47 protein-coding genes, 2 pseudogenes and 1 riboswitch (1 of these 50 running past the window's edge) are annotated in these 57,671 nt (G+C 60.7%); of the genes and pseudogenes, 32 read left to right on the top strand and 17 right to left on the bottom strand.

The annotated features are described in order from the left end of the window. From EKA13_RS06890 to EKA13_RS06880, 3 genes are all read right to left on the bottom strand, one after another. Nucleotides 1-1,913 carry the 5' portion of a TonB-dependent siderophore receptor gene (locus tag EKA13_RS06890; protein WP_065758662.1) on the bottom strand. It extends 181 nt beyond the left edge of the window, so only the first 1,913 of its 2,094 coding nucleotides appear in the window; the start codon lies at nucleotides 1,911-1,913; its stop codon lies off the left edge, out of view. Nucleotides 1,914-2,059: 146 nt separating this feature from the next. Further along, nucleotides 2,060-2,614 carry a DUF4174 domain-containing protein gene (locus tag EKA13_RS06885; RefSeq protein ID WP_065758661.1) on the bottom strand — a complete coding sequence of 185 codons (555 nt, stop codon included), beginning with the start codon at nucleotides 2,612-2,614 and terminating at the stop codon, nucleotides 2,060-2,062. 248 nt (nucleotides 2,615-2,862) lie between these two features. After that, nucleotides 2,863-5,223 carry a DNA polymerase II gene (locus EKA13_RS06880; RefSeq protein WP_065758660.1) on the bottom strand — a complete coding sequence of 787 codons (2,361 nt, stop codon included), beginning with the start codon at nucleotides 5,221-5,223 and terminating at the stop codon, nucleotides 2,863-2,865. 349 nt (nucleotides 5,224-5,572) lie between these two features. Between EKA13_RS06880 and EKA13_RS06875 the strand changes: the two genes are divergently transcribed. The 6 genes from EKA13_RS06875 (at nucleotide 5,573) to EKA13_RS06850 (ending at nucleotide 9,558) form a co-directional block, all read left to right on the top strand. Then, a complete protein-coding gene (locus EKA13_RS06875) occupies nucleotides 5,573-6,220 on the top strand; it encodes a sel1 repeat family protein (protein ID WP_425415164.1) in 648 nt (215 codons plus the stop codon). 102 nt (nucleotides 6,221-6,322) lie between these two features. Beyond that, nucleotides 6,323-7,021, top strand: a complete 699-nt coding sequence (locus EKA13_RS06870) for an AzlC family ABC transporter permease (RefSeq protein ID WP_065758658.1) — start codon at nucleotides 6,323-6,325, stop codon at nucleotides 7,019-7,021. Continuing rightward, nucleotides 7,018-7,341: an AzlD domain-containing protein gene (locus tag EKA13_RS06865; RefSeq protein WP_065758657.1), complete on the top strand. Its 324-nt coding sequence runs from the start codon at nucleotides 7,018-7,020 to the stop codon at nucleotides 7,339-7,341. The genes EKA13_RS06870 and EKA13_RS06865 overlap by 4 nt, the downstream gene beginning before the upstream one ends. A gap of 192 nt (nucleotides 7,342-7,533) precedes the next feature. Continuing rightward, complete coding sequence (gene lpxO / locus EKA13_RS06860; RefSeq protein WP_065758656.1) at nucleotides 7,534-8,433, top strand: lipid A hydroxylase LpxO; 900 nt, start codon at nucleotides 7,534-7,536, stop codon at nucleotides 8,431-8,433. A gap of 147 nt (nucleotides 8,434-8,580) precedes the next feature. After that, nucleotides 8,581-8,919 (top strand): carboxymuconolactone decarboxylase family protein, encoded by a 339-nt coding sequence (locus tag EKA13_RS06855; protein WP_065758655.1) that lies wholly within the window; start codon nucleotides 8,581-8,583, stop codon nucleotides 8,917-8,919. Nucleotides 8,920-8,991: 72 nt separating this feature from the next. Next, nucleotides 8,992-9,558, top strand: coding sequence for a GNAT family N-acetyltransferase (locus EKA13_RS06850; RefSeq protein WP_065758654.1), 567 nt, complete (start codon nucleotides 8,992-8,994; stop codon nucleotides 9,556-9,558). Between the two features lie 32 nt (nucleotides 9,559-9,590). Here the strand turns inward: EKA13_RS06850 and EKA13_RS06845 are convergent, their stop codons facing one another. From EKA13_RS06845 to EKA13_RS28780, 4 genes and pseudogenes are all read right to left on the bottom strand, one after another. Further along, nucleotides 9,591-10,280, bottom strand: coding sequence for a VIT1/CCC1 transporter family protein (locus EKA13_RS06845; RefSeq protein ID WP_065758653.1), 690 nt, complete (start codon nucleotides 10,278-10,280; stop codon nucleotides 9,591-9,593). Between the two features lie 59 nt (nucleotides 10,281-10,339). Further along, nucleotides 10,340-11,986: a SulP family inorganic anion transporter gene (locus EKA13_RS06840; RefSeq protein ID WP_065758652.1), complete on the bottom strand. Its 1,647-nt coding sequence runs from the start codon at nucleotides 11,984-11,986 to the stop codon at nucleotides 10,340-10,342. 69 nt (nucleotides 11,987-12,055) lie between these two features. Continuing rightward, a complete protein-coding gene (locus EKA13_RS28785; RefSeq protein ID WP_256587635.1) occupies nucleotides 12,056-12,427 on the bottom strand; it encodes a CZB domain-containing protein in 372 nt (123 codons plus the stop codon). A gap of 24 nt (nucleotides 12,428-12,451) precedes the next feature. After that, nucleotides 12,452-12,727: pseudogene (locus EKA13_RS28780) on the bottom strand (methyl-accepting chemotaxis protein); the annotation flags it as partial. Between the two features lie 711 nt (nucleotides 12,728-13,438). Between EKA13_RS28780 and EKA13_RS06830 the strand changes: the two are divergent. The 4 genes from EKA13_RS06830 to EKA13_RS06815 all read left to right on the top strand — a co-directional run bounded on the left by EKA13_RS06830 (nucleotide 13,439) and on the right by EKA13_RS06815 (nucleotide 17,990). Next, complete coding sequence (locus tag EKA13_RS06830; RefSeq protein WP_065758650.1) at nucleotides 13,439-13,750, top strand: hypothetical protein; 312 nt, start codon at nucleotides 13,439-13,441, stop codon at nucleotides 13,748-13,750. 170 nt (nucleotides 13,751-13,920) lie between these two features. Beyond that, entirely contained in the window at nucleotides 13,921-16,125 is a 2,205-nt protein-coding gene (locus tag EKA13_RS06825) for a putative bifunctional diguanylate cyclase/phosphodiesterase (protein WP_065758649.1), read from the top strand. Between the two features lie 100 nt (nucleotides 16,126-16,225). Further along, nucleotides 16,226-16,639: a DoxX family protein gene (locus tag EKA13_RS06820; protein ID WP_065758648.1), complete on the top strand. Its 414-nt coding sequence runs from the start codon at nucleotides 16,226-16,228 to the stop codon at nucleotides 16,637-16,639. A 211-nt stretch (nucleotides 16,640-16,850) separates the two neighbouring features. After that, nucleotides 16,851-17,990 carry a GGDEF domain-containing protein gene (locus EKA13_RS06815; RefSeq protein ID WP_065758647.1) on the top strand — a complete coding sequence of 380 codons (1,140 nt, stop codon included), beginning with the start codon at nucleotides 16,851-16,853 and terminating at the stop codon, nucleotides 17,988-17,990. 31 nt (nucleotides 17,991-18,021) lie between these two features. Here EKA13_RS06815 and EKA13_RS06810 read toward each other — a convergent pair whose 3' ends face one another. Genes EKA13_RS06810 through EKA13_RS06800 form a run of 3 tightly spaced genes read right to left on the bottom strand, consistent with a single transcriptional unit; the run spans nucleotide 18,022 to nucleotide 21,827 of the window. Then, nucleotides 18,022-19,317 carry an NAD(P)/FAD-dependent oxidoreductase gene (locus EKA13_RS06810; protein ID WP_245704311.1) on the bottom strand — a complete coding sequence of 432 codons (1,296 nt, stop codon included), beginning with the start codon at nucleotides 19,315-19,317 and terminating at the stop codon, nucleotides 18,022-18,024. Between the two features lie 14 nt (nucleotides 19,318-19,331). Beyond that, a complete protein-coding gene (locus EKA13_RS06805) occupies nucleotides 19,332-20,420 on the bottom strand; it encodes a polyamine ABC transporter substrate-binding protein (protein WP_065758645.1) in 1,089 nt (362 codons plus the stop codon). A 48-nt stretch (nucleotides 20,421-20,468) separates the two neighbouring features. Beyond that, nucleotides 20,469-21,827, bottom strand: a complete 1,359-nt coding sequence (locus EKA13_RS06800) for a glutamine synthetase family protein (RefSeq protein WP_065758644.1) — start codon at nucleotides 21,825-21,827, stop codon at nucleotides 20,469-20,471. A gap of 173 nt (nucleotides 21,828-22,000) precedes the next feature. Between EKA13_RS06800 and EKA13_RS06795 the strand changes: the two genes are divergently transcribed. The 4 genes from EKA13_RS06795 (at nucleotide 22,001) to EKA13_RS06780 (ending at nucleotide 25,065) form a co-directional block, all read left to right on the top strand. Further along, nucleotides 22,001-22,921: a helix-turn-helix domain-containing protein gene (locus tag EKA13_RS06795; protein WP_065758643.1), complete on the top strand. Its 921-nt coding sequence runs from the start codon at nucleotides 22,001-22,003 to the stop codon at nucleotides 22,919-22,921. A gap of 100 nt (nucleotides 22,922-23,021) precedes the next feature. After that, the gene (locus EKA13_RS06790) at nucleotides 23,022-24,272 is read left to right on the top strand and encodes an MgtC/SapB family protein (RefSeq protein ID WP_065758642.1); all 1,251 of its coding nucleotides are present in this window, start codon (nucleotides 23,022-23,024) and stop codon (nucleotides 24,270-24,272) included. A gap of 250 nt (nucleotides 24,273-24,522) precedes the next feature. Further along, complete coding sequence (locus EKA13_RS06785; protein WP_065758641.1) at nucleotides 24,523-24,879, top strand: hypothetical protein; 357 nt, start codon at nucleotides 24,523-24,525, stop codon at nucleotides 24,877-24,879. Between the two features lie 3 nt (nucleotides 24,880-24,882). Next, a complete protein-coding gene (locus tag EKA13_RS06780) occupies nucleotides 24,883-25,065 on the top strand; it encodes a DUF1289 domain-containing protein (RefSeq protein WP_065758640.1) in 183 nt (60 codons plus the stop codon). A 420-nt stretch (nucleotides 25,066-25,485) separates the two neighbouring features. Here EKA13_RS06780 and EKA13_RS06775 read toward each other — a convergent pair whose 3' ends face one another. The 3 genes from EKA13_RS06775 to EKA13_RS06765 form a co-directional block, all read right to left on the bottom strand. Next, nucleotides 25,486-26,337: a CAP domain-containing protein gene (locus EKA13_RS06775; protein WP_065758639.1), complete on the bottom strand. Its 852-nt coding sequence runs from the start codon at nucleotides 26,335-26,337 to the stop codon at nucleotides 25,486-25,488. A gap of 68 nt (nucleotides 26,338-26,405) precedes the next feature. After that, entirely contained in the window at nucleotides 26,406-27,266 is an 861-nt protein-coding gene (locus EKA13_RS06770; RefSeq protein WP_065758638.1) for a CAP domain-containing protein, read from the bottom strand. Between the two features lie 220 nt (nucleotides 27,267-27,486). Beyond that, a complete protein-coding gene (locus tag EKA13_RS06765) occupies nucleotides 27,487-28,740 on the bottom strand; it encodes a 2-aminoadipate transaminase (RefSeq protein WP_065758637.1) in 1,254 nt (417 codons plus the stop codon). A gap of 386 nt (nucleotides 28,741-29,126) precedes the next feature. Between EKA13_RS06765 and EKA13_RS06760 the strand changes: the two genes are divergently transcribed. From EKA13_RS06760 to EKA13_RS06740, 5 genes and pseudogenes are all read left to right on the top strand, one after another. After that, the gene (locus tag EKA13_RS06760) at nucleotides 29,127-30,527 is read left to right on the top strand and encodes an amino acid permease (RefSeq protein WP_065758636.1); all 1,401 of its coding nucleotides are present in this window, start codon (nucleotides 29,127-29,129) and stop codon (nucleotides 30,525-30,527) included. A gap of 30 nt (nucleotides 30,528-30,557) precedes the next feature. Next, a riboswitch (cobalamin riboswitch) is annotated at nucleotides 30,558-30,758 on the top strand. 59 nt (nucleotides 30,759-30,817) lie between these two features. Beyond that, a pseudogene (locus EKA13_RS06755) lies at nucleotides 30,818-33,009 on the top strand (TonB-dependent receptor). 20 nt (nucleotides 33,010-33,029) lie between these two features. Then, nucleotides 33,030-33,815: an ABC transporter ATP-binding protein gene (locus EKA13_RS06750; protein ID WP_065758634.1), complete on the top strand. Its 786-nt coding sequence runs from the start codon at nucleotides 33,030-33,032 to the stop codon at nucleotides 33,813-33,815. Further along, nucleotides 33,812-34,783, top strand: a complete 972-nt coding sequence (locus EKA13_RS06745) for an ABC transporter substrate-binding protein (protein WP_065758633.1) — start codon at nucleotides 33,812-33,814, stop codon at nucleotides 34,781-34,783. Before EKA13_RS06750 ends, EKA13_RS06745 begins: the two co-directional genes overlap by 4 nt. Continuing rightward, entirely contained in the window at nucleotides 34,783-35,802 is a 1,020-nt protein-coding gene (locus EKA13_RS06740) for a FecCD family ABC transporter permease (protein WP_065758632.1), read from the top strand. Before EKA13_RS06745 ends, EKA13_RS06740 begins: the two co-directional genes overlap by 1 nt. A 57-nt stretch (nucleotides 35,803-35,859) precedes the next feature. Here the strand turns inward: EKA13_RS06740 and EKA13_RS06735 are convergent, their stop codons facing one another. Beyond that, nucleotides 35,860-36,762 (bottom strand): LysR substrate-binding domain-containing protein, encoded by a 903-nt coding sequence (locus tag EKA13_RS06735; protein ID WP_065758631.1) that lies wholly within the window; start codon nucleotides 36,760-36,762, stop codon nucleotides 35,860-35,862. Nucleotides 36,763-36,870: 108 nt separating this feature from the next. Between EKA13_RS06735 and EKA13_RS06730 the strand changes: the two genes are divergently transcribed. The 6 genes from EKA13_RS06730 (at nucleotide 36,871) to EKA13_RS06705 (ending at nucleotide 44,815) form a co-directional block, all read left to right on the top strand. Continuing rightward, a complete protein-coding gene (locus EKA13_RS06730) occupies nucleotides 36,871-37,962 on the top strand; it encodes a tartrate dehydrogenase (protein ID WP_065758630.1) in 1,092 nt (363 codons plus the stop codon). Between the two features lie 193 nt (nucleotides 37,963-38,155). Then, the gene (locus EKA13_RS06725; protein ID WP_065758629.1) at nucleotides 38,156-39,757 is read left to right on the top strand and encodes a BCCT family transporter; all 1,602 of its coding nucleotides are present in this window, start codon (nucleotides 38,156-38,158) and stop codon (nucleotides 39,755-39,757) included. Between the two features lie 140 nt (nucleotides 39,758-39,897). Next, a complete protein-coding gene (locus EKA13_RS06720) occupies nucleotides 39,898-41,019 on the top strand; it encodes an aromatic ring-hydroxylating oxygenase subunit alpha (protein WP_065758628.1) in 1,122 nt (373 codons plus the stop codon). Between the two features lie 51 nt (nucleotides 41,020-41,070). After that, nucleotides 41,071-42,519 carry an NAD-dependent succinate-semialdehyde dehydrogenase gene (locus EKA13_RS06715; RefSeq protein ID WP_065758627.1) on the top strand — a complete coding sequence of 483 codons (1,449 nt, stop codon included), beginning with the start codon at nucleotides 41,071-41,073 and terminating at the stop codon, nucleotides 42,517-42,519. Nucleotides 42,520-42,581: 62 nt separating this feature from the next. Continuing rightward, on the top strand, nucleotides 42,582-43,553 hold the full coding sequence (locus EKA13_RS06710; RefSeq protein WP_065758626.1) for a PDR/VanB family oxidoreductase: 972 nt from the start codon (nucleotides 42,582-42,584) through the stop codon (nucleotides 43,551-43,553). Between the two features lie 179 nt (nucleotides 43,554-43,732). Further along, nucleotides 43,733-44,815, top strand: a complete 1,083-nt coding sequence (locus tag EKA13_RS06705; protein WP_065758625.1) for a helix-turn-helix domain-containing protein — start codon at nucleotides 43,733-43,735, stop codon at nucleotides 44,813-44,815. A gap of 6 nt (nucleotides 44,816-44,821) precedes the next feature. Here EKA13_RS06705 and EKA13_RS06700 read toward each other — a convergent pair whose 3' ends face one another. Then, complete coding sequence (locus EKA13_RS06700) at nucleotides 44,822-45,172, bottom strand: hypothetical protein (RefSeq protein ID WP_065758624.1); 351 nt, start codon at nucleotides 45,170-45,172, stop codon at nucleotides 44,822-44,824. A gap of 316 nt (nucleotides 45,173-45,488) precedes the next feature. Here EKA13_RS06700 and fdnG point away from each other — a divergent pair, with 316 nt between their 5' ends. The 4 genes from fdnG to fdhE are packed head-to-tail and all read left to right on the top strand — an operon-like array spanning nucleotide 45,489 to nucleotide 51,000. Further along, complete coding sequence (gene fdnG / locus EKA13_RS06695; protein ID WP_083199757.1) at nucleotides 45,489-48,539, top strand: formate dehydrogenase-N subunit alpha; 3,051 nt, start codon at nucleotides 45,489-45,491, stop codon at nucleotides 48,537-48,539. A gap of 18 nt (nucleotides 48,540-48,557) precedes the next feature. Further along, on the top strand, nucleotides 48,558-49,448 hold the full coding sequence (gene fdxH / locus EKA13_RS06690; protein WP_281182059.1) for a formate dehydrogenase subunit beta: 891 nt from the start codon (nucleotides 48,558-48,560) through the stop codon (nucleotides 49,446-49,448). Beyond that, a complete protein-coding gene (locus EKA13_RS06685) occupies nucleotides 49,445-50,092 on the top strand; it encodes a formate dehydrogenase subunit gamma (protein WP_065758622.1) in 648 nt (215 codons plus the stop codon). Before fdxH ends, EKA13_RS06685 begins: the two co-directional genes overlap by 4 nt. Next, a complete protein-coding gene (gene fdhE / locus EKA13_RS06680) occupies nucleotides 50,089-51,000 on the top strand; it encodes a formate dehydrogenase accessory protein FdhE (protein ID WP_065758621.1) in 912 nt (303 codons plus the stop codon). The genes EKA13_RS06685 and fdhE overlap by 4 nt, the downstream gene beginning before the upstream one ends. 61 nt (nucleotides 51,001-51,061) lie before the next feature. On the opposite strand, the gene EKA13_RS06675 is transcribed toward fdhE, so the two are convergent. Then, complete coding sequence (locus tag EKA13_RS06675) at nucleotides 51,062-52,027, bottom strand: toxin-antitoxin system YwqK family antitoxin (RefSeq protein WP_065758620.1); 966 nt, start codon at nucleotides 52,025-52,027, stop codon at nucleotides 51,062-51,064. A gap of 120 nt (nucleotides 52,028-52,147) precedes the next feature. Next, complete coding sequence (locus EKA13_RS06670; RefSeq protein ID WP_065758619.1) at nucleotides 52,148-52,510, bottom strand: hypothetical protein; 363 nt, start codon at nucleotides 52,508-52,510, stop codon at nucleotides 52,148-52,150. Between the two features lie 99 nt (nucleotides 52,511-52,609). Here EKA13_RS06670 and EKA13_RS06665 point away from each other — a divergent pair, with 99 nt between their 5' ends. From EKA13_RS06665 to EKA13_RS06655, 3 genes are all read left to right on the top strand, one after another. Continuing rightward, the gene (locus tag EKA13_RS06665; RefSeq protein ID WP_065758618.1) at nucleotides 52,610-53,308 is read left to right on the top strand and encodes a YoaK family protein; all 699 of its coding nucleotides are present in this window, start codon (nucleotides 52,610-52,612) and stop codon (nucleotides 53,306-53,308) included. 115 nt (nucleotides 53,309-53,423) lie between these two features. Beyond that, nucleotides 53,424-53,981: a cytochrome b gene (locus tag EKA13_RS06660; protein WP_065758617.1), complete on the top strand. Its 558-nt coding sequence runs from the start codon at nucleotides 53,424-53,426 to the stop codon at nucleotides 53,979-53,981. Nucleotides 53,982-54,509: 528 nt separating this feature from the next. Then, entirely contained in the window at nucleotides 54,510-57,545 is a 3,036-nt protein-coding gene (locus tag EKA13_RS06655) for a beta strand repeat-containing protein (protein WP_125862917.1), read from the top strand. The last annotated feature ends 126 nt before the right edge of the window (nucleotides 57,546-57,671 follow it).

The following is a 57,671-nucleotide window of genomic DNA, read 5'->3' as shown; positions in this document are numbered from 1 at the left end:
CGGAAATCGCTGCCAGCAAGGCCCGAGCGCTCGCCTACATAGTTGGCCGCCACCCCCATGTCAGAACCGCGCAAGGCACCGTCCTGGAACTCATACACCGCCATCAGGCTGCCGCTATGCCGGGGAATACCCAGCAAGTCGCTGCCCTTGGGCACGCTGGCATCGCCCTTGGTGACTTCGGCGTCGATGTAGGCATAGGCGCCAATCACGCGCACGGCATCGCTCAACTGGCCACTGAACTGAGCATCCAGGCCCTGGCTGCGTGCCTTGCCCGCCGCGATGCTGTCGCCATTGGCATCGGTGGTGATGACGTTTTCCTTGTCGATCTGGAACAACGCGATCGTCGCGCCCAAACGGCTGTCGAACAGGTCAAGCTTGACCCCGGTTTCATAACCCAGGCCTTTCTCCGGCTTGTAGACCTCGCCCTGGGTGCCCATGCCATTGGGCTTGAACGAGGTCGATGCGTTGGCGAACACCCCCACCTGCGGTGTCAGCTGATACAAAAGGCCCACCCGAGGCGTAACGGCATCTTTTTCCTGGGTGTTGCTGGCCTGCGTTGCTCGGTTCTGGGCGGTCTGCTCGATATGTTCAAGACGTACGCCGAGCAACCCCCGCAGCCGTTCGGTGAAAACAATCTGGTCCTGCAGGTTCAGGGCGTAACTTTCGGTGCGCTCGAAGAAGTCGTTGGCCTTGACGATGGCAGGCTTGGGTTGGCCATACACCGGGTTGTAAACATCCAGGCCATAGTCCAGGGTCGTAGCGCTTTGCGGGTACTTCTGGCTGTTGCGGTAGTTCTCGTACTCCAGGCCAATCAGTGTCTGGTGTTGCCAGTTGCCCACATCGAAACGGCCATGTAGTTCTGCCTGGGTGATGTTGTCGTTCCATTCAAAATTCCGCTGACGGTAGAACCGGCTGATGGCCGTTCCCACCACCCGTGACGCTTCCGAGCTGTCACCGTTGAGGGTGCCCTGGGTGTAATGGTTGGCCAGACGCAGCTTCCAACTGTCATTGAGGTAATGTTCCAGCGCCAGGTCCAGCGTCTGATTGTCATTGCGGATACGGCCATCGTTGGGTTCGCCCAGGAAGGTCGAACGCTTTACTGAACCCAGTTCGTTGTTCACGGCCGCAATGCCACGGTCGAACACCGACTCGGTACGGGAGAATTCCGTATCGACGAACAGTTGCGTGTCCGGGTTCAGCTGCCAACTCAGCGACGGGCTGACGATCCGCCGCTGGCTGTCGACATGGTCACGGAAGCTGCCGTTGTCTTCCACCGCCAGGTTAACCCGCGACAGCAGCGAACCATCGTCGTTGAGAGGGGTGTTCACATCCAGGCTGCTGCGGTAGCGGTCCCAACTGCCGGCACTGGCCTTGAAGCGGGTGAAGGCTTCAGCCTCGGGCCGTTTGGTCACGATGTTCACCAACCCGCCAGGGTCACCTCGCCCATACAGGCTGGCAGCAGGCCCCTTGAGCACTTCGATACGCTCGATAGTCGAGGTATCCGGTGCGCTGTAGCTGCCCCGGTTGACGGCAAAACCATTCTTGTACAACTCGCCGGTGGTGAAGCCCCGCACGCTGTAGTTGAGGAAGGTCAAGCCACCAAAATTGTTCTGCCGCGATACCCCCCCGGCAAAATCCAGTGCGCGATCAATGCGGGTACTGTTCAGGTCATCGAGCACTTGGGCGGGTACCACACTGATGCTCTGCGGGGTGTCGCGGATATCGGTATCGGTCTTGGTCGCGGTGCTGGAGCGCGTGGCCCGGTAACCCTGTACCGGGCCATCGGCACGCTCTTCAAAACGACTGTCACTGACGGTGACGGCATCGAGGACGATGGTTTGTTCGGCAGTGACAGGCACGCTCAACAGGCCTGCGGACAGGCCAAGGTACAACCTTCCTAGCGGGTGATTCATGGGGGCTCCTTTATTAACTATGTAATAACATAACAATAAAGCGAGCAATATCCTACTACTTAGCGAGAATCATTTACTGGAAGAAGGGTATTGCGGTGAGTGCCTGCCGCGTTGCTGCAGGCACTTGGCTGACGTGCCGGGAATGATCAGTCTTCAAGCGGCTTGGGCGGCGCTGCCGGTTTTGCTGGCTTCGCCGGTTTTCCCGGTTTGCCCTCTTTGCCCTCCTTGCCTGGCGCAGCCTCTGTCACGACAGGTGTCGTCGTAACCATTTCTTTCTCGCTGGCAGGTAACTGATCAATGGTGGTGAAAAGCTCCTTGGGCTCAACCGTACCAATGCGCTCGAGCTTTTTCTCGCCATCCTTGCCCATCAGAATCACCTTGGTACCCACGCTGGCACCCAGCTTGAGCTCGCGAATCAAGGCCATGGTGGTTTGCGGGTCCATGTTCTTGCCATCGCGTTGGCCGATGGTATTGGCGATGGTGAATAGCACCATGTTGCGCTCAGTGAACGCCTGACGGTTGGCCGGTTCATCCAGGGCCTTTTTCAGGCTGACCAGCGTCGGGTCTACTGTACTGGGCGCAATGATGATCAAGGGTCGGGTTCTACCCCGCTCCAGAGCGAGGGGGCCGTCACTGTCAGCGGCCATCAAGGGGCAGGCAACAGCCAGCAGGGTGGCAAGGGTCAGTGAACGAGTGAGCATACGCATCTCCTTCTTGTTTCAATGCTCCATAGGCTACGAATCCTGACGAAAGATCCGGCCTGCGAGCCTAAACGACTGTACCGACCATGTACGCAAGACAACGGTAACTTCCGATGACCAAGCCCCACCCGACGCGCTATGAAAGGCTGAATCCATTGAACCAGAGGATAGCTGATGGTCAGCACTTTGCTGCCGTCCATCGGCTCGCAGCATCGAGTTTCATCTAATCCGCGCGAAGGCACCCAGCGTTAGAACAACCCCATCTGCCGGTCAACCAGGGCACTGAAGCTATCGCCCACAAACGGCAGGATGGCATCGGCGATTGGCTGCAACTGCTTGGTCAGGTAATGATCGTAATCGATCATCGCGTTGCGGTTTTCCAAGGGTTCAGGCCCGGCCAAGGTGATCACGTAGCTGATCCAGCCACCATTCTGATACTGGCGTGGACGCCCCTGACGGTCGTTGTAGTCATCGGCCAGGCGCGCGGCACGCACGTGCGGCGGGACGTTACGCTGATAGTCCGCCAAGGGTCGACGCAGGCGCTTGCGGTAGATCAGTTGCTCATCCCGTTCACCCGCCAGCGTCTGCCGCACATAGTCACGCAGATAAGCCTGGTAAGGCTGGCGCAGAAAGATGCGCTGGTAGAGCTCCTGCTGGAACTGCCGGGCCAGCGGTGACCAATCGGTACGCACGGTTTCCAGGCCCTTGAAGACCATCTCGTCACGCCCGTCTGCACGGCGTACCAAGCCGGCATAGCGCTTCTTGCTGCCCTCCTCGGCACCTCGGATAGTCGGCATCAGAAAGCGTTGGTAGTGGGTTTCAAACTGCAACTCCAAAGCGCTTGTCAGGCCGTACTCTGCCTGCAGGTGCGCTTGCCACCACAGGTTGACCTGCTGCACCAGGCGTCGGCCGATGGCCGTTGCATCCTCTTCACTGTGCGTGCGTTTGAGCCAGACGAAGGTCGAGTCGGTATCGCCATAGATCACTTCATACCCCTGGGCCTCGATCAGCTCGCGGGTGCGACGCATGATTTCATGACCGCGCATTGTGATCGACGATGCCAGCCGTGGGTCGAAGAAACGGCAACCACTGGAGCCGAGTACCCCGTAGAACGCGTTCATGATGATCTTCAAGGCCTGGGACAACGGGGCGTTGCGCTCACGCTTGGCCGCTTCACGCCCCTGCCATACCCGCTCGACAATCGAGGGCAGGCAATGCCGGGTACGCGAAAAACGCGCTCCCCGAAAACCTGGCACCGACGTGGCATCGCCGGGTTCACGCAGGCCCTCGACCAAGCCGATCGGGTCGATCAGGAACGTGCGGATGATCGATGGGTACAGGCTCTTGTAATCGAGCACCAACACAGACTCGTACAAGCCCGGTCGCGAGTCCATGACAAAGCCGCCCGGGCTGGCTTCGTCCGGACGGCCACCAAGGTTGGGCGCCACGAACCCCTGGCGGTGCATCAGCGGCATGTACAGGTGACAAAACGCCGCCACCGAGCCGCCACTGCGGTCCGCGGGCAAGCCGGTGACACTGGCACGCTCCAGCAGGAAGGTGAGCAATTCGGTCTTGGCGAAAATCCGTGTCACCAGTTCGCAGTCCTTGAGGTTGTAACGCGCCAGAGCCGGCTTGTCCTCGGCAAACATGCGATTGATTTCGTCCATGCGCTGATAAGGCGTGTCGATTGCCTTGCCCTCGCCGAGCAAGGTCTGGGCAACGTTTTCCAGGCTGAACGACGGAAAGCTCCAGGTCGCCGAACGCAACGCTTCGATGCCGTCGATGATCAAGCGCCCTGCGGCACCGGCAAAAAAATGAGAACGACTGCCGTGCTCGCGCCACTCCATCGGCTCGCCTCCACGCCCGAGGATCAAAGGAACCTTCAGCCTTTGAGCATGCTCATGAAGTACACGCAGGTCGAACTGCACCAGGTTCCAGCCAATGATCGCGTCAGGGTCGTGACGGGCCAACCAGGCATTCAGCCGCTCAAGCAATTGCGCACGGCTGGCACAATACTCCAAGGCAAAATCCACGGCCTGGTCGTCGCCATTGGCCGGCCCCAGCATGTACACCTGACGCTGGCCACAGCCTTCCAGTGCAATGGAATACAGCTCACCGCGTTCGGTGGTTTCGATATCCAACGACACCAGCTTCAACTGCGGGCGGTAGCCTGATTCGGGCTTGAGCTGAGCATCCAGCCATACACCGCTGGCGTCGACTCGCCCGGCGAAACTCACCGGCGCGGTGATGAAGCGCTCCATCAGGTAGCGCTCCGGCGGACGAACATCGGCTTCCAGTAGTTCAATGCCGGCCGCACGCAGGCGCTTGTCCAGTTGCATCAACTGACGGTGCTGGCGGCAATACAGGCCCAGTACGGGGCGGTGCTGGAAGTCACAGAGGTCCAGCGGGCGCAGCTCGACCTCTCGCTCGCCAGCCAGCAAGGCCTCGACGCGGGCCCGCTGCTCGGCCAGGACAAAGGCCACGGAGGTTTGCACCGGCAGCCGCACCTGGCGTGGGCCAGCATCGGTCGCCAGCCAGAATTCCACCAGGGTGCCGTCAGGCGTATCCCGCCAATGTCGGGTCAGGACGAAGCCCTGTTGTACATCCACCGCTGCAACCCCTGAACTGAATCGTGAGCTTCGATTCTACCCGAGCCGTCACCCGCTCCGGCGCGTCCTCTGCGCTTAACCGCAACGATGTCGATAACGCGGCCCTACGACCGCTTGCCGACAAGGTACATGACAGGGCATAAGGCATCACTTCAGCTGTCTGCCTGCAGCCGCTAGAATAGCGAGCGTCAGGTAACGCCCTTTCCACTGCTGGACCATCGGATCGACTCATGCATACCGTCGTCAGCTCATCTGCTTCGCTCTGGCGTGTACACGTCGAGCACTCATCCCTGATCAAAGGTTGCGCGAAGTGAACCGCTGCCTGCGTCTGTTGACGGTGCTTTCGGTAATGGCACCTTGCCTGAGCCTGGCCGACAGCCCTATCGACCCTCACGCCGACCTGCTGTACCGCCAGGCTCTGCCGTTTCTGGAGCAGGCTGACACCCAGGCCAGTACCTTCAGCCCACCAACCGACGCGACCCAGGACGACCTGTTGCGCCAGGGCACGACACTGGTGCACACCCTGACCCCAGGTGTGGAACTGCTGCGCAAGGCAGCGTCGCTCAACCATCCGGTGGCCGAGTACCGACTGGCGCTTTACTACATGACCTACCTGAGCCCCGCCGAGGTACCGGCACAGGCCTGCCCGCTACTTGCCGCCAGCCTCAGCCAGGGGTTCGCACCGGCCTCGCTGCAGATCAACTCGCTGTGTAGCGAGTACCGCGACAGCGATGCCTATCGGGCAGCGCTGAAGAAAGCCGTACAAGATGCCACGCGCTATGCCACCTACTACCCGCAACCGGCCATGCGCCTGGAGTGCCGACCGCAAGGCCGTCGGGGGCTGACGCTGCAATGGGGCCAGCAACGTGACTTTCAGGCCGAGGTCTATCGACTGCTCGGTGCCGTCGACCGACCGCAGCGCCAGATGTGGTACCGCAAGGCGGTTGATGCCAATGGCTGCGCAACCGCCCAGCATCGCCTGACCAGCCAGCGCTGAGTGAGGTGACCTGCGCCAGTTCGCAGCCTGACAAGATCGCTCAAGCAGCGCAGCTGGCACTCTGGCATGCTATGCCCCCCTGTTCAGTCGCGTTTGTAGACCATGACTCACCCACACCTCGCCCGCCAGGCATTCATCCATGGCGCCATTGCCATCCTGCCGCTGTCGTTGGCCGTTGCGCCCTGGGGCCTGCTGGCCGGCTCGATGGCCATTGAAGCCAACCTGACACCCCTTGAAGGTCAGGGGCTATCGGCAATTGTCTTCGCCGGTGCTGCACAACTGGTTGCCATCGGTATGCTCAAAGGCGGCGCGAACCTGTTTTCGATCATCCTGACCACCCTGCTACTGACCTCACAGCACCTGCTCTACGGTCTGTCGATGCGCCCCGTGATTTCTGACCTGCCTGTGCGCTGGCGGGTGGGGCTTGGCTTTCTGCTGACCGACGAGTTCTTCGCCCTGACCAGCCAGTACGACAAACAACAGTTCAACCGCTGGTATGCACTGGGCGTAGGCCTGACCTTCTATGTGGCCTGGAACCTGTTCACCCTGGCCGGCATCGTCCTGGGCCAGAACATTCCGCACCTGGACAAACTGGGCCTGGACTTCTCCATCGTTGCCACGTTTGTAGCCTTGATTACGCCACTGGTACGCAACCTGCCGACGGTGGTGTGCGTCGCGGTTTCGCTGTTCAGTTCAGTGCTGTTCAGTTTCTGGCATTGGGAAACAGCGCTGGTGCTGGCCGGCCTGCTGGGCATGAGCGCCGGTTTTATCTGCCAGAAACTGAGCGGAGGCCGCTCATGATTTTCCTGCTGATCGTCGGCATGGGGCTGGTCGTGTTCCTCAACCGCTACGCCTTTCTCGAGCCCCGCCTGCCGCTGCGCCTGAGTTCAAATGCGCGGCAATTTCTCGGTTTTGCCGTGCCCGGCATGCTCACCGCCATCTGCGGGCCGATCATCTTCATGCCCGACCACCAGCTTGACCTCAACCCGGCCAACCCCTACCTGGTGGGCTCGATGGTGGCGGTTGGGCTCGTATTGTTGACCCGTAACACCTTGATCAGCATGCTGCTGAGCATGGCGTTTTTCTTCGTCTTTCGCTGGTGGATGAACGGTGCGGCGTGAAGCAGTAAAGGCTTGCCAGCGATAGCCGTGTTGAAAGCACGGGATTATTGCTGATTAACGGGTAAATCCCTGCTGGATATTGCACATAAGTCGACCTGTCAAATAGTAACAATATGTTCAAAGACTAGGCGCGATTGTTTATGCTTGCGCACTTACGCAATGGCTCATAGCCACACCGACAAGTAACCGTGCATGAAACTATTTCTCGTTCTTCTGTTCGTTTTTTCGATTGCCTATGTCCACCTGCGCGGTCGCGTTCGACACAAACTGACCCGTCAGTTGGGCGACCACTCAAGCTTCCTGGCGCCCGTCAACGTCTTCCTCTACCTGTTCTCCAGGCTGCCCGCCCGGCCCTACCTCAGCACCGATTCATTTCCCGAGCTCAAACCCCTGCAGGACAACTGGGAAGCCATCCGCGAAGAGGCCCAACAGCTCCTGAATGTCGGCGAAATCAAAAGCTCGCAGCGTTATGACGATGTGGGCTTCAACTCATTTTTCAAAAGTGGCTGGAAACGTTTCTACCTGAAGTGGTATGGCGAAAGTCACCCTTCGGCGATGAAGCTGTGCCCACGTACCACAGAGCTGCTGCAAGGTATCGGCACCGTCAAGGCAGCCATGTTCGCCACCCTGCCACCGGGCTCGAAACTGGTTCGTCACCGCGACCCCTATGCCGGTTCTTACCGCTACCACCTGGGCCTGGACACCCCCAACAGCCCGGACTGCTACATCGACGTGGACGGTGAGAAGTACCACTGGCGTGACGGTGAAGGTGTCGTGTTCGATGAAACCTATATTCACTATGCCGCCAACCAGACGGATCAAAACCGCATCATTCTGTTCTGCGATATCGAGCGTCCCCTGAAGTACCGCTGGGCCACTGCGTTCAACCGCTGGTTCAGCCGCAATGTCATGGCCGCGGCTGCCGCGCCGAACGCTGACGGGGACAAGACCGGCGGCATCAACCGCCTGTTCACCCGGATCTACAAGATCCGCGAGCGCGGCAAGGCACTGAAGAAACGCAACCGCGCACGTTACTACGCCGAAAAATGGGCGGTAGTGGCCGTGTTGGCGCTGATCTTCATTTATATCTGACCCGTTATGGCGGCGCCGACACAGTCGGCGCCCACGTCTTGCAAAGGCTGTCCACGTCCCTGCCCTGCGCCTATCGACCAACGGCACAGCAACTGCCGAAAAACTAGCTTCACTGTTCATTTTGTCGAAACACACAAGGTGAACACCATGTTGGACTGGAACGAGTACCGTAAACAGCTGACGGCCGGCATTCGCGACCTCAAGCAACTCTCACCGGACACGGTCAGCGGCTACCTGACCGCCAGTGCTGCCGGCGAAAAAACCAACCACCTCGACGCCAAGACCCGCGAACTGATCTCTCTGGCCGTGGCCGTCACGACCCGATGCGATGGCTGCATTGCCGTGCATTCGGCACAGGCCGTGAAACACGGTGCCACCCGGGAAGAAATTGCCGAAGCATTGGGCGTTGCCATCGCAATGAACGCGGGTGCAGCACTGGTTTACTCGGCACGGGCACTGGATGCGGTAGGCAAGGTCGAGCCATAATCCCGCCATCGCCAGGCTGGCGCGACACGTCCGCTGCAGCCAGCCCACCCGCACGCCCCATCCGAGAACAGCATGATTCACATCCGCCCCATGACCGCCGCCGACTTCGAGCACTTCTGGCCGACCTTCAAGGCCATCGTCGGCGCCCGCGAAACCTATGCCTTCGACCCCGCCATCACTGTCGAACAGGCACGCCAACTGTGGCTGGAAATGCCCTTGCATACCCTGGTAGCCGAGGAAAACGGCGAACTGCTGGGCTCCTATTACCTCAAGGCCAACGCCGCCGGCCCAGGCGCCCATGTGTGCAATTGCGGCTACATGGTTACCGAGGCCGCACGCGGCCGAGGCGTAGCGCAGGCGATGTGCCAACACTCTCAGCAACTGGCTCGCGACAACGGTTTCATGGCGATGCAGTTCAACTCGGTAGTGTCGAGCAACGAAGTGGCCGTGGCCCTCTGGCAAAAGCTTGGTTTCGAGGTGGTCGGGCGCCTGCCCAAGGCCTACCAGCACGCACGGCTGGGCTTGGTGGATTGCCTGGTGATGTACAAATGGCTAGGCGAAGCTATGCCGCATGAGCAGCCAAAACTGATTGGTCGCAAGAATATCGAGGCGGTGGTGTCCCGGCGTCGCGGCCGTTGATTACGGCTGCCACATAACCTGGCGCACGCCCGTCAAGCGGTGACGCCAAACAAAACACCGACCCCCGCCGTCAAGCCCATGGCCAGTGCGCCCCAAAAGGTCACGCGCGCTGCAGCCGTTACCACAGACGCGCCACCGGTGTAGCCTGCCAACACCCCCAGAAGCATCAGAAACAGCAGCGAACTGCCAGCCACGGCATACATCAGCAGCGATTGCGGCACCCATAGAACGATCAGCAGTGGCAGTGCCGCACCGACTGAAAACGAACCTGCCGAGGCCAGGGCAGCCTGCACCGGTCGCGCGGCCAATTCTTCGGAAATGCCCAGTTCATCGCGGCCATGCGCACCCAGCGCATCGTGTGCCATCAACTGTGTGGCGACGCGGCTGGCCAATTCTTTATCGAGCCCGCGACCAACGTAGATCTCGGTCAACTCTGCGTGTTCATGTACAGGATCAGCCGCCAGCTCTTTACGCTCCCGGTCCAGGTCGGAACGCTCGGTATCCGCCTGCGAACTAACCGACACGTATTCGCCAGCGGCCATCGACATCGCCCCCGCAACAAGGCCTGCAACGCCGGCGATCAGAATACTTGCAGCACTTGCGCCGGCCGCCGCCACACCCAGGATCAGGCTGGCAGTGGAAACAATACCGTCATTGGCGCCAAGTACCGCAGCACGCAGCCAGCCGATACGCTGTGTTTTATGAGCTTCGATATGCCTCATGAATAACTTCCCGGTGCAGGTGAAAAACGATGCGGCAAGCGTAGCGCCCGCTGTCGAGGTCAGCGCGCAAGCTCGGCAGCGTCAGCCAGTGCGTCACTGAACGCCGCATGGTAATGCTGGCTGCCAATGGCGTGCAGGATGCCTACCCTGCCGAGCTTGCCCAACACCTTGGCATTGGCTTCACAGAGCTTTACGACAATGTGCCGCTTGTGCAGTTGCTGGATCACTTCTTCGAGCATTTGCAGGCCGGTGATATCCATGAACGGTACGTGTTTAAGGCGCAAAATCAGTACGACGGGATCGGTATGCGTCTGGGCCAGGGTACGCTCAAAGGTTTCCGCCGCACCAAAGAACAGCGGCCCCTCGACGGTGTAGATCAACACACCAGGCGGCAGGTGCTGGTGACCGTTCTGGCGCAGTTCGTGTTCGAGCTCATGCTCGACGACCTGCTGCACCTCGACGGAGGATGCCATGCGCCGCATGAACTGCAGCATCGCCAGAATCACGCCGATGTTCACGGCGATTACCAGATCGCTGAATACGGTAAGGGTGAAGGTAATGAGCAGAATCGCTACATCGGCGCGCGGGGCACGTTGAACCATACGCTTGAAGTGTTTCAACTCGCTCATGTTGTAGGCGACAACGAACAGGATGGCCGCCAGGGCGCACAGAGGAATGTTCGAGGCCAAGGGTGCCAGGAACAGAATGATCAAGACCAGGGTAATGGCATGGGCAATACCGGCCAGCGGGCTTGTACCGCCATTACGGATATTGGTCGCGGTACGGGCAATCGCGCCGGTCACAGCAAACCCACCAAACAGAGGGGTTGCCAGGTTGGCGATACCCTGGCCGATCAGTTCCTGATTGGAGTCGTGCCGAGTGCCGGCCATTCCGTCGGCAACCACAGCGGAAAGCAGCGATTCGATGGCCCCCAGCATGGCGATCGCAAACGCCGGCCCAATCAGGTCAATAACACGCGCCAGGGTGATCTGCGGCGGGTTGAAGTCGGGGAAACCTTGAGGGATACCGCCGAAGGCACTGCCAATCGTGGCGACGCCATCGAAGTGAAACAGCGACTGGATCAGCGTCGCAACCACCATGGCAACCAATGGCCCGGGAAAGCGTTTGAGCGCTGCAATTCTGGGGGTGATCAGCACCAGGAACAGGCTGAGCAACGCCAACGACGTCGTGGCCATGTGCAGGTTCGGCAGCGCGAGCAGCAAATGCCAGAACTTCTCGTGAAAGTACTCACCGGTAATTGCCGGCAAGCCGAAGAAGTCCTTCCACTGACCCACCCAGATGATCACGCCGATGCCCGCGGTAAAACCGACGATCACCGGGTCCGGGATGAACTTGATGATTGCACCCAGGCGGGTGATGCCCAGCAGCAACAGGATGACGCCGGCCATCATCGTGGCAATGTGCAGGCCCTCGACACCGTGGGTCGCGGTGACACCTGCCAGGATGACGATAAATGCCCCCGTCGGGCCGGCAATCTGCAGCCGGCTGCCGCCAAAGATCGACACCAGCAGGCCGCCAATGATTGCGGTATAGATGCCTTGCTCGGGCTTGACTCCCGAGGCGATGGCAAACGCCATGGCCAACGGCAGTGCAACCACCCCGACAACCACCCCGGACACCAGATTGCCTAGCCAATGCTCGCGCCCGAGCAAACCGGCTTTCCATGCTTCACGTATCGCAATCATGCCAGGCTCCTTAACGGCTGCATGTTCATACTAGTAGCATGAGTGCGACCCGTACGCGGCAATCCTCTGCTAAGCGTCCCGGTTAGCCAGCGCAACCAGAACCTGGTTAACCTTCAAGCTGGCGACTTCCATGCTGTTCAGCGACTGCACCACGGCATTCCAATCCTTGTGCTGCGCCTTGTGCAACGCCTCGCTTGCGGACTCGTGGCAGAGACGGTGCGGATCGTCGAGCTGGCTGAATGACCGATCATTTCGGTAGGTTTCCTGGGTTTCAGGCGTGAGGTACCACTTCCCGAGACGGCAGTTCTTGTGGTCCGAGAGCTCAAGGTTCTGGTCTTGATTGAACAGGCGCAGATAGACCATCAACTTGAACAACAGGTGATCAAGCTTGACCGCCTCACAGAACGAACTGAGCGCGATATTCTCGATCAAGCCGGTCATGTGGTCGCCCATCACCACCATTTCATCCAGGGTCTGCGACGACGACGACACATCGCTGGCCAGGCGGGTTGCCTCGGTGGACAGGTTACCGATCGAGGCGCTTGCCGCCGCCGTATCGGTGTTGATGCCATCCACCAGAACGCTGATGTCCTGGGTCGCCTGATGGGTGCGTTGCGCCAGCGCCCGGACCTCATCGGCAACCACTGCAAAACCACGGCCCTGTTCACCGGCACGCGCCGCCTCGATGGCCGCATTCAGTGCCAGCAGGTTGGTCTGGTCAGAAATCGCCTTGATCAAGCCAACGATGTTGCTGATCTCACTCACGCGGGTCTTGAGTTGGCTGACACTCTCCACGCTGCTCACACCCTGCTCTGCCATGTGTGTGAGCGAACTGGAGAACGAGGACAGCATCTCGGAGGTTTGGGCAAATACACCGCTATTGGCCTTGAGGTGATCCACTTCGCCGCGCAGAACTTCTGCCTGGTGGACGACGCCATCACGGATCTGTTTCATGGAGTCATCGAACATGCCCAGCTTGTCATGCAACTCACTCTGGTAGCGGCTGTAACCATTGAGCGCAGCCTGTTCGGCCTGGGTCTGGGCAACCAGATCGGCCAATTGCCGGTTTTCCTGGCGCAAGGCTTCGTTTTCTCGGCGCAACGCGACCAGCTCATCGTCCTGCTCGGCAACTCGCGTTCGCCATTTACCACTAAACATCGCAACCGCTCCTTAGCACCCGTGTGCCAAACGTCATGGTGTCAGTAATCAAAACGCGGGCCTGAAGTCGGTGCACCTTGATCGTATCGAGGAACTTTAAACGCGTCACACTGACGCAGCATTGACATCAATCAGCCATCATCCAAGTATTCAATACAGTTATCAACCATGAGGCAGGCGCACCTACCAAACAGCAGCAACTGAGCACGGTCGGCTTGAACGTTGATTCATGTCAGTGAACTGCAACAGGCGTTGCTGTACATAGCCCGTCCACCTTCGTAGGGATGCAGTGCCATGTACGAGTCCAACCAGGCAGCCCGAATCATCTGCAGCAATGAAGTGCTAGCCGACCAGCTACGCCCGCTGCTGGCTAACATCGCGCCAGACTGCGAGGTGCTGGTTGTACCGAGTGATTGCAGTGCCGCCCCCCTTTGTCGCTGGCTAGGTGACGCGCACCTCGGGTCGACCGGGCGAGTACACGCGGCCTTGGTCGAAACGACCGAGGTTTTGGAGCAGACGCGTCATGCCTTCAAATCCCGCGAACTGGGGATGTTACGGCGGCGTCTGGTTGGGCTGCTGGAGAAGTTGTCAGACAATCCAGAATGATGTAATTATGCCATCAGTAGGTTCCGCTAGAAGCGGGAGCCGGCTTTGCCGAGCAGGACATCGGGCCTGAAAGACGAAGCGCCGTGACCATGCGTTCTTGAGCAGAATGCAGGGTCACGGCGCTTTTTTTTCAGCAGAAAACGTATCTGTACAAGTACAGGGCCATGTGAATGAAGGTGACAGCAGATCTGACGGAGTTGCTTAAACGTATTCGCCTCGACCAGGAGGAAATCGCCGAGCGCTTTCGCTTTCTCGACTGGAACGCAGCGGATGCCGAGCGTCTCAGCGCAGCAGCAGCGCGCATGGCCCCTGCTCAGGCGACGTTCATCAATCGGCTGTACCGTCACCTGGAGCAGTTTGCCACACCGTCTGCACTGCTGCGCACGCCCGAGATCACTACCCGCCTGAAGCACAGCCAGGCGGACTACTACCAGCGCTTGTGGGCTGGTCTCTACGATGATGCCTACATCAACAGCCGCCTGCGCATTGGCGTGATCCACCAACAGGTCGGCCTGGAGTTGAAATGGTACCTGGGCACCTACCGTCTGTACCTTGACGATATGCTTGCCAGCCTATTCGGTGACAGCGATCAGGCCACGCTTTACTCAAGCCTGTTGAAGGCCGTGTTCTTCGACATGACCCTGGCCATCGACACTTACAGCGCAGCGCAGCACAAGGCGCTGGAAGACAGCGAAGCACGCTTCGCCCGTGCACTGCGCGGTGCCAACGACGGCATCTGGGACTGGCACATCGACCAGGATCGACTGTATGTATCCGAGCGTTGGGCCAGCATGCTCGGCCTCAGCCGCGACAGCATGGGCGAGAGCAGTGCCAGTTGGTTCAACCGCGTTCACCCGGACGATTTGCCGGATTTTCGTCAAGCCATCGATGCCCACCTGCAAGGGCGGACCGCCCTCGTGCACCATGAGTACCGTATCCGCCAAAGCAACGGTGACTATACCTGGGTACTGGTACGCGGGGTCGCCGAAGTCACCACACCGGGCCAGTTACGCATGGCCGGCTCGCAGTCCGATATCAGTGCCCGCAAAGACGTCGAGCAACGCCTGATGCATGCCGCTCACCATGATCCGCTGACCGGTCTGGCCAACCGCATACGCCTTGATGAGCAAATGCAGAAGACCATCATGAAACAGCGCAAGGGCGGTGACTACGAAGCACTGCTGTTCATCGACCTCGACCGCTTCAAGCTGATCAACGATAGCCTCGGCCACAGTGTCGGTGATCGCGTGCTGGTCGAAGTGGCCCAGCGCCTGAGAAACGCGCTGCGCCCCAGTGATCAACTGTTCCGCTTCGGCGGCGACGAGTTCATCGTCCTGCTTAACGACCTCAGTTGCAGCCTCGACGCCGAACACATCTCCCAACGCATTCTGGACAACCTGCATCAGCCGCTGCATATCGACGGCCATACCCTTGTGGTCAGTGCCAGTATTGGCATCGCCCCCATGCACGAACATGGCAAAGCGCTGGATGTCGTCCAGGCCGCCGACCTTGCCCTCTACAGCGCAAAATCTGCTGGCAAGGCACGCTTTGCCCACTACAGTGAAGCCTTGCAGGACAATGCACAGCACCATCTGGAACTGGAGTCCGCGCTGGGCCAGGCACTCCAGCACGATGAATTCGAACTGCACTACCAACCGATCTATCGCCTGGACCAAGGGGTACCACAGGTGTGCGGGGTGGAAGCACTGCTGCGCTGGCGCCAGGACGACCGCCTGATTTCCCCTCTGGAGTTCATTCCAGCGCTGGAGGAATCAGGAGAAATCATCCACGTCGGCGAATGGGTACTGCGCCAGGCCTGCCAGCAGACCCGCACCTGGCAGATGGAAGGACATGAGCACATCCGCTGTTCGGTGAACATTTCCAGCCTGCAACTGCAACAAACCGACTTCACCCCCAGGCTGATCGATATCCTGCAGGAAAGCGGCCTGCCCCCTGCCAGCCTGATCCTGGAAATTACCGAAAGCCAGTTGATCAATGAGGACTCGAACACCTTGGCCTGCCTGAATGAACTGGCCAGCCTGGGCGTATTGTTGGCGTTGGACGACTTTGGCACCGGATACTCCTCACTCGGCTATCTCACGCGCTTTCCACTGCACATTCTCAAACTGGACAAGAGCTTCATCGGCGGTATCCCGTTCAATAGCAAACAAGGCACGATCAGCCAGGCGATCATCGGCCTTGGCCGGAACCTCGGCCTGGAAGTCGTCGCCGAGGGCATCGAAACCCCGGCACAACTCGATTTTGTGCTCAATGAAGGCTGCCACTATGGCCAGGGTTACTGGTTTAGCCAGCCACGACCGGCCGACCAGATGCAACGCCTGTTCAACACAGCCCACAGCTTAGAGGCGCGGTGATGAGCTGGCTGCAGGTACTCACCTCAGCCTTTGCGCGTACTGGCACTCGGCGACGCAATGACTAGACTCATGGCATTACATTCAGCATCGGGTAAAGACCATGCGTTACACCCTGTTTGAACAGCAGAAAGACTTGATCATCCTCATCGCACGCCTTTTGCTGATGACTATTTTTGTCATGTCTGGCTGGAGCAAGCTGACCAACTTCGAAGGTACTGCAGGCTATCTTGCGTCGCTTGGCGCACCGATGCCGCCCGTGGCAGCAGGGATCGCAATACTGATGGAGTTCTTCGTCGGCATTGCCCTTGTAGTCGGTTTTTTTACCCGGCCACTGGCAGCATTGATGGCGTTGTTCGTGCTGGGGACGGCACTCATTGGCCATCCCTTCTGGAGCATGCCTGAGCCCGACAAGGCCGCTAACATGATCCAGTTCTACAAGAACATCAGCATCATGGGAGGCTTGTTGCTGCTCAGCGTGACAGGCGCAGGCAAGTTCTCGGTCGATCGACAGTAACCCGATCCCCCCATGATTCAGTACAAACGCGCCTACACCCCAGCAGCCAACGCAGATTGGATATTTTCCTGGTGGCCTCTGGATTGCATAGATACGTCGCTGAGTTATCCTCTATATTCGTAAGGTTTTTAGCACTCACGCGCCTGGGTCGATGACAGTCAACCATCCCCCAACTGCGCTGATGGAGCAGTGTCATGATTGGGCGGCGCGAATGAACCCTTTTGCACTACAGCATGACCAGAATGTGCTCATTGCCGAGCAAGTTCGTACCGACCGCTTGCATCTGCTGTTCCGTCAGTCCGTAACGGCGGTGGTCGGCAGCTTCATTGCCGCCTGTATGCTCTGTTGGCTGTGCTGGGAGCGTGCAGATCAATCCGTCATTCTGTTATGGATCTCACTGCTGGGTGGCGCAACACTGCTGCGCATCGGCTTGTTCCTGGCCTACTTTCGCAGCCATGAGCGCGAACGCATTCCTGACCGCTGGGAAGGCAAGTACTGGATCACCCTGGTGCTCTCTGCTGGCCTCTGGGGGCTCGGCGCGCTGGCGATAATGCCCAGTGATGACCTCCTGGCGCAGGCGATCGTACTGCTGTTTACCGTCGGCATGGCCGGCAGCGCCGTGTCCTGCTACTCGGCGTACCGATCCATGACCTTGTCGGCCATGGGGCTGGTCTTGCTGCCGTGCACGCTCTGGCTACTGCTTCAACCATCGGCGATGCAGGTCGGCATGGCCATCGCCGCCCTGCTGTTCTCGGCATCCATCGTGCGGGCGACGCGCGAGCTCTCCGAGGCGCTGGAGAAAGCCTTTCGTCTAACCCATGAAATGGAGCACGCACACCGCATTGCCAGCTATGCCGCGCAGACCGACGAACTCACCGGTCTGAACAATCGCCGCGCATTTTTTGAACATGCCCAGCAACTCTACAACTACTGCAAGCGCAATCAGCGGCCCCTTTGCGCCCTGGTGCTGGACATCGACCACTTCAAGCAGATCAACGACACACACGGCCACCAGGCCGGTGATGAGGTTCTGCGCCAAATAGGTGCAGCGATCCGGGCGTCCTTTCGCGAATCGGACGTCTACGGCAGGCTTGGCGGTGAGGAGTTCGCGGTACTGCTGGCAGATACCACCCTGGAGGCAGCGCTACGCATTGCCGAACAGCTCGGAAAATCGATTGCCGAGATGCCGTTGATGCTCGAAAAAACACGAACACAACGCCTTACCGCCAGCCTCGGGGTAGCCTCGGCGAGTGCCAAGGATATGGACCTGCACGACCTGTTGAACAATGCCGACAAAGCCATGTACCGCGCCAAGGCCCTCGGCCGCAATCAGGTGGTTGCGGCCGAGTAACCTCCTCGTCCTTTTAACGAGAATACTGGCGCTACCCCAACAACTCCCGCAGCCGATACCACAACATCCCCAGCGCCAGCAGCGGCGAGCGCAAGGCCGGGCCACCGGGGAAGGTCATGTGCGGCACTTTGCTGAAGATGTCCAGGCCATGGCTGTGCCCGGCATGAATCGCTTCGGCCAGCAGTTTCGCGGTCCAGTGAGTGACGTTCAGGCCATGGCCTGAGTAGCCCTGGGCATAGAACACGTTGGGGTGCTGTTGCAAACGCCCAACCTGGGGAAAACGGTTGGCCGTAATGCCGATCTTGCCGCCCCATTGGAAGTCGATGCGCACGTCGGCCAGTTGCGGGAACACCTTGAGCATTTTCGGTCGCATGTAGCTGGCGATATCCGCCGGGTCGCGCCCGGAATAGTGACACGCGCCACCGAACAGTAAGCGCCGGTCAGCGGTCAGGCGGTAATAATCCAGGCCGACTTTCTGGTCACACAGGGCCAGGTTCTGCGGGATCAGCGCGTTGGCCACGGCGGGCGCCAGCGGCTCCGTGGTGATGATGTAGCTGCCAGCAGGCAGCACCTTGCCGCTCAGGCGCGGTTCCAGGTCGTCCAGGTGCGCGTTGCACGCCAGCACCAGGCTTCCCGCCTTGACCGTACCCTTGGCACAACGCACCTGTACCGTGTCGCCGTGGATCAGTTCCAGCACCGGGCTTTGCTCGTAGATACGTACGCCCAGTGATTCGGCCAGACGTGCTTCAGCCAAGACCAGATCAAGGGGATGAAGGTGGCCCGAGCCCATATCCAGTAAGCCACCGGCATAAGCGTCCGACGCCACGACCTGGCGCATGTGCTCTGGCCTGATCAGTCGGGTTTCATGGCGGTACCCCAAGGCTGCGAGGCTTTCCTGCTCCTCGCTGAAGGCGGCGAACTGCGCAGGCGTATTGGCCAGCTCACAGAACCCCCAGCGCAGGTCACAGTCGATCGCGTGTTCACGAATCCGCGTGCCGACCACCTCGACCGACTCAATACCTGCGCGCTGCAGATAGCGCACGCCCTCTTGGCCGACATGACGGGCAAAGCCTGAAACATCGTGACCGATTCCGCGAATCAATTGGCCGCCGTTGCGCCCACTGGCGCCCCAGCCGACTCGCCTGCCTTCGAGCAACACCACCGAGAGCCCCCGCTGGGCCAGCTCAATCGCGGTGTTGACCCCGGTAAAGCCGCCGCCGATCACACAGACATCGGCGATAACATCCGATGCGAGCGCGGGATAGGCAGCCATGTGTTTCACCGTTGCGTAGTAGTACGAACGGGCATGTTCCGACGACGTTGCCATGGTACGTGCTCGACTCATTGGTTGGATTTCACTTTGCTCCAGGCGCGGGTCATCAAGCGCATGATCGCAGGCGGCAGCGTTTGCGAGATGTACAGCTTGTCCAGCACGGCTTGCGGCGGGTAGACCTCCGGGTTGCTGGCAAGCTCGGCCTCCATGTACGCCTTGGACGCCGGGTTCGGGTTGGCATAACCAACGGTGCTGCTCACGCTGGCGATCACTTTTGGCTCAAGCAGGTAGTTGATGAAGGCATGGGCTTGCGTGGTGTTCTTCGCATCGGCGGGAATCGCCAGCAGGTCAAACCACAGGTTGCTGCCTTCCTTGGGAATGGCGTAGGCGATGTGAACGCCGTTTTTTGCATCCTTGGCACGGTTGGCGGCCTGGAACACATCACCTGAATAACCCATCGCCACACAGATATCGCCATTGGCCAGGTCCGTCACGTATTTGGAAGAATGAAAATAGGTGATGTACGGCCGCAAGGTCAGCAGCTTGGCTTCGGCCTTCTTGTAGTCTTCAGGGCGGGTACTGTTCGGGTCCATGCCCATGTAGTTGAGTACCGCCGGAAACAGCTCATCGGCCGAGTCCATCATCGCCACGCCGCACTGGCTGAGTTTTTTCAGGTTCTCGGGCTCGAACAGCACGGCCCAGGAGTCGATGTGGTCAACACCCAGCACCTGCTTGACCTTGTCGACGTTGTAGCCGATGCCGTTGGTGCCCCACAGATAGGGCACCGAGTGCGCGTTACCGATATCGTTCTTTTCCAACAGCTTGAGCAGCGCCGGATCGAGGTTCTTCCAGTTGGGCAGCTCGGCGCGGTCCAGTTTCAGGAACGCGCCAGCATTGATCTGGCGTGCCAGAAAGTGGTTGGACGGCACCACCACGTCGTACCCGGTACGGCCTGCCAACAGTTTGCCCTCCAGGGTTTCATTGGAGTCGAATACGTCGTAGATCACCTTGATCCCGGTTTTGCCCTGAAAGTCAGCGAGCGTGGTCTCACCGATATAGTCAGTCCAGTTGTACACGCTGACACTTGGCTGAGCCTGGGCAAGCGTACCGAACAGCAAGGCAAAGCCCGCCGGAACAACGGTTTTCATAAGACGCATATCGACACCTTTCATATTGTTTTATCGATGGGTATGACGTGGCCGAAATCAGACGCTGAGCAACAGGAACTCACGCTCCCATGAGCTGATGACCCGCTTGAAGTTCTCGTGCTCGGCACGTTTCACCGCGACGTAACCGCGCACGAACTTACTGCCCAGGTAGCGCTCGATGGTCGGGCAGTCTTCCATGTGCGCCAGCGCATCCTCGATGGTGATCGGCAGGCGCAGATTGCGGCGCTCATAGGCTCGGCCCTGCACGGCGGCACTCGGGTTGATCTGCTCGACCATGCCCAGATAACCACAGAGCAAGCTGGCGGCAATCGCCAGGTAAGGGTTGGCATCCGCCCCCGGCAGGCGGTTTTCCACGCGCATGGCTTCAGGGCTGGAGGTCGGTACACGCAAGCCCACCGTGCGGTTTTCTTCGCCCCACTCCACGTTCACCGGCGCCGAGGTGTCCGGCAGGAAGCGGCGGAACGAGTTGACGTTGGGCGCGAACATCGGCAGCACTTTCGGGATGTACTTCTGCAGGCCGCCGATGTGGTGGAGGAACAGTTCGCTCATCTTCCCGTCGGCATCGACAAAGATCGGTTTTCCGCTGGCGATGTCCACAACGCTCTGGTGCAGGTGCATGGCACTGCCTGGCTCATCCCCTATCGGCTTGGCCATGAAGGTGGCGGTGACGTTGTGCTTGAGCGCAGCCTCGCGCATCGTGCGCTTGAACACGGTGATCTGGTCAGCCAGGTCCAGCGCATCGCCATGACGGAAGTTGATTTCCATCTGCGCCGGGCCGTCTTCGTGGATCAGTGTGTCGAGGTCCAGGCCCTGGGCTTCGCACCAGTCATAGACGTCTTCAAACAGCGGGTCGAATTCGTTGGCGGCGTCGATTGAAAACGACTGACGACCACTTTCGGCACGGCCCGAGCGGCCCAGCGGGGCTTGCAGCGGCAGGTCCGGATCGTCGCAGCGCTGGGTCAGGTAGAACTCCATCTCGGGCGCGACGATGGGCTGCCAGCCTTTATCGGCATACAGCTTCAAAACGTTCTTCAGGACGTTGCGCGGCGACAGTTCGATCGGGTTGCCGAGCTTGTCGAAGGTGTCGTGAATCACAATGGCGGTCGGCTCGATGGCCCACGGCACGGCATAGATCGCGTTTGAGTCTGGCCGACAGATCATGTCGATATCGGCCGGGTCGAGCAGGTCGTAGTAGATTTCGTCGTCGACGAAATCGCCGGTCACCGTCTGCAGCAGCACACTTTCCGGCAGGCGCATGCCCCGTTCATGCAGGAACTTGTTGGTGGGCGCGATCTTGCCACGGGCAATCCCGGTCAAATCGCTGACCACGCACTCCACTTCAGTGATCTTGTGTTCTTTCAGCCAGGCGGACAGCTGATCGAAAGGGGTATTCATAAAAACCTCGTTGTTGTTTTGGGGTGGCACCCGACATGGCGCCTTCTACGCATCGCGGGGTGCATGGCTTCCCCTGCATCGCGTTGAGGACTATCTTGGGCGAGCGATCGGGCTTCGATCTATCCACTTTGAACACAACAAAATGCACCAATGCAGTGCATTGAAGGTTTCCCATGACGTCGCTGAACCCCTTGCGTGTCCAGGCTTTTACCACCGCAGATGTTGCCGAACAGGTGCGTGCGACCCCTGGCTGGGCGCAGCACTATCAGCAAATGTCACCTGGGCATTTCGCGGGGTTGGTGCGCTGCCTGGACCTGCAGGGCGTGGACGTCTACGAAGAGCGCATGAACACTCGCGTAGAACAGAGCTTCAGCGCACCCAGTGGCTCACTGGCGTTCTGTTTCGACCGCAGCGACAACAGCCTTTACGTGTTGAACGGCGAGAGCCGCAATATCTGGATCACTCCGGAGAACTACCAGGAAGTGGCCGTGGTGTTTGGCCCGGAGTTCGTTCGTGGGCACGGGCTGGATGTCGCCGCGATGGAAGGCCTGTTCATGGCGCCGCTCAACTCCCAGCAGAATGCCTTGTTCAGCAGCTGGCTGAGCAGCACCCTCACCCGACTCTCGCAAAGCCTCGACTCACCCGACGAGGGCGCACTGGCCGAGCAGTTGCTGGAAGACTGTTTGTTCATCCTCGACAACGCCTGTGCCCGCCTTGGGCAGAACGAGCTGTGGCGGCGCACCGAAGAGCGCAACATCATGCGCAGGGTCTGCGAGTGGGCGGCCGACTCACCCGAGGAAACCGTCAATTTGCTGGAGCTCTCACACATTGCGGGGGGATCGTTGCGCCAACTGCAGAGCGCCTTCAAAGCCTATACCGGCATGACCCCGACCCACTGGCTACGCCTGCGTCGCCTCAACGGCGCACGACGCGAACTGCTCAAGGCCCGCGATGTGACCGTGGCGGAAGTGGCAATGCGCTGGTCGTTCTGGCACCTGGGGCGGTTTTCCAGCAGTTACCAGGCACTGTTCAAGGAGCTTCCGAGTGAGACACTGAAGCGCAACGGGTTCCGCCTGCCCCTCAAACACGGCTAACCCGGCAGTGAATGGATGCGAACACCGGTAACCGGCAAGCATTCCGACCGGATGAGTCTATAGTGTGAAAATTTCTTGCCACCTGCCTTGATGAGATTCGATGAACAGCTTTGACTGGCTCCCCACAGACGCAATCCACCTGTTCTTTGTGCTGTTCCTGTCTTTCCTCATCGGGCTGGAACGCGAAGAGCACAAGACCAACAATGACCAGTATGCGTTTGGCGGCGTCCGTACCTATCCACTGATAGGCCTGATCGGTTACTCCATTGCAGTGTTGAACAGTGGCGAACTGCTGCCGCAAGCGTTGGGTTTTGCCGTTGTGGCGGCCTTCCTGTTAATGGCCTACTGGCACCGGCTCTCCTCTACCGGATCACCCGGCATCACCTCGGAAATGTCCGGGCTGACCACCTACCTGGTGGGCGCCCTGATCTATCACGAGATGTTCTGGCTGGCCACCGCGCTGACCGTGTCGAGCATCATCCTCCTGGAGCTGAAGACACAGCTGGAAAACCTGGCCAAGCGCATTGAAACCACGGACATCCTGACCTTCGCAAAATTTCTCCTGCTGTCCGCAGTCATCCTGCCACTGTTGCCGAACACACCGCTCACCCCGTTTCAGATCAACCCCTTCACCACCTGGCTTGTTGTGGTTGCTGTGAGCGCAATGTCGTATGGCAGCTATGTGTTGCAGCGCGTGACAAAAAACCAGAGCAGCGTGTTGATGTCGGCACTCGTAGGGGGCGCCTATTCATCGACTGTGACCACGGTGGTGCTTGCCAGGCGCTCGCAGCAGGAAGAACAGGCGCACCTTTATTCTGGCGCCATCCTGATTGCATCGGGCGCCATGTACTTGCGCCTGGCGGCACTCCTGGCCCTGTTCAACCGCGACCTGATGAGCCGCCTGGCACTTCCGTTCATCGTCCTGGGCAGTATGGCGATACTCATCGGTTGGCTATGGTCGCGAAAAGGATACGCCGGGGCGACGACGATAAAGCCACTTGAACCCAAGAACCCGCTGGAAATCAGTGCCGCGCTACTGTTCGCATTTCTGTTTGTCGGCATGCTGGTGGCAACACACCTGGCAATCGAATACTTGGGGTCCGTGGGCATCTACTCACTGGCCTCGGTGATGGGCGTCACCGATGTAGACCCGTTCATTCTCGGCATGACGCAGTCTGCCGTGAGCAGCACCCCGCTGTCGGTCGCAGCCTCCGCCATCATCGTTGCAGCGGCCAGCAACAACCTGGTCAAGGGGATCTATGCCTTCACCCTGGCCTCCCGAAAAGCGGGCGTGGAAAGCCTGTGCTTCCTGCTAGGCCTGTCAGCCGGGGGCTTGCTGCTCCTGCTGTAGCGCCGCATGAACAGCCACACGGTTGCGGCCTGCGGCTTTCGCGCTGTAAAACGCCTGGTCCGCAGCCCGAATCAGCGCGATTGCTGAAGTAGTCGATATCGATCAGCAACTCAGCATTCTGTGCTTGAGGCATCAGCACATCGCTTATGATGCAAGCAGAGATGACGACCAAGCGGAACAAGTCACCCCTTCGCGCAAAAAACGTTTCACCCCAGAGACTGCACGTCGACACACAGGCAAGGATCAACCCATGTTTTTCAACAAGCGCGATCAGGCGAACATCGAGCGCCGCCTGGTGGCAACCCTGACCGAGGCCTGCGAGACGGCCAAGGCAGAAATCGTCGGGTTCTGCTGGCTAACCCACACGGCGGATTACCGGGCGTTCCCCTCCAGCCTGAGGGTGACCTGGGTCTTCGATACCCTGACCAACAAGCAACAGGCCCTGGCCAGCGGGCAAGGCGCGCGCATGGTTGAGCTGACGGCAATGGCGCTGGCTGAAGCCGGGATTGCCCTCGACCCCGTGTCGACACATGTGCACTACGACACGGAAGAACAATGCCAGCGCACCCATGCGGGAAACTGGCAACAGCGTTTGGCGCGGGGTTGAAGCATGGCCAAGGATATCGAGAACCCGTGTATCGCCGTCTGCCAGCTCAGCGGCGACCTGTGCCTGAGCTGTGGTCGCAGCAAGGAAGACATCAAGAAATGGAAGCGCATGAAGCGGCCGGAAAAGATGGCCGCCGTACAACGCGCAACCCAGCGCCTGAAAAGCCTGCAAAAGAAACGCCCCTAAGCCAAATACCGAAAGCGCAGTGCTCCCTGTGGGAGTTGGCTTGCCAACGATGCAGGCGCCGCGCACGTACTGACACCGCGCCGATACCATCGCAGGCAAGCCTGCTCTCGCCGGAAATGCAATGCTCTGCGCGGATCGCTGTGGGAGTTGGCTTGCCAACGATGCAGGCGCCGCGCACGTACTGACACCGCGCCGATACCATCGCAGGCAAGCCTGCTCTCGCCGGAAATGCAATGCTCTGCGCGGATCGCTGTGGGAGTTGGCTTGCCAACGATGCAGGCGCCGCGCACTCGCTGACACCGCGCCGATACCATCGCAGGCAAGCCTTCTCTCAACGGGAATGCCGTGCTCTGCGCGGATCGCTGTGGGAGTTGGCTTGCCAACGATGCAGGCGCCGCGCACGTACTGATACCCCGGCGCTCACGGCGTACCGAACATCGCGGTCCAGTAGATCCCCGCGTCACTCTTGGGGTCGACTGCGTAGGCTGCGCCCAGTTCGCGGAACCTCGGGTTCATCAGGTTGGCACAATGGCCAGGGCTGGCCAGCCAGCCGTCGACCACCTTGCGTACGGTGTCCTGCCCGGCGGCAATGTTCTCGCCAATCAGTTGGCCGCTGTAACCTGCCAGTTCAGCCCGGTCACCCGGTGTACGACCCTCGCGGTCCTTGTGATCGAAGAAATTGTTGTTGGCCATGGATCGGGTATGGCCTTCAGCCGCCGTTGCCAGTGTCGCATTCCAGGCCAACGGTGTTGTCGCGCCAAAGGGCTGGGTGCCGCACTGGCGGGCCTGCGCACGTGCGCTGTTGATCTGTTCGAGGAGCTTCTGGCCCTCGGCTTGCCAGTCGCCCAGTCGCCCCGCCAGCAGCGGCCGGGCCAGCACGATGCGCCAGGCACGGTCTTCGCGGCTGACGCCGATATCGACGAACTGCGGGTCGAGCACAATCTGGCAGAAACTCTCCTGCACCGCCTTCATCGCCGCCTGCGCATCACGCGGCCCGGACAAGCTGATCGCCTGCACATTGACCATCGGGTACGAGGCTCGCGCCAGTGCCTGCTGCAGGTCACCGACACTACTGGCAGACAGCACCAGACGCGGATCGGCTGCAAGTGGCGGCAACTCCTGCGAGGCCTGCCCCGCACAACGCTGCACCTGGCTGCGGTAGGCATTGATCGACTGGACCAGTTGCGTCTCCTCGGTCGCGGCTGCCGTGGCGGCTAACACCAACCCCACAGACAACGCGGCAAAACGCAAAGCGGATGATAGGACGCGCATGTAACTCTCCCTTTTACTGATGGTGCTAATAATGCGCGAAATCCCCCCCTGCGGCACAAGGGCTTTACTCAGGGCGCACCGAACACCATCGTCCAGTAGACCCCCGCATCGCTACGCGAGTTTGTCGCATAGGCCGCGCCAACCTGGGTAAACATCGGGCTCATCAGGTTGGCGCAGTGGCCAGGGCTGGCCAGCCAGCCCGCCAGGGCCTTGTTCGCTGAACCTTGCCCGGCGGCGATGTTCTCGCCAATCTGCCGGCCACGGTAGCCAGCCGCCCATGCCCGGTCTGCAGGCATGTCACCATCAAGGTCCCGATGGGCCAGGTAGTTGCCGCTGGCCATCGACCGGCTATGCCCTTGCGCTGCGGCCCCCAGGGCGCTACTCCAGGTAAGCGGCCGGGCGGCGGCAAACCGTTTACGACCACAGAGGCGCGGCTTTGCCCGCGCCGCATTGACCTGTGCCAGCAAGGTAGCGCCCGCTGCTCGCCGATCCTCCAGATGCCCCTCGAGCAAGGGGCGCGCCAACACGACTCGCCACTCACTGTCGTCACGACGGATGCCGATATCCGCGTACTGGTTATCGAGCAAGGCTGCGCAGTAATCACGCGCTAGCTGGTCGAACGCCTCATCAGCGTCGTAGGCACCCACCAAGCGGATACTCCGCACTGCAACGGCCCTATAGCCGGAATCCTTCAGCGCCTCGCGCATTTCACCGCGATAGCGAATCGGCAACGCCAGGCTCGACTTCAGCGCCAGTGGCGGCAAGGCGCGGCCCGCACTTCTGCTGCAACGCTGGGGATGAGCACGGTAGTCGTTGATCGCCTCCGCCAGTTGCTGTTCCCCGCGTGCATGGGCGGGACTGGAAAGCAGCGGCAACAGCGGGACGAGGCAGAGCGAAACAACGCGGGAACAGTGGACGGCTTGGCGCATGAGGCAGACAGCTCTGAAGAGGTGACGACAGAAAAGGCAGTAACGCAGCCAAGGCAAGACATGCCAAGGCAGGGCCTAAGACTGGAGCCGCTGCACAAGGTTCATGGGGTGAAGGGTATTTTTTACCGAGGTGGCAAGGTCGCCAGCCGGGTCAGCGTCTTCAGGACGTCGTGCTACAGCGGCCCGAGGGCCGCTGCGAGCAGTAAGGCGGGAAATGATGTCAGGCGCTGAGTCCAGCCAGGCAGCGTTCGAGAATATCCAGGCCTTCCTCGAACACCTCGGGTTCGATGGTGAGCGGCGCCAGCAGGCGCACGATATGCCGGTATTTGCCACTCGGCATGATCAACAGCCCCGCCTCACGGGTGGTTTGCAGCAACGTGGCCAGCGCCTGAGGCGCTGGCGAGCCGTCCGCGTTTACCAACTCGATGCCGCGCATGGCGCCCGTGCCGGTCAAGCGCCCCAGGTAAGCGGACAAACCGGACGCTTTCCAGCGCTGATAACGCTCGACAATCGCCTTCTCTTGCCGCTCGCCCCAGGTGGCGAGGTTGCTGTCGCTCATTTGCTCCAGGCTGGCCAACGCCGCCGCACAGGCAATGGGGTTGCCTGAATAGGTACCGCCCAAAGCGCCGCGCTGCAGCGTGTCCATCAATTGCCGACGGCCCACCACCGCGCCCAGCGGAACCCCGCCAGCAATACTCTTGCCCAGCAGCAGCAGATCCGGCTCAATACCCAGGCGACCGAAGCCAAAACGCTGCCCGGTGCGACCGAAGCCAGACTGAATTTCATCGACAATCAGCAGAATCCCGCGCTCATCGCAGAACTGACGCAGGTGCCGGGCAAACGCTGGCTCCAGCGCCAGGAAACCACCCTCGCCCTGAATCGGCTCCAGGATAAAGCAGGCCACCTCGTTGACGTCGATTTCGACACTGAACAGGCGCTCCATGGCCTTCAGCGCCTGGTCGACACTGACGTCGTTGTCCGGGCTGGGGTATGGCAAGTGATAGACCGGCCCCGGCAACACACAAATGCCTTGTTTGTACGGGGCGACCTTGCCATTGAGGTTCAGGGTGGCCAGGGTGCGGCCATGAAAACCGCCGTCGAACGCCACCACTGCAGTGCGCCGGGTAACGCCCCGGGCAATTTTCAGGGCATTTTCGGCTGCTTCGGCACCACTGTTGGTGAGCATGCCACTGGCTGGGTAGCTCAGGCCGATGAACGCCACAAGCCGCTCCATCAACTGAAGGTAAGGCGTGTGCGGCACAGCGTTGAACGCCGAGTGGGTCAAGCGTGCCGCTTGCGCCTGAATCGCCGCTACCACCGCCGGGTTGCAATGGCCCAGGTTGAGCACGCCGATACCGCCGACAAAGTCGATGTAACGCTTGCCATCGACATCCCAGACCTCGGCATTGCGGCCATGATCGAGTTCGATCGGGTGAACTATTGCGATGGAATTGCTGATGGTTTGCGCAGGCATGACAAGCGCCGCTCCCGTGGCTTGAGGGTCGTGTATGGCGGCTATCTAAGCGAGTGACGGTGGCCTGGCACAAGCGAATAAAAATTCTACTGTCATTCCTAAAAGTATCGAATTTGTCGTCACCGACCACAAAGCACTTAGCAAGAAGGTTTTCCTTAAGACCTCGCACGGTCGTCCCAGGCACACCTTGAATTCCTCCAAGGAATGATGTTCTGAGTATTGCTCGTTTGTTGAAGCCCCGTTCGTCGACCAATACTGATCTGGATCAATTACCAGAACCAGGACGCAGTACCGACACGGAAGGTTTCCTTACTAACGATTGTTCAGCGCCGGCTCACCCCGAACGGACCTGTGAGCCAGGGGGCTGCTGAACCGAGGGTTGATGCATGAGTTCAAACAATAACAACCGCGGGCAACGCTCGCTCAAGCATGGCCTGACCACGCGCCAGGTCTCGATGATCTCCATCGCAGGCATTATCGGTGCGGGTCTATTCATCGGTTCCTCCAACGCTATCGCCACCGCGGGCCCGGCCATCCTGATCTCCTACGCACTGACCGGTTTGCTGGTGCTGTTGGTCATGCGCATGCTCGGCGAAATGGCCGTTGCAAACCCGAACAGCGGTTCGTTTTCCACCTACGCCGGCGAGGCCATCGGCCCTTGGGCCGGCTTCACCATCGGTTGGCTTTACTGGTGGTTCTGGGTGTTGATCATCCCGGTCGAAGCCATCGCTGGTGCCGACATCCTGCATGCCTGGTACCCTGCCATCCCGTCCTGGGCCTTCACTTTCCTGATCATGATTACCCTGTCGGCCACCAACCTGATCAGCGTGCGTAATTTCGGCACCTTCGAGTACTGGTTCGCCCTGATCAAGATCATCGCCATCCTGGCCTTCATCGGCGTGTGCAGCGCGGCCGTACTGGGCTACTGGCCGCTGGCTGAGGTCTCGGGGGTCGGCCAACTGCTGAGCAATGGCGGCTTCATGCCGAATGGCTTTGGTGCGGTACTGGGCGGCATTCTGGTGACCATCTTCTCGTTCTTCGGCGCCGAGATCGTAACCATCGCCGCCGACGAAACCGAGAACCCCAAAGAGAAGATCCGCCGCGCCACCAACCTGGTGATCTACCGCATTGCGATCTTCTACATTTTCTCGATTTTCTTCATCGTCTCGCTGGTTGCCTGGAACGACCCACGACTGCTGCAAGTCGGCTCGTTCCAGCGCGCACTGGAAGTGCTCAATGTGCCAGGCGCGAAACTGATCGTTGACCTGGTGGTGTTCGTCGCCGTGACCAGTTGCATGAACTCGGGCCTGTACACCGCATCGCGCATGCTTTACTCGCTGGGCGCACGCGGCGAAGCACCGACTGCAACCCGCTACATTTCGCGCAGCGGCGTGCCGACCGTGGCCGTGCTGATGTCCACCCTGGCAGGCTTCGTCGGCTGCCTGATCAACTACCTGTTGCCGGGCAAGGTCTTTGGCTTCCTGCTCTCGACCACCGGCGCCATCGCCCTGCTGGTGTACCTGGTGATCGCGGTGTCACAACTGCGCATGCGTAAGCAGCTGGAGCAGAAAGGCCAGACCCCGGTGTTTCGGATGTGGCTGTTCCCATGGCTGACCTGGTTCGTCATCGCCTTGATCTGCAGCGTGCTCGGCTACATGTTGTTCAGCGCTGCATATCGCTATGAAACCCTGATGACCGCAGCGGTCGCCGGCATCGTCCTGATGATCAGCCTGGTGCGCAAATCGAGCACGACAACACCTGCCACTGCTGCCGCGCAACGCGGCTAAGTGATTGACTGAGCTGGCGTTCGATGTTCAGATGCGCGCCAGTTTCAGGTGTCCTGCGCCGCCGTGCGCAGGGTGAAACGGGAAGCCGGTGCGTCTCTTTGACCAGTCCGGCGCTGCCCCCGCAACGGTAAGCGAGCGAGGCCTTCGACAGACCACTGTGCCACGGCATGGGAAGGTGAAGGCCCCATGACCCTCGCAAGCCCGGAGACCGGCCTGAAGCCTTGTTTGGCAACCCCGCGGTGGGCGGGCGCAGGCCGGTTGGCGGGCGCCTGCGTGCTCGTCATGCCTCTATGCGTTATTCCCCCGGGATTCATTCATTCCTGTTTCAGCCTGGAACGACATGTCCCGCAATTACCTGTTTCACACCCTTGTGTCCTCTGCTTGCCTCTCGCTTTCACTGCCGACACTGGCCACCGATGATGCCGAGCGCATCCTCGCCCTGCCCTCGACAGCCATCACGGGCGATCGTGATAGCGAACGCGAAGCCATCAATCTGGCAACGCCACTGCCGACCGGCTCCCGACTGAACCTCAGTGCGCTGGAGACGCCTGCCAGCACCAGCAGCCTCGCTGCCGAGGCCATCGACGGGCGCAACAACCGCAGTGTGCAGGACGCGGTCAGTCGCTCGCCGGGTATCACCTCTGTGGGCACCCCGGGCAACGGCAACACAGCCCTCTCTGCCCGAGGCTTCAGCGGTCACAGCTCGGTGATGACCCTGTTCGACGGCTCGCGCTTGTACACCGGTGCAGGCACCCAGAGCTTCCCGGTAGACCCGTGGATGGTCGAGCGCATCGACATCATTCGCGGCCCGGCCTCGGTGCTGTATGGCGAAGGGGCAACCGGGGCCGTGATCAATGTGATCCCGAAGAAGCCCTTCACCGGCGAGATCCGTAACCATCTGCGCCTGGGCTATGGCTCGTATGACCGCCAGCAATTGGGCCTGGACAGCGGTGGTTCGTTAAACGAGCGGCTGAGCTACCGGCTCACCCTCAACCGTGAGCAGAGCAACGGCTGGATTGATCGCGGCGACTCGGAAAACCTCGCCGGCAGTGCCGCGCTGCGTTGGGATGCCAGTGATGACCTGAGCTTCACCCTGGCCCATGAGCGTGGCGACAGTGAGCCGATGAACGACTTCGGTACTCCACTGATCGACGGCCACTACCGCGACAGCCTGCGCAAAAAGAACTACAACCTCCATGACGCGGTACAGCGTTACCACGATGAATGGACGCGACTGAACAGCGACTGGTCGATCAACGAGAGCCTGACGGCCAGCAACCAGCTCTATTACATCAAGAGCCGCCGGCACTGGCGCAATGCCGAGGACTACAGCTGGGACAACAGCCGCGACCAACTGCTGCGCCAGAGCTACCTGCACATCAAGCATGATCAGGAGCAAATCGGCGACCGCCAGAGCTTTTCCCTCGACCATACGTTGTTAGGCCTGACGAGCAAGACCGTGGTCGGTGCCGAATACAACCGGATTCGTTTCGACGTCGACAGCAACTCTCCCTACACCGACAACGGCGGCGACTACATCGACCCGTGGCAACCGGCCCCGGGTTACTTCAGCAGCCAGGACCCCACCCGCCCACAAACTCACAGCACCACCCAAACCTTTGCCCTGTTCGCGGAAAACCGCACGCAATTGTCAGAGCGCTGGTCGTTGGTCACCGGAATTCGCCGCGACCAGAACCATATCGACCGCGACAACCGGGTCGACGGCACGCGCAGCGACCGCAGCCTCGACGGCGGCAACTGGCGTGCCGGGCTGGTGTATGCAGTCACTGAGCAGCTGTCGCTGTACGGCCAGTACTCCACCAGTGAAGACGGGGTTGGCGACCTGATCAGCCTCAGCCCGGCTGCACAGCAGATGGACCTGACCGAGTCGAAGCAAACCGAGCTCGGCCTCAAGCAGCAGTTCTGGAACGGCCGTGGCGAGTGGACGCTGGCGGCTTATCAGATCGTGAAAAAGAAGCTGCCAGTGGTCACCGACAGCCACACGCGACTCACCCAGCAAGTCGGCCAGCAGTCTTCCGAAGGCCTGGAGGCGACCCTGGAGCTGGCCCTTGCGCAGCAGTGGCACGTCTCGGCAAACGCCTCGCTGGTGCGTGCCGCGTATGATGACTTCGACGAGGTGGTGGCCGGTAATATCGTGTCCCGCTCGGGCAACCGCCCGATCGGTGTACCACGGCGCACCGCCAACCTCTGGCTCAGCAAGGCCTTGCGCAACGACCTCGATGCTGGCCTGGGCTTGCGTTACGTTGATGCGCGCTATGCCGATACCGCCAACACCGCAACGGTACCGGGCTACACCGTGATCGATGGGAATCTCGGCTGGCAACTGCTGCCGGAGGTGCGTTTGGGCCTGCAACTGAATAACCTGCTCGACCGCCGCTATGCCGTCACGGCCCATAGCGCTGAGCAATGGCTGATGGGGGCGCCGCGCTCGTACTTCGCCACCCTCGATTACCGTTTCTAAGGCACAAGGAACCGCCGCTCATGACCGCATTGAATATCCACCAACTGCGCTGGACGCCGGCAGCACTCGAGCGTCGTCAGCACTGGTTGCTGCACGGTATCGACCTGCACGTGGCGGCCGGTGAGTTCGTCGGTCTGATCGGCCCCAATGGCAGTGGCAAGACCAGCCTGTTGCGCTGCGCCTACCGCTTCAACCTGCCCTTGGCCGGGCATGTCAGCCTGGACGGCACTAACCTCTGGCAGCAGCGCCCGCGCTGGAGCGCGCAACGCATCGCCGTCGTGCTGCAGGAGTTTCCCCAGGCGTTCGGCCTTACCGTGGCTGACGTCGTGGCCATGGGCCGCACGCCCCACCAGGGGATGTTTACCGGCGACAACCAGGCAGACCGCCAGCTGATCGCACAGACCCTCGACGCGGTTGGCCTGGGCAACCTTGATCAACACGATTTCGCCACCCTTTCCGGTGGCGAGAAACAGCGCGTGCTGCTGGCCCGTGCACTGGTGCAGCAACCGCAACTGTTGATACTCGACGAGCCGACCAACCACCTCGACCCACGCTACCAACTGGAACTGCTGGGCCACTTGCGCCGCCTGGGCTTGAGTACCCTGGCCAGTTTCCACGACCTGAACCTGGCTGCGGCATTCTGCGACCGCCTTTACGTCATCGACAACGGCTGCATTGTCGCCAGCGGCACACCGGCCGAGGTGTTGACGGCCGAACGCCTGCACCAGGTATTCGGTGTGCATGCACTGGTCGACACCCATCCACTGGCCGGCTACCCGCGCATTACCTGGATCACCGAACCATGAAACGAGCGCTTCCCTACCTCGCCTGGCTTGCGCTGCTGCCGGCCCTCTCGACCCAGGCCAGCCATTACCCGCTGAGTGTGCAGAGCTGCAACCGCCAGGTCACATTCAAGCAGGCGCCGCAGCACGTGGTCAGCCATGACATCAACCTGACCGGGATGTTACTGGCCCTCGGCCTGCGCGAACGCATGGTCGGCTACACCGGCGTCAGCGGCTGGAAAACCCTCGACCCGAGGCTCAGCACGGCCCTCGAGGGTGTGCCGGAACTCGCCAGCCACTACGCCAGCGAAGAGAACCTGCTGGACGCGGGTGCCGACTTCTTTTTCGCCGGTTGGGGCTATGGCATGCGGATTGGCGGCCCGCTCACCCCGGCCAGCCTTGAACCACTTGGGATCAAGGTCTATGAACTGAGCGAGTCCTGCTCGCGGATCATGCCGCAACGCGAGGCCAGCCTTGACGACCTGTACCGTGACCTGAGCAATCTCGGGCGAATCTTCTCGGTCGAAGCCCGCGCCGAGGCGTTGATCAACGAGCTGCGCCAACGTATCGCCCGGGTTCAGGCGCGGCTGACGGCAACGAACGAAACGCCGCGCGTATTCCTCTACGACAGCGGCGAAGACCGCCCCATGACCTCTGGGCGCCTGGGTATTCCGCAGGCGCTATTGACGACGGCAGGTGGCCACAACGTGATGGACGACATCGCCGCCAGCTGGACCCAGGTCAACTGGGAAAGTGTGGTCGAGCGAGACCCCGAGGTCATCCTGATCGTCGACTATGGCCCACGCACCTGGCAACAGAAGCGTGATTTCCTGCTGCAGCACCCGGCCCTGCAGGGCGTGAGTGCAATCCGCACGCAACGCTTTATCGTGCTGCCCTATGTGGCGGTGACGCCGTCCGTGGACAACGCCGAGGCCATCGAAACCATCGCCAACGCCCTGCATCCGCAGACCGTGGCGCGGGCAGGTCAGTGATGCCGATACGTAGCGTGGCGGCGTACCGCCTGTTGGTGCTTGGGTTACTGGGCGTGCTGCTGGTGTCGTGCCTGACGGCGCTGGCCTTTGGCTCGGCGAGCGTACCGTTGGCGTACGTCTGGGGGATTGTTGGCGAGCAGTTGGGGCTACGCGGTGGCGGTGAATGGACGCAGGGCCAGTCACGCATCGTCTGGCTGATTCGTGCACCACGGGTGGTGCTGGGCGCACTGGTTGGCGCCGGCCTGGCCCTGGTCGGCACCGCCCTGCAAGCCGTGACTCGCAACCCGCTGGCCGACCCGCACCTGCTGGGGGTCAGCTCCGGTGCGGCGCTGGGCGCAGTACTGGTGGTGCTGTTCCTCGGCGATTTTGCCGGGGTGTTCAGCCTGCCGCTGGCCGCCTTCATCGGCGCCCTGGGCAGCATGGCCCTGGTGCTGGCGGTAGCCAATCAACAAGGCCGCTTGAGCAGCGAACGGTTGTTGCTGGCCGGGGTGGCGGTGTCGTTCGTGCTGATGGCACTGGTCAACCTGCTGCTGTACACCGGCGACCAACACGCCAGCAATTCGGTGATGTTCTGGATGCTCGGCGGGCTTGGCCTGGCACGTTGGGAGATGCTCTGGCTGCCGGCACTGTGCTTGCTGCTCGGCCTGCTCGCCTTGCTGGCCCTGGCCCGTGGCTTGAATGCATTGATGAGCGGAGAACACACGGCCGTGAGCCTGGGGTTCAATGTCCAGGCGGTACGCGTGCAGGTGTTCGTCTGCACGGCATTGCTGACCGGGGTGCTGGTGGCGTTGTCCGGGGCGATTGGTTTTGTCGGGTTGATGCTGCCGCACCTGGCCCGGCGCCTGGTGGGCGCCGAACACCGGCGACTGCTGCCGGTCAGCGCCTTGCTCGGCGGTTTGTTTCTGGTCTGGGTGGACGTTGCCGCCCGCACCCTGATCGCCCCGCAAGACTTGCCCATCGGCATCGCCACGGCAGCGATTGGCGGGGTATTCTTCATCGCCCTGCTACGGCGCCGATAGGTAAGCCAGCTTTGCTGGCGATCCAGAAGCCGCGCACAGGGCGTGAGAACACAATGACTACCCAGGCAAAGTGTAGCGTTCGGCAAAGTACTGACGGAAAAACTCCACCGCAACGCGAACCTTCGCCGAACTGGCCAGCGGCGAAGCGTACACCGCCCAGATGTCCGCCGGCTGGTGGTACTCACTGAGCACCTGCACCAACCGCCCTGCCGCCAGGCTGTCGTGCAGGTCCCACCAGGAGCGCAGCAGGATCCCGCGACCATCCAGGCACCACTGATGGGCCACTTCGCCATGGTTGGTCGACAATGTGCCAGTCACCCGCACGCTCTCCTCGCCCTGCAGGCCTTCCAATTGCCAGATCCCGAACGGGTGGTCACGTTCCTTGATCACCAGGCAGTCATGGCTGGCCAGTTCCGCCAGGGTTCGCGGCGTGCCACAACGTTCGAGGTAGTCTGGGGAGGCACAGAGCACACGGCGGTTCTTCGCCAGCGGCTTGGCGATCAGGTTCGGGGCGATGGTGTTGCCCACGCGGATATCCAGGTCGACCCCTTCGTCGATCAAGTCAACCAGGCGGTCATGCACGTCCAGCCGGATATCCAGCTTCGGGTAACGTTCGGCCAGCTCCGACAAGGCCGGGGCAACGAAACGTCTGCCCAGCCCCAGGCTGCTGGCAATGCGCAGTTGCCCTACCGGCTCGCGGTGCTGGGCACTGATGTCGTCACCCATGCGCTGCACCGCATCAAAGATATGCAGCGCCCAGCGGTAGACACGCTCGCCCTCTTCACTCACCGACACACGCCGGGTGGTGCGGTGCAGCAACCGCACGCCCAGGTTGTCTTCAAGCACGCGAATGCGCTTGCTGATGAACGCGGCAGACATTCCAAGCTCATCGGCAACTGCCGCAAAGCTGGCACGTTTGGCGACCTGAACAAAAATGGTCAGGTCTTCAAGGCTGGGCATATTGTTCACGATACGTGCACTAAGAATCCATGATTGACGAGATTATCTCTAAGCGAAGCCCTTATAGCATGGTCCGCACCTGTTCCCTAGACAACGAGTGTGCCCCCCATGAGCAAGACATTCCGGATCGCCGCAATCCCTGGCGATGGCATCGGCAACGAAGTTCTCCCAGAAGGTATCCGCGTGGTCGAAGCGGCTGCGCGCAAGCACGGCCTGAACCTTGAGTTCGAATTCTTTGAGTGGGCCAGCTGCGACTACTACCTGGCGCACGGCAAGATGATGCCGGACGACTGGTTCGAGCAGCTCAAAGGTTTCGATGCGCTGTACTTCGGCGCAGTCGGCTGGCCGGACAAAGTACCGGACCATATTTCCCTGTGGGGTTCGCTGCTCAAGTTCCGTCGCGACTTCGACCAGTACGTGAACATTCGCCCGGTTCGCCTGTTCCCTGGCGTGCCGTGCCCACTGGCCGGACGCAAACCTGGCGATATCGACTTCGTGGTAATCCGCGAAAACACCGAAGGCGAATACTCGTCGCTGGGCGGGCGGATGTTTGAAGGCACCGAGAATGAGTTCGTCCTGCAGGAGTCGGTGTTCACCCGCCGTGGTGTCGACCGCATCCTCAAATACGCCTTCGACCTAGCCCAGACCCGCGAACGCAAGCACCTGACTTCAGCGACCAAATCCAATGGCATGGCGGTCAGCATGCCGTACTGGGATGAGCGTACCGCCGCCATGGCGGCGCACTACCCTGACGTCAGTTGGGACAAGCAGCACATCGACATCCTCTGCGCACGTTTCGTGCTGCAGCCAGAGCGCTTCGACGTGGTCGTGGCCTCCAACCTGTTCGGCGACATTCTCTCCGACCTGGGCCCGGCCTGCGCCGGCACCATTGGCATCGCGCCGTCGGCCAACCTCAACCCGGAACGCAAATTCCCGTCGCTGTTCGAGCCGGTACACGGTTCGGCGCCGGACATCTTCGGGCAGAACATCGCCAACCCGATTGCCATGATCTGGTCCGGTGCACTGATGCTTGAATTCCTTGGCAACGACGGTGCCGACCCACGCTACCGCGCCGCCCACGACGACATCCTCAAGGCCATTGAACAGGTCATCGCCGACGGTGACACCACCCGCGACATGGGCGGCAACGCGTCCACCCAGCAGGTCGGCAAGGCGATCGCCGAACTGATCGGGGCCTGATCCCCCAAGGCCGGTTGTCAGGATTGTCCGACAACCGGCCTTCGCGTGCTTGCAGTCCTCGACGATTCTATGCAAACTGTTAACCGAAAGATTCACGTTAACTTTTGGTTAACGAAAAGGAGATAGAGGTACCGCAGTACCCCGGACTTGCTCCGGGCCAAGCACTACGTACGCCAACGTCCAGGAGACGATGATGTCCCACAAAAATAAAAAGATTGATGTGTTTCTGATTACCGTGAGCCTGATTGCCGTGCTGCTCACTGTCATCGGGTTAGCCTTGTTCCCCACCCAGGCCGAAACCACGGCCAACCTGTTGTTCGAGTTTTCCACCCGCACCTTCGGTACCAGCGTGCAGTTGCTGGTGTTCATCAGCTCCCTGGCGGTGCTGTACCTGGCCTTCAGCAAGTACGGCAACATCCGCTTCGGCAGTGGTAAACCGGAATACTCCACGACCACGTGGGTATTCATGTTCATCTGCGCCGGCATGGGCTCCTCGACCCTTTACTGGGGCGTCATGGAATGGGCCTACTACTACCAGACGCCGGGCCTGAACATTGTTCCGCAGTCGCGCCAGGCACTGGAATACAGTGTCAGTTACTCGTTCTTCCACTGGGGCATCAGCGCCTGGTCGATCTACGCGCTGGCATCCCTGGCCATGGCCTACCACTTCCATGTCCGCAAGAAGAGCGGCCTGAACCTGGCCTCGATCGTTGAAGCGGTAACCGGCTTCAAGGCCACCGGCCCGGTCGGTCGCACCGTGGACCTGATCTTCCTGCTGACCATGATGGGCGCACTGACGGTATCCCTGGCCCTGACCGCCTCGACCCTGACCCGAGGCCTGGCTGACCTGGCCGGCACGCCCAACACCTTTACCGTGCAACTGCTGGTGATCGGTGCCGTGGCGGTGCTGTTCTCGCTCAGTTCCTACATCGGCATCGATGGCGGCCTGCAGCGTCTGAGCAAGATGGTCTGTATCGGCGCGCTGGTGTTTGCCGGTGTGGTACTGCTGGTCGGCCCAACGCAGTTCACCATCAACAACACGGCCAACGCCGTCGGCATCATGATCCAGAACTACGTGCACATGAGCCTGTTCACCGACCCTGCCGGTGACGGTGCATTTACCCGTAACTGGACGGTGTTCTACTGGCTGTGGTGGGTGTCCTACGCACCGGGCGTGGCCATGTTCGTGACCCGCGTTTCCCGTGGTCGGCAGATCAAGGAAGTGGTCTTCGCCCTGCTGCTGGGTGGCAGCTTCGGGTGCTGGTTCTTCTTCGGCGCACTGGAAAGCTACAGCATGCACCAGTTCATCACGGGTGCCATCGACGTACCGAAAATCCTGACGGAACAAGGTGGCGAAAGCGCCGTGAGTGCGCTGCTGACCGCCCTGCCGCTGGGCAAGATGTTCCTCGCCGTGTACCTGTTCATCATGGCCGTGTTCTGCGCCTCGCACATGGACGCCGCTGCCTATGCGGTCGCCGCCACCAGCACCCCGAACCTGCGCGAAGGTGAAGACCCAACGCCAACCCACCGCCTGTTCTGGTGCCTGGTGTTGACTCTGGTACCACTGGCCATGCTGTTCGCCAAGGCTTCGCTGTCGACCATGAAAACCGCTGTCGTGCTCACAGCGATCCCTTTCATGCTGATCCTGCTGGTGAAGATCTACGGCTTCTTCAAATGGATGCTTCAGGACTACAGCCATGTGCCGGCATACCGCATCGAAGAAGAAGCCGCGCGGCTGGCAGGTGAATCCCCTGAAGAAAAAGCCCCGGCCCCTGCGGTTGTCACAACGCCGTAACCACGGCGACGGTCTGCTCGCCCTCAAGGACCGAGGCGGCAGGCTATTTTTTTGCCCAGCTTGTTAACCAATAGATACTCGTTAACCAACAAGTAAAAAGTACGACGCTAACGCGTCAGTGCCTGTAAGAGGAAACCACCGTGAACGATTTCAAACGTCTGCCCGCCGACTTCTGCAGTAACGCCGATGAAGCCTTTACCATTCCGGCGAACTTCTACACCCAGCAATCGGTGTTTGAGCACGAGAAAGAAACGATCTTCGCCCATAGCTGGATCTGTGTGGGCCACCGCAGCGAAGTCGCCGAAAACAACGCCTACATCACCCGTGAAGTGATCGGCGAAAGCATCATCGTTGTTCGTGGTCGTGACAGCGTGCTGCGCGCTTTCTACAACGTCTGCCCACACCGTGGTCACCAGCTGCTCAGCGGCAGCGGCAAGGCCAAGAACGTCATCACCTGCCCTTACCACGCCTGGACCTTCAAGCTCGATGGCGAGCTGGCCCATGCCCGTAACTGCGAAAACGTGGTGAACTTCGACAAGGAAAACTCCACCCTGGTGCAGTTGCGCGTCGAGGAGTACGCCGGTTTCATCTTCATCAACATGGACATGGAAGCCGGCACCGTTGAAGAACAGCTGCCTGGCCTGGAAGCGCGCATGCGTCAAGCCTGTGCGGTCATTGATGACCTGCACCTGGCTGCCCGCTTCGTCAGCGACACCCCGGCCAACTGGAAGTCGATCGTCGACAACTACCTGGAGTGCTACCACTGCGCGCCGGCCCACCCAGGCTTCGCCGACTCGGTAGACGTCGGCCAGTACACCCACACCACCTTCGGTAACTGGACCCTGCAATACGGTCTGGCCAAACCGTCGGAGCAGTCGTTCAAGTTCGACGACTCGGTGAAAGACCCATCCTTCGCCGGTTTCTGGACCTGGCCATGCACCATGTTCAACGTACCGCCAGGTGCGAACTTCATGACCGTGATCTATGAGTTCCCGGTCGATGCTGAAACCACACTCCAGCATTACGACATCTACTTCCTGAACAAGGACATCACCGAAGAGCAGCAGAAGCTGATCGACTGGTACCGCGAAGTGTTCCGTCCTGAAGACCTGCGCCTGGTGGAAAGCGTGCAGAAGGGCCTGAAGTCGCGTGGCTACCGTGGTCAGGGCCGGATCATGGCCGACCGTCAGCGCAGCGGCATGAGCGAGCACGGCATTGCCCACTTCCACAACCTGATCGCCGTCGCCCATATCAACGACTGACCCTGCCAGCCGCCGACCTACGGGTCGGCGGCGGTATACGGAGTGCCTTGCGTGAAACTTAACGATTCCAAACTGTTCCGCCAGCAAGCCTATATTGCTGGCGCCTGGTGCGAGGCCGATGACGGTCGCCACCTGGCCGTGACCGATCCGGCCAATGGCAACGTGCTCGGCAACGTACCGCTGATGGGCGGCGCCGAAGCGGTGCGGGCCATCGAAGCCGCTGAAGCCGCACTGGACGGCTGGCGCGGGCGCACCGCCAAGGACCGCGCGCAGGTACTGCGCCGCTGGTTCGAGCTGCTGCTGGAGCACGAACAAGACCTGGCCCAGTTGATGACCCTGGAACAGGGCAAGCCGCTGCACGAAGCCCTGGGTGAAATTCGCTACGCCGCCTCGTTTGTCGAGTGGTTCGCCGAAGAAGGCAAACGTGTCTATGGCGATGTCATCCCAAGCCCGGCCAGCGACAAGCGTCTGCTGGTGATCAAGCAAGGCATTGGTGTCTGTGCCGCCATCACCCCGTGGAACTTCCCGGCGGCGATGATCACGCGCAAAGTCGCCCCGGCGCTGGCCGCCGGTTGCACCATCGTGGTCAAACCGGCCAACGAAACGCCCTTCTCGGCCCTCGCCCTGGCCGAACTGGCCGAGCGCGCTGGCGTACCGGCGGGCGTGTTCAGCGTGGTCACCGGTGATGCGCCGGCCATTGGTGCGCAACTGACCCGTCACCCGGCCGTGCGCAAGCTGAGCTTCACGGGTTCGACCCCGGTTGGCCGCCTGCTGATGGGCCAATGCGCCGAAACCATCAAGAAGGTGTCACTCGAGCTGGGCGGCAACGCGCCGTTCATTGTGTTTGAAGACGCCGACATCGACGCCGCCGTGGAAGGTGCCCTGATAGCCAAGTACCGCAACGCCGGGCAAACCTGCGTCTGCGTGAACCGCTTCTATGTGCATGACCGCGTGTATGCACAGTTCACCGAGCGCTTCGTCGAGCGCGTACGCGCCCTCGGCGTCGGCCATGGCCAAAGCGACGGCACGCAGGTCGGACCGCTGATCAGCGACAAGGCCGTGGCCAAGGTCCAGAGCCTGATCGACGACGCGGTGAGCAAAGGCGCCGAAGTCGTACTCGGTGGCAAGGCCCATGCCTTGGGCGGAAATTTCTTCGAACCGACCGTGCTGGCCAACATCGGCCCGGGCATGGAACTGCTGGACGAGGAAATCTTCGGCCCGGTGGCGGCACTGGTGCGTTTCTCCAGTGATGAAGAGGTGATCACCCTGGCCAACGACACCCTCTATGGCCTGGCCGCGTACTTCTACAGCCGCGACCTGGCGCGGGTCTTCAAGGTGGCCGAACGCCTGGAGTACGGCATGGTCGGGGTCAATACCGGGCTGATCTCCAACGAAGTCGCCCCCTTTGGCGGGGTCAAGCAATCCGGCCTGGGCCGCGAAGGCTCGAAGTACGGCATCGAGGATTATCTGGAAATCAAGTACCTGTGCCTGGCCGTTTGAACAGGCATTGAGTTACAGCGCGCGGCAGGGCCTGCCGCGCGTTGCTGCAGTCGAGGTGAACCATGGCCAACCCCTATGAAATGTTCAACGTGCGGGTAACCGCGGTAGAGCAAGCAACACCCCTGATCAAGCGCTTCACCCTGGCGCGCGACGATGGCGCAGCGATGCCAGCCTTTACCGGTGGTAGCCACATCATCGTACAAATGCAGGGTGCCGACGGCAGCCAGTTCAGCAATGCCTACTCGCTGATGAGCGACCCACGCGACACCCGTAGCTACCAGATCGGCGTACGCCTGGAAGAGCAGTCCAAGGGTGGATCGGCGTTCATGCATCAACAGGTCGAGGTCGGCAGTACCTTGACCATCTCCAGCCCGAACAACCTGTTCGCCTTGGACCCGACCGCCGGACGCCACGTGCTGATCGCTGGCGGTATCGGCATCACGCCGTTCCTGGCGCAACTGCATGAACTGGAAGGTGGCGACACCGACTACGAACTGCACTACGCCTTTCGCAGCCCGGAGCACGGCGCCTTCCAGGATGACCTCTCGAGCGGCCCCCATGCCGGGCGTACCCGGTTCTATATCGACAGCCTGGGGCGCAAGCTTGACCTGGCCGCACTCTGCGCAGGCCTGACGGAGGACGCCCACCTCTACGTCTGCGGGCCCAAGCCACTGATCGATGCGGTGATCGCCACTGCTGCCAAGGCCGGCATCGCCGAGCAACGCGTACATTGGGAGCAATTTGCCGCCACGCCGGCCACCGGCGCGGCATTCACCGTGGTGCTGGCCCGTTCCGGTCAGGAGCTGCTGGTGGAAGAAGGCATGACCATCCTGCAGGCCATCCAGAAGTCCAAGGCCGCCAACGTCGAGTGCCTGTGCCGGGAAGGCGTGTGCGGTACCTGCGAAACGCGGATCATCGACGGCGAGGCCGAGCATTTCGACCAATACCTGAGCGATGAAGAAAAAGCCGCCCAGCAGAGCCTGATGGTCTGTGTGTCGCGGGCCAAATCGGCACGCCTGGTGCTGGACCTGTAACACCGCCTCACCGACAAGCCAGCCCCAACCCTGTGGTCCTGTGATCCTGTGGTAAAGGGGGGCTGGCTTGTCGGCGCTGCAAGCACCGTCTAACCACTGACACTGGCGCACACCGTCAACCTCAAGTTGACAGCTTAGGTATACTGCAGGCTCTGTACCTGACCAGGACACCCCTGCGCATGATGGAAAACAGCTTCGCGTTTCGCCTGAAAGAACTGCTTGAACACCACAAACTCACCTTGCAGGCGGTGGGTACGGCATTGGGCATTTCGCGTACGGCGGTACACAAATGGACCCGTGGCGGCGAAATCGATTACGACAACCTGCGCAAGCTGGCAGCCTTCCTCAAGGTCAACTGGATCTGGCTGCGTTATGGCGAAGACGCGCTGCAGGATGTGCAGACTACCCAGGTGGTCGAACTGCCGATGACCGATCTGCGTCGCCGCTATACCGCCGAGATCATGGAAAGCGAAACCCGCATGAAGCTGGCCCAGGAAGGCGCCCGCATCGTGACCTGGGAATGGAACCTGATCAGCGATGAAGTCACCTATTCACCTAACGTCGAAGCGGTCTACGGCTGGCAAGTCAACCGTAACGAGGACTTCTGGGTTCACCTGCCCGAAGAGGATGTCCTCAACATGCAGGCCATGTACGCCCAGGCCGTGGCTGAAGGCACTGGCTGCGAGTGTGACTTCCGCATCTACCAACCCGACGGCGAACTGCGTTGGATCTCTTCGCGTGCCACGGTGGTCCGCGACAGCGCCGGGCGTTCGATCAGGATGGTCGGCATCAGCATGGACACCACGGACCGCAAGGTGGCTGAAGAAGCATTGCGCAACAGTGAAGAACGCTTTCGGGCGATCTTCGAGCTGGCCTGGGGCGCCCTCGCCTACATTGATCTGGACGGCACCTGGAAGCGGGTCAACAGCAGTTTCTGCGAGCTGTTGGGCTACCGCGCCGAAGCACTCTATGGCATGACCTTCCAGCAACTCACCCACCCTGACGACCTGGCGACCAACCTGACACTGCTGCAGCGTCTGTTGGCCGGCGAGATCGACCGCTATGTCGTGGAAAAGCGCGTGCGCCATCAAGACGGGCATTATGTCTGGGTACGGGCGCGTACCGCCCTGCAACGCTGCCAGAACGGTGAGCCGGAACAACTGATCAGTGTGTACGAGGACATCAGTGCCCAGCGCGAAGAGCAGGCGCGCCTGCAGGCACGCATTGCCGACCTGGAAGCCCAGTTGGCGGCAACACACTGACCCCGTTCAGAGGCAGGTGGCCAAGGCGGCCATGCGACGCTGGGCAACCGCGTCAGGCTTCACCGCGTAGTAGTTGACGCGCGAGGCCGCCCCTTGGCTCTGGATGTCTGCAAACGACTCCGCACCGCGGGTGTAGACGGTAAAGCCGCCTTGTTTGCCGGGTTCCAGGTAACCACTGGCATCTACACCGAACACGGCTTCGTCCTGCCAGGAAAACTGAATGCACTGGGCAACGATATCCGCCGACTTGGCCGAGGAAAACGTTTTGCCCGGTGTCTTGCTTCGTGCTTCATCCATCGTCGAGGACGCACAGCCCGCCAACAACGCTGCGGCAACAACCGCGATGACTACCCGCATGGTCCATCCTCTTTGAGAAAACGCGACTGTATCACTGCGCGGGGCTGATGAGCGTGCCTGCCCGTGAAAACCTCCAGCCGGGCCTGTACATGCGTCACCGATAGAGCGTGTCGATGGCGCCATCGACAAGGTCAATTAGTCTTACATTTAGTAAGGCAATAGACTGCGGCGCAAGCGCGCACTCAGCCCTGCGCAGAATGGGCACCGGCGCACCCTCCGATTTCCAGCCTGTAAACCGAAGACCACCATCGACATGTTGCTGTCGGGCCTGGCCCCGACGCGCAATGCCTGACGTCGTCTGTATAAGGAGATAACCATGGGTCTTGGCAGAAGACAGTTCTTCAAGCTCTGTACCGTCGGCGCTGCCACCGCCACTTGTGCCACCCTCGGCTTCGCCCCCGGCGTAGCACAAGCGACCCAGTCGCGGCAGTACAAGCTGCTGCGCGCCAAGGAAACCCGCAACAACTGCACCTACTGCTCGGTGGGTTGCGGCATCCTCATGTACAGCCTGGGCGACGGCGCAAAGAACGCCAAGGCCCGCATTTTCCACATTGAAGGCGACCCGGACCATCCGGTCAGCCGTGGCTCGTTGTGCCCGAAAGGGGCCGGGCTGGTGGACTACATCCACAGCGAACAGCGCCTGCTCTACCCAGAGTACCGGGCGCCGGGCTCGGACAAATGGCAGCGCATCACCTGGGAACACGCCATCGAGCGCATCGCCCGCTTGATGAAGGACGACCGCGACGCCAACTTCATCGAGAAAAATGCCAAGGGCACCACGGTCAACCGCTGGCTGAGTACCGGCATGCTCTGCTCCTCGGCCGCCAGCAGCGAGACCGGCTCACTCGATCAACGCTTCACCCGCGCCCTGGGCATCCTCGGTACCGACAGCCAGGCGCGGGTCTGCCACGCCCCGACCGTGTCAGCCCTGGCGCCGACCTTTGGCCGTGGCGCGATGACCAACAACTGGGTCGACATCAAGAACGCCAACGTGGTGCTGATCATGGGTGGCAACCCTGCCGAAGCGCACCCGGTAGGCTTCAAGTGGGTGATCGAGGCGAAGATTCGCAATGGCGCCAAGGTCATCGTGGTCGACCCACGGTTCAACCGCAGTGCCTCGGTGGCGGACATCTATTCGCCGATCCGTGCGGGCTCCGACGTGACCTTCCTGATGGGCGTGGTCAACTACCTGATCAGCCACGACAAGATCCAGCATGAATACGTACGTGCCTACACCAACGCCAGCCTGATCGTCCACGAGGACTACCACTTCGACGATGGCCTGTTCAGTGGCTATGACGCGCAGAAGCGAGCCTACGACCGCAGTTCATGGACCTACGAACTGGACGCGCAAGGCTATGCCAAGCGCGACCTGACCCTGAGCCACCCACGGTGCGTGTGGAACCTGCTCAAGGCCCATGTCAGCCGCTACACCCCGGAGATGGTCACCACGGTTTGCGGCACACCCAAAGACGATTTCCTGAAGATCTGCGCGATCCTGGGTGAAACCAGCGCCCCGGACAAGACCGCGACCTTCCTCTACGCCCTGGGCTGGACCCACCACACCAACGGCGCGCAGATGATCCGTGGCTCGGGCATGATCCAGTTGCTGCTGGGTAACATCGGCATGGCCGGTGGCGGGGTCAACGCCTTGCGCGGGCACTCCAACATCCAGGGCTACACCGACCTGGGCCTGCTTTCGCTGCGCTTGCCGGGTTACATGAACCTGCCGTCCGACGCGCAAACCGACCTTGAAACCTACCTCAAGCAGATCACCCCGACGGCGCTGCTGCCTGATCAGGTCAACTACTACAAGCACACCCCGAAGTTCTTCGTCAGCCTGATGAAAAGCCTTTGGGGTGACAAGGCGACCCGGGAAAACAGCTGGGGCTTTGACTGGTTGCCGAAGTGGGACGACAGCTATGACGTGCTCAACTTCAGCAACCGTATGTATGAAGGCAAGGTCAACGGCTACATCGCCCAAGGCTTCAACCCGGTCGCGGCGTTCCCGGACAAGAACAAGGCCCAGGCCGCCCTGGCCAAGCTCAAGTTCCTGGTGATCATCGACCCGCTGGCCACCGAAACCTCAAGCTTCTGGCAGAACCACGGCGAACAGCATGACGTCGATACCGCCTCGATCCAGACCGAGGTGTTCCGACTGCCCTCGTCCTGCTTCGCCGAAGAAGACGGCTCCATCGTCAACTCCGGGCGCTGGTTGCAATGGCACTGGGCGGGTGCCGCACCGCCCGGGGAAGCCTGGCACGACGGCAAGATCCTCGGCCACCTGTTCCTCAAGATCCGCGAGCTGTACGAGAAGGAAGGCGGCGCCAACCCGGCGCCGATCCTTAACATGGCCTGGGATTATGCCGACCCGCTGGACCCGAAACCTGAAGAAGTGGCGAAGGAGTCCAACGGTCGCGCCCTGGCCGACCTGCACGATGACCAGGGCAATCTGATCCTGCGCAAGGGCCAGTTGCTCAACGACTTCTCGCAACTACGCGACGACGGCAGCACCAGCTGCTTCAACTGGATCTTCGCCGGTTCATGGACCGAGCAAGGCAATCAGATGGCACGGCGCGACAATGCCGACAGTGGCCTGGGCTGCACGCCGGGCTGGGCCTGGGCGTGGCCGCAGAACCGCCGCATCCTCTATAACCGTGCTTCGGCCGACCCGCAGGGCAACCCTTGGGATGCCAAGCGCAAACTGATCGGTTGGGACGGCACGCGCTGGAGCGGTGTCGACGTACCGGACTTTGCCGCCACCGCCGCACCGGGCAGCAATACCAACCCCTTCATCATGCTGCCAGAAGGCCTTGGCCGGCTGTTCTCGGTCGGTGCCATGAACGACGGGCCATTCCCGGAACACTACGAGCCAACCGAAAGCCCGCTGGCGAAGAATCCGCTGCACCCCAACGTCACCTACAGCCCGACGGCACGGCTGTACGAAAGCGACCGCCTGCGCATGGGCACCCGTGAAGAGTTCCCGTATGTGGCGACCACCTACTCGATCACCGAACTGTTCCGTCACTGGACCAAGCACTCACGGCTGAACGCCATCGTCCAGCCCGAGCAGTTCATCGAGATCGGTGAAAAACTGGCCAGCGACAAGGGCATCGTTCAAGGCGACACGGTCAAGGTCAGCACCAAGCGCGGCTACATCAAGGCCAAGGCCGTGGTGACCAAGCGTATCCGCCGCCTGACCATCGACGGCCAGGACGTCGACACCATCGGCATTCCGTGTCACTGGGGCTACGAAGGCAGCACACGCAAGGGATTCCTGGCCAACACCCTGACCCCGGGTGTCGGCGAGTCGAATACCCATACGCCGGAATACAAGGCGTTTCTCGTGAATATTGAAAAGGTGTAACGGAGCGAACCCATGTCCATGCAATCCCAAGACATCGTCAGGCGCTCCGCCACCAACGCCTTGACCCCGGCGCCACATGCACGCGATCACCAGGCCGAAGTGGCCAAGCTGATCGACGTCAGTATCTGCATCGGCTGCAAGGCCTGCCAGGTCGCGTGCAACGAATGGAACGACCTGCGTGACGAGGTGGGTCACAACGTCGGCGTCTACGACAACCCGGCCGACCTCTCGGCTGAAACCTGGACGCTGATGCGCTTCGACGAAGTCGAAGACGAGAGCGGCAAGCTGGAGTGGCTGATCCGCAAGGACGGCTGCATGCACTGCGCCGACCCGGGCTGCCTGAAGGCCTGTCCGCAGCCGGGGGCAATCATCCAGTACGCCAACGGCATTGTCGATTTCCAGTCCGAGCACTGTATCGGCTGCGGCTATTGCATCGCCGGCTGCCCGTTCGATGTGCCGCGCATCAGCCAGAAAGACAACAAAGCCTACAAGTGCACGCTGTGCGTCGACCGTGTTTCGGTCGGTCAGGAGCCGGCCTGCGTCAAGACCTGCCCGACGGGCGCGATCAACTTCGGCAGCAAGCAGGACATGCAGCACCTGGCCAGCGAGCGGGTGGTCGAGTTGCAGGGGCGCGGCTTCGCCGGGGCAGGCATCTATGACCCGCAAGGCGTCGGCGGCACTCATGTGATGTATGTACTGCAACATGCCGACAAACCGCACCTGTACCACAAGCTGCCGACCGACCCGCGTATCAGCAGCGCCGTCCATGGCTGGAAGGGCTGGCTCAAGCCTGCTGCCGCAGTGGCGTTCTTCGCCACCCTGGCCGGCACCCTCTTCCACTACGTTGGCGTCGGGCCGAACGAAGTGGATGAACAGGACGAAACGCACGAAGAGGACACCCACGCATGAACAAGGACAAACTGATCCTGCGCACCCGTTTCATCGAGCGTGCCAGCCACTGGTTCATGGTCATCTGCTTCTTTGCCGTAGCGCTGTCGGGGCTGTCGTGGTTCTTCCCGTCGCTCAATGGCCTGAACGCGGTGTTTGGCACGCCGCAACTGGCGCGCATCCTGCACCCGTTCTTCGGGGTGGTGGTGTTCTTGCTGCTGATGTTCCTGTTCATCCGCTTCGTCAAATACAACCTGCCGGAGCGCGAGGACCTGACCTGGTTCAAGAACATCAAGCAGGTACTGGCCGGCAAGCATGAACCGGCGCTGCAGATCGGCAAGTACAACGCCGGCCAGAAAGTGCTGTTCTGGGGCATCATGGCCCTGATCACCCTGCTGTTGATCAGTGGCGTGGTGATCTGGCGACCGTACTTCGCGCCGCTGTTCTCGATCCCGATTATTCGCATCGGCCTGTTCGTCCATGCCCTGGCCGGCATCAGCCTGATCCTGCTGATCATCGGCCACGCCTACCTGGCGTTCTGGGTAAAAGGCTCGATCCGTGGCATGGTCACCGGTTATGTCTCGCATCGCTGGGCCAAGACCCACCATGATCGCTGGTACCGGCAGATCAGCAACAAGCAACCAGGGAGCGGTCGCAAGCAATGAGCAGCATTCAACTGACCCCGGTCGAGCCGCGCTCGCCGGGTATCACCGAGATCCCCGCCGTCCTGCTGCCAAGCCTCAAGCAACGCTATGCACCGCGTGCCGCGCGGCTGCGTCAGTTGGCTGAAGAGCATGTGATGGCCGATTACCTGAACTTCGCCGCCAACATCGTTGCAGCACAGCAACACCTGCTCGACACGCGGCCATTACCGGCGGCCTGCGTCGACGGTTTGGCCGAACGCTTGGGCCGCGCACAACCACCACTGGCCTATCACGAGTACCCGCGTGCGCCTTACTGGCAAGACGTGCTGGAGCAGTTGCTCAATCAACTGACTGCCGCGGCAACGCCCACCGTAAGCGCCGCCCTGGACGCGCTGCGCTCGCAAACACCTGCACAACGTGAGCAGCAAGCCAGCGCCCTGCTCGCAGGCGACTACACGGCAGTCGACAGCGGCCAGGCAGTATTCCTCTGGGCAGCCTTGTCGCTGTACTTCACCCAGTTGGCGGCGCACCTGCCCGCCTCTGCCAAGGCCCTGCCGGGTGAGGCGCGCCAGCATTGCCCGGTGTGCGCCAGCGCGCCGGTCGCCAGTGTGATCATGACCGGCGCCCAGGCCGGGCTGCGCTACCTGCAGTGCGGCCTGTGCGAAAGCCGTTGGCACATGGTGCGCCTGAAATGCAGCAACTGCGAAGCCACCGGCGCGCTCGACTACTGGTCGCTGGAGAACAAAGAGGCACCGATCAAGGCCGAGAGCTGTGACGACTGCCAGAGCTATCTCAAGGTGTTCTATCCAGAGCGTGACCGTGACCTGGAGCTGGTAGCCGATGACCTGGCCTCACTGGCGCTGGATGCGGAACTGGAACGCGAAGGGTTCGGGCGCAGTGCGCTGAATCCCTTCCTGTTTCCTGGCTAGGCGCTACCTGCCTGGCCAATACCCCCTGCGGCGTCAACGTCAAAGGGGGTATGTTCAGGCCTCAAAGCTGACGGCACATGGCGGCCCACTCATCCAGCATACCGGCCCGCACCACTGCCGCCGCCCCCGCTTCCTTACGGTACTCGGCCGCCATTTTGCTGACGCAATCATCACTGCCAGCGGCACGAGCGGTCGGCCGCGCGACGACTTTGACGCCGTCCTTGTAAGTGGCCTCTTCCACCAGCGTGCCTTGGGCATTCCACTGCTTGACCACGCCATTGAGCTGACCGTTGGCCCATTCGGCTGAAACCGATGGCTTGCCGCTGTCGGGGTAGAACTCTTCATGCAGGCCGACCTTTGCCCCGTCGGCATAGGTGCCGCGATAGATCAATTGGCCCTGCTCGGTAAAGCGCTGCATCTGACCGTTGTACTTCCCTGCAACCGCACCAGCAGACAGGACCCGCTTGCCGGTCTTGGCACTGAAACTCTCAATCGTGCCCTGGGTCTGGTTATCCTTGTACTCGGCGCGGTACAGCGGCTTGCCGGTCTCGGGATGGAGCACTTCCAGTTCACCGTCGAGCAGGCCGCCCTTCAGATGGCCTTTGGCAAGCGTGCGCTTACCGTCATGGCTGAAGACGGTGGTCTCACCCTCGAAGGTGCCGCCGGCATAGCGGGCCTGATAACGCACCAGTGTGGATCGTGGGGTAAAACAGGTCACCGGCCCGTCGAGCCGACCTTCGTCGACCGTGATGGTGCACAGCAGGTTCTGCCCGAGTAAACCATCGGTGGTATTCCCGATCAGGTTCAACAGCCGGTTCAGTGTGTCGAGCAGGTCGTTATGCCCGACCTGAAAGGCCAGCAAGCGCTCAGGAAAGTTGGTGACTTCACCGGTCAACGGCTGGTTGGCACCCTTTTCGTAGACGGCGCCGTTGACGATTTCGGTATTGCGAAACTCGATGCTTTTGCCGCAACCCGCCAGCAAGACGGAACCGGCCACCAGCAGGGAAGCCGCTATTTTCTTGAACATGTGTTCCCCACGTGCAGATAATCAGCCAGCCAATCGATCATCATTTGCCGCTTAAGTTCCATGGAGCGACCTGCACGGGGGACGCACCGGCTCGGCGAGCCGGATCAATAGACCAAGGTATTACTGCCGGGCTGCACGGCTGTGGTAGAAATACAGGTAAGCCAGCCCGAGCGGTGCAATGAACAGGGCAAGGTTCCAGCACATCAGCATGGTCATCAGTTTGAGCATCAACATCAGCAGCGCATTCACGAAAAACACGTTGTTGCCAAAGATGTAGCCGATCACGCTTTCATAGACAAACCTGGCGTAGGGGTACAGCAAGCTGTTGATCACACACAACAGCACCAGGCCGAAGGTGATGCCTTTGGGGGTGTTGCTGATAGCCGCAAACAGAATTGCCGGAAAGATCAGGCCGAACAGGAAGTTGCGCAGGTAGTATTGCGTGGATAGACCACCAAAGGTCTTGACCAGTACCGGATGCATGTTAGATCCCTCTAAACGTATAAATGGCCGCGCAGTCTAGCAAAAGTGCCTTGTAATCTGCGCGGCACGATCATCCGCAAGGCTCACTCAGGGGGACCAATGCTGCCCGATTCAACCCATACCAGCGTCCGCACCGTTCATTCCGCGAAGTTACGCGGCCGTGTGGGCCTGTACTTTGTTGCCGGCCTGTCGGTACTCGCGGGGATGACCGACGCCATCGGCTTCATGGCCACCGGCGACTTCGTCTCCTTCATGAGTGGCAACACTACCCGCCTCGCCGTTTCACTGGGCGAACAGCAGTTTGGCCCGGCCCTGCGTATCGTGTTGCTGATCGCAGCCTTTGTGCTGGGGAATGCCTTGGGTGTCATCGCCGCCCGCCTTAGCGGTCGGCGGCCCTGGCCATTGCTGCTGACAATTGCCACCTTGCTCTGCATCACCGCCCTCCTGCCCGCATCACTGCAACTGCTGGCACTGGTCACCGCAGTGGTTGCCATGGGCCTGGTGAACACCGTGGTGGAGGAAGTGAACGGCCTGCCCATCGGCCTGACCTACGTCACAGGGGCATTGTCGCGCTTCGGCCGCGGCCTGGGCCGCACGTTGCTCGGTGAGCGTCGGCACGGCTGGCGTGTGCAGTTGGTGCCCTGGACCGGCATGTTCGTAGGTGCCGTCATCGGCGCCCTGCTGGAAACAACCTTTGGCCTGGGCGCCATGTTGTTCAGCGCGCTCCTGACACTCAGCCTCGGCCTGATCTCGTTGAAGATCCCTCGCCGCTGGCAACTGCGCTACATGCCACGCTGAGGCCGAAGCTGAGGCGCCGTTGCCCGACAACTCATGGCCTTAAGCTATGCTTAAGCTCCCCCGATTACCGTCTGCGTAGAACCCACCCACAATCGCGCAAAACTAGGGAATCGTTATGACGCGGAACAACAATGAAAAGCGCTATGGTCGCCTCACCATTGCCCTGCACTGGCTGATGCTGGTGTTGATGGTTGGCGTGTACGCCTGCATAGAACTCAAAGGCAATTTCCCCAAGGGCAGCGAGCCTCGTGAACTGCTCAAGCAATGGCACTTCATGCTGGGCCTGGGCATCTTCACTCTGGTGTGGATACGCCTGCTCAGCCGCCTGATTGCCCCCACGCCGAAAATCACCCCGACACCACCGCAATGGCAGACGGCACTGTCCCATCTCATGCACTTGGCCTTGTATGCATTGATGATCGGCGCACCGCTGGCCGGCTGGCTGGTGTTGAGCGCTGCCGGTAAACCCATCCCGTTCTTCGGCCTGGAATTACCCCCACTGATTGGCAAGAACCCTGAGCTGGCAGGTGAAATCAAGGAGTGGCACGAACTGGCCGGCTCGGCGGGTTACTGGCTGATCGGCTTGCATGCCGTGGCTGGTTTGTTCCACCACTACGTCAACCGCGACAACACCCTCCAGCGCATGCTGCCGGAGCAGGTTCGCCTGAAGTAATGTTTGATCGGGTCCTGGCGCCGTACGTGTAACGCGGGCGCCAGGACATTCCCGCCATCGGGCCATCCCCCCGATAGACACTCGCCGTATACCTCCCGCCTGAAACGTCTGCCGAATAATGCACGCCTGCGCGCAACCATTTCGCCTTAAAGATTGCCTGGAATGGGCCGATACAGGTTGCAATTCCCTGTCGAGGCGACGACCAGAGCAGCTCGTCCAAGCGCTTTACATAACGCTAATTAATACCAGAATGCCACCGTCAAAGGCCTGCTGGTGATAAAAGCTGCGCTTTGAATAACCACTAAACACAACCGTTCTCGGAACTGACGCCCAGTCACGACTGTTTATCCCAATACCCGATCGTCACGGCACCAGCGCCGTACCTGGTCATGCAAGGAAATGGAATATGAGCACCTCGGTTACATTTAACGGAAATCAAACGGACACCAGCGCCATCATCGCCTCCGGCAACGTAGAAAGCCCAAACCTCACGGGCTTACCGACAACGGCTATGTAGTTGCCTGGTCGGTGGACAACGCCGACTTCGAGGGAATGGTGGTCAATCGCTACGCGGCCAATGGTGACTTGCTGAAAAGTACCCAGATCCGCTCCAACGATGTCGACGATCCATCGGTCACCGCCTTGCCCAATGGCCAGTTCATTCTGGCCTGGAGCTCGGAAAATGATGCGACCCACACCTCTACCGTTTACACCCAGCGGTTCGATGCCAATGGCAATAAAAGCGGCAGCCCGGTGGTCGTTACCACCTCCCCGCTTGAGCTTGAAGACGCCAAAGTCACCGTACTGAGCGCCACCCAATACATCGTTACCTGGGGCGAGACCCATGAAAGCCCTTCGGGTGACGAGCGCGAAGACACCTCCGACCTCAAGGCCGTGGTGTACACCAACAACGTGGCCGGCACTGTGCAGACCCTCGCCACCGCCAATCCGGCCGACGGTGAAGCGGACGACATGACCGTACTGCCCACTGGCAACGGTGGCTACTGGCTGGCGTACAGTGTTGAACGCGGCGAGGCGATTGGCACCGGCACATCGCCGACCTACCAATACACCTCCAAGTACCTGATCAGCCAGATCGGTGCCGATGGCAAGGTGGTCACAGGCACGGCAAAAACCCTCGACACTGTCACCAGCAACTATGGCAATGCTGCCTATTTCAACGTTGTCGACGTCACCGGTGGCTATGTGGTCAGTTGGGTTGACCAAAGCGCCTCCGGCATGAACCGGGTCATTCATACCCAACGCTACGACAGCCAGTTCAATCCCGTCGGCACGCCATCGGAAGTCGAGAGCGCTTATTCGGTCAATGGCGCCAGCATCACCTCACTGCCGAATGGCGGTTACCTGCTAGCCTGGAACGAATACGCCATGGGCGAAGCCAATGTCTATGTCCAGCGCTTCGCCGCAGACGGCACGGCCAGCGATGCAACACCGATCAAGGTCGCAACCGCAGGTGTCGATGAAATCCTCTGGGACACCCCGGCAGTGACCGTCCGGGATGACGGCACGATTTCCATCAGTTGGGAAACCGGCACCCAGACAAACGACAGCCCTACCGCAATCTACCTGCAAAACATCAGCAGCACGGGCGAGCTGCTGGGTGTCGACACGACCATCGACACACTGAACAACGTCATCATCGGCGACAGCGCCAAGAACACCCTGACCGGTGCTGCAGGCAACGATACCCTGGACGGTGGTGCCGGTGTCGACAAGCTGAGTGGTGGTGCCGGCGACGACACCTACCTCGTTGACCTGCGGAGCAAAGGTGCAGGCAGCAAGGCAACCGTGGTACTGGAAGACACGGTCCTCGAGACTGCCAATAAGGGCTCCGACACCCTGAAGCTGCGCATGGACACCAACCTGGCCCAGAATTTTGCCGGTAAAGCCGCACTGACCCTGGGTGCGAACCTGGAAAACCTCGATGCCTCCGCAACCGGCAAGCTCAACATTGGCCTGACGGGTAACGCTCTGGTTAACCGGATCGTCGGCAGTGATGGCGACAACCTGCTTGACGGCAAGGCCGGCATCGACACCCTGATCGGCGGCAAGGGCAACGATACCTACCTGCTCGACAACGTTGGCGAACTGGCGCTGGTTCAAGAAAACGCGAACGAGGGCACCGACACCCTGAAAGTTGGCTACGTCAACAAGGGCAAGGCACTGACCATCGACTTGAACCAAAACAATCTGCTGAACTTCGAGAACGTCACCGTGGCCGGTGCAGGCCTGTTTAACCTGACGGGTAATGCGCAGAACAATATCCTGATCGGCAACATGGGCAACAACACCCTCAGCGGTGGTGCCGGGGATGACGTGCTTGACGGTAAAAAAGGTGTCGACACCCACAAGGGCGGCACGGGCAATGACACCTACTACGTCTACAGCAACAAGGATGTGGTCATCGAGAACGCCAGCGAAGGTACCGACACCGTGCGGGTCGTGTCTTACCTCAAGAACAGCTACACCTTGGCCGCGAACGTTGAAAACGCCATCGTCGACTCCAAGGCTGCGATCAGCCTGACCGGTAACGCACTGAGCAACACCCTGACCGGTAACGACGTAGCCAACACCCTCAACGGCGGCCTTGGTGTCGATACCCTGATCGGCGGCAAGGGCAATGACACCTACGTCGTCGACAACGCTGGCGATAGTGTGATCGAGAACGTCAACCAAGGTGCGGACACTGTCAACGCCTCCATCGACTACGTACTGGGGGCCAACATTGAAAACCTGACCTTGCTTGATGGTGCCCTCAACGGTACCGGCAACGCCCTGAAAAACACCCTCATCGGCAACACGGCGAACAACACGCTGGACGGCGGTGCGGGCGTTGACAAGCTGGTCGGCGGCGCTGGCAATGACACCTACATCGTCGACCTGCTGGCCAAGGGCGCTGGTGGCAAGGCGACCGTGGTGCTCGAAGACACCGTCATCGAGAGTGCCAAACAGGGCGTAGACACCCTGGCACTGCGCATGAGCGACGCTTCCGTCAACGCCTTCCAGGGCAAAGCAACCATCACGCTGGGCGCCAACCTGGAAAACCTCGACGCACGCGCGACCGGTAAACTGGGCATCACCCTGACCGGCAATGCTGCAGACAACACCCTGTGGGGCAACACCGGCAACAACACCCTCAATGGCGGCGTGGGCAACGACACCCTGTATGCCGGCGATGGTGGCAACAACGTGCTGATCGGCGGCACCGGTGCCGACACGCTCTATGCCGGCAGCGGTGTCGATACCATCAAGTTCAATGCGTTGAAGGAACTGGGCCTGAACAACAAGCAGGACGTCGTCCATGGCTTCACCACCAATGCAGTGAGCCCAGGCAAAGGCGACAAGCTCGACTTCTCCGCGCTCAAGGGCTACACGTTCATCGGTGAAGCGGCCGATTTCAGCGGGGCGGCCAAGGAACTGCGCTACGTGACGGATGGCTCTTCCGTGACGCTGTACGGTACCTCGAACGCTGACCACAACGCTGATTTCTCGATCAAGCTGGTGGGTGTCACTGCCCTGGCTGCTGCAGACCTGGTGCTCTAAGTATCAGTGACAGCTGTCTCTGTGGCCTTGATGGTCACAGAGACAGCACACACTAATGCCCACCCCTGACGGCGAACACAGATGTGTGGCCGTCAGGGGTGGGCATTTGTTCACTCTACAGACAAT

Origin of the sequence: Pseudomonas defluvii (assembly GCF_001695625.1) — a bacterium.
Taxonomy (GTDB): Bacteria; Pseudomonadota; Gammaproteobacteria; order Pseudomonadales; family Pseudomonadaceae; genus Aquipseudomonas; species Aquipseudomonas defluvii.
The sequence above is the reverse complement of the archived record's forward strand: the minus strand, read 5'-3'. Positions and strand labels throughout refer to the sequence as shown.

Coding starts and splice junctions, on each gene's coding strand:
- EKA13_RS06815 (WP_065758647.1), top strand. CDS start 16,851: ATGAACCCTTTTGCACTACAGCATGACCAGAATGTGCTCATTGCCGAG.
- EKA13_RS06870 (WP_065758658.1), top strand. CDS start 6,323: ATGACTCACCCACACCTCGCCCGCCAGGCATTCATCCATGGCGCCATT.
- EKA13_RS06830 (WP_065758650.1), top strand. CDS start 13,439: ATGTACGAGTCCAACCAGGCAGCCCGAATCATCTGCAGCAATGAAGTG.
- EKA13_RS06735 (WP_065758631.1), bottom strand. CDS start 36,762: ATGCCCAGCCTTGAAGACCTGACCATTTTTGTTCAGGTCGCCAAACGT.
- EKA13_RS06700 (WP_065758624.1), bottom strand. CDS start 45,172: ATGCGGGTAGTCATCGCGGTTGTTGCCGCAGCGTTGTTGGCGGGCTGT.
- EKA13_RS06800 (WP_065758644.1), bottom strand. CDS start 21,827: ATGAATACCCCTTTCGATCAGCTGTCCGCCTGGCTGAAAGAACACAAG.
- EKA13_RS06725 (WP_065758629.1), top strand. CDS start 38,156: ATGTCCCACAAAAATAAAAAGATTGATGTGTTTCTGATTACCGTGAGC.
- EKA13_RS06840 (WP_065758652.1), bottom strand. CDS start 11,986: ATGATTGCGATACGTGAAGCATGGAAAGCCGGTTTGCTCGGGCGCGAG.
- EKA13_RS06845 (WP_065758653.1), bottom strand. CDS start 10,280: ATGAGGCATATCGAAGCTCATAAAACACAGCGTATCGGCTGGCTGCGT.
- EKA13_RS06850 (WP_065758654.1), top strand. CDS start 8,992: ATGATTCACATCCGCCCCATGACCGCCGCCGACTTCGAGCACTTCTGG.
- EKA13_RS28785 (WP_256587635.1), bottom strand. CDS start 12,427: ATGACCGGCTTGATCGAGAATATCGCGCTCAGTTCGTTCTGTGAGGCG.
- EKA13_RS06745 (WP_065758633.1), top strand. CDS start 33,812: ATGAAACGAGCGCTTCCCTACCTCGCCTGGCTTGCGCTGCTGCCGGCC.
- EKA13_RS06805 (WP_065758645.1), bottom strand. CDS start 20,420: ATGCGTCTTATGAAAACCGTTGTTCCGGCGGGCTTTGCCTTGCTGTTC.
- EKA13_RS06855 (WP_065758655.1), top strand. CDS start 8,581: ATGTTGGACTGGAACGAGTACCGTAAACAGCTGACGGCCGGCATTCGC.
- EKA13_RS06660 (WP_065758617.1), top strand. CDS start 53,424: ATGACGCGGAACAACAATGAAAAGCGCTATGGTCGCCTCACCATTGCC.
- EKA13_RS06770 (WP_065758638.1), bottom strand. CDS start 27,266: ATGCGCCAAGCCGTCCACTGTTCCCGCGTTGTTTCGCTCTGCCTCGTC.
- EKA13_RS06825 (WP_065758649.1), top strand. CDS start 13,921: ATGAAGGTGACAGCAGATCTGACGGAGTTGCTTAAACGTATTCGCCTC.
- fdnG (WP_083199757.1), top strand. CDS start 45,489: ATGGGTCTTGGCAGAAGACAGTTCTTCAAGCTCTGTACCGTCGGCGCT.
- EKA13_RS06750 (WP_065758634.1), top strand. CDS start 33,030: ATGACCGCATTGAATATCCACCAACTGCGCTGGACGCCGGCAGCACTC.
- EKA13_RS06730 (WP_065758630.1), top strand. CDS start 36,871: ATGAGCAAGACATTCCGGATCGCCGCAATCCCTGGCGATGGCATCGGC.
- EKA13_RS06765 (WP_065758637.1), bottom strand. CDS start 28,740: ATGCCTGCGCAAACCATCAGCAATTCCATCGCAATAGTTCACCCGATC.
- EKA13_RS06775 (WP_065758639.1), bottom strand. CDS start 26,337: ATGCGCGTCCTATCATCCGCTTTGCGTTTTGCCGCGTTGTCTGTGGGG.
- EKA13_RS06885 (WP_065758661.1), bottom strand. CDS start 2,614: ATGCTCACTCGTTCACTGACCCTTGCCACCCTGCTGGCTGTTGCCTGC.
- EKA13_RS06785 (WP_065758641.1), top strand. CDS start 24,523: ATGTTTTTCAACAAGCGCGATCAGGCGAACATCGAGCGCCGCCTGGTG.
- EKA13_RS06795 (WP_065758643.1), top strand. CDS start 22,001: ATGACGTCGCTGAACCCCTTGCGTGTCCAGGCTTTTACCACCGCAGAT.
- EKA13_RS06810 (WP_245704311.1), bottom strand. CDS start 19,317: ATGGCAACGTCGTCGGAACATGCCCGTTCGTACTACTACGCAACGGTG.
- fdxH (WP_281182059.1), top strand. CDS start 48,558: ATGCAATCCCAAGACATCGTCAGGCGCTCCGCCACCAACGCCTTGACC.
- EKA13_RS06710 (WP_065758626.1), top strand. CDS start 42,582: ATGGCCAACCCCTATGAAATGTTCAACGTGCGGGTAACCGCGGTAGAG.
- EKA13_RS06705 (WP_065758625.1), top strand. CDS start 43,733: ATGATGGAAAACAGCTTCGCGTTTCGCCTGAAAGAACTGCTTGAACAC.
- EKA13_RS06740 (WP_065758632.1), top strand. CDS start 34,783: ATGCCGATACGTAGCGTGGCGGCGTACCGCCTGTTGGTGCTTGGGTTA.
- EKA13_RS06790 (WP_065758642.1), top strand. CDS start 23,022: ATGAACAGCTTTGACTGGCTCCCCACAGACGCAATCCACCTGTTCTTT.
- EKA13_RS06875 (WP_425415164.1), top strand. CDS start 5,573: ATGGCACCTTGCCTGAGCCTGGCCGACAGCCCTATCGACCCTCACGCC.
- EKA13_RS06675 (WP_065758620.1), bottom strand. CDS start 52,027: ATGTTCAAGAAAATAGCGGCTTCCCTGCTGGTGGCCGGTTCCGTCTTG.
- EKA13_RS06820 (WP_065758648.1), top strand. CDS start 16,226: ATGCGTTACACCCTGTTTGAACAGCAGAAAGACTTGATCATCCTCATC.
- EKA13_RS06685 (WP_065758622.1), top strand. CDS start 49,445: ATGAACAAGGACAAACTGATCCTGCGCACCCGTTTCATCGAGCGTGCC.
- EKA13_RS06760 (WP_065758636.1), top strand. CDS start 29,127: ATGAGTTCAAACAATAACAACCGCGGGCAACGCTCGCTCAAGCATGGC.
- lpxO (WP_065758656.1), top strand. CDS start 7,534: ATGAAACTATTTCTCGTTCTTCTGTTCGTTTTTTCGATTGCCTATGTC.
- EKA13_RS06780 (WP_065758640.1), top strand. CDS start 24,883: ATGGCCAAGGATATCGAGAACCCGTGTATCGCCGTCTGCCAGCTCAGC.
- fdhE (WP_065758621.1), top strand. CDS start 50,089: ATGAGCAGCATTCAACTGACCCCGGTCGAGCCGCGCTCGCCGGGTATC.
- EKA13_RS06665 (WP_065758618.1), top strand. CDS start 52,610: ATGCTGCCCGATTCAACCCATACCAGCGTCCGCACCGTTCATTCCGCG.
- EKA13_RS06670 (WP_065758619.1), bottom strand. CDS start 52,510: ATGCATCCGGTACTGGTCAAGACCTTTGGTGGTCTATCCACGCAATAC.
- EKA13_RS06865 (WP_065758657.1), top strand. CDS start 7,018: ATGATTTTCCTGCTGATCGTCGGCATGGGGCTGGTCGTGTTCCTCAAC.